Annotated in this window: 55 protein-coding genes and 1 tRNA gene (2 of these 56 running past the window's edge); 17 read left to right on the top strand and 39 right to left on the bottom strand. The window is 71.6% G+C overall.

Annotation, left to right across the window (positions count from 1 at the left end; genetic code table 11):
* A protein-coding gene (locus Microterr_RS09635; protein WP_263798165.1) for a hypothetical protein crosses the window boundary here: on the top strand, positions 1 to 453 show its 3' portion. Its footprint begins 138 nt before the window's first position; the window shows 453 of its 591 coding nt (coding positions 139-591); its start codon lies beyond the left edge, outside the window; it ends in the stop codon at positions 451 to 453.
* 356 nt (positions 454 to 809) lie between these two features.
* On the opposite strand, the gene Microterr_RS09630 is transcribed toward Microterr_RS09635, so the two are convergent.
* The 3 genes from Microterr_RS09630 to Microterr_RS09620 all read right to left on the bottom strand — a co-directional run bounded on the left by Microterr_RS09630 (position 810) and on the right by Microterr_RS09620 (position 2,914).
* A complete protein-coding gene (locus tag Microterr_RS09630; RefSeq protein WP_263798166.1) occupies positions 810 to 1,475 on the bottom strand; it encodes a GAP family protein in 666 nt (221 codons plus the stop codon).
* Positions 1,476 to 1,538: 63 nt separating this feature from the next.
* A complete protein-coding gene (locus tag Microterr_RS09625; protein WP_263798167.1) occupies positions 1,539 to 2,501 on the bottom strand; it encodes an NAD(P)-dependent alcohol dehydrogenase in 963 nt (320 codons plus the stop codon).
* A gap of 50 nt (positions 2,502 to 2,551) precedes the next feature.
* Positions 2,552 to 2,914 carry a nuclear transport factor 2 family protein gene (locus Microterr_RS09620; protein ID WP_263798168.1) on the bottom strand — a complete coding sequence of 121 codons (363 nt, stop codon included), beginning with the start codon at positions 2,912 to 2,914 and terminating at the stop codon, positions 2,552 to 2,554.
* A 91-nt stretch (positions 2,915 to 3,005) separates the two neighbouring features.
* Between Microterr_RS09620 and Microterr_RS09615 the strand changes: the two genes are divergently transcribed.
* On the top strand, positions 3,006 to 5,123 hold the full coding sequence (locus Microterr_RS09615) for a RecQ family ATP-dependent DNA helicase (RefSeq protein ID WP_263798169.1): 2,118 nt from the start codon (positions 3,006 to 3,008) through the stop codon (positions 5,121 to 5,123).
* Positions 5,124 to 5,207: 84 nt separating this feature from the next.
* Here the strand turns inward: Microterr_RS09615 and Microterr_RS09610 are convergent, their stop codons facing one another.
* The 8 genes from Microterr_RS09610 to arfB all read right to left on the bottom strand — a co-directional run bounded on the left by Microterr_RS09610 (position 5,208) and on the right by arfB (position 10,127).
* Entirely contained in the window at positions 5,208 to 5,549 is a 342-nt protein-coding gene (locus Microterr_RS09610) for a hypothetical protein (protein WP_263798170.1), read from the bottom strand.
* Between the two features lie 94 nt (positions 5,550 to 5,643).
* Positions 5,644 to 5,961 carry a DUF7882 family protein gene (locus tag Microterr_RS09605; protein ID WP_263798171.1) on the bottom strand — a complete coding sequence of 106 codons (318 nt, stop codon included), beginning with the start codon at positions 5,959 to 5,961 and terminating at the stop codon, positions 5,644 to 5,646.
* A gap of 106 nt (positions 5,962 to 6,067) precedes the next feature.
* Positions 6,068 to 7,018 (bottom strand): manganese catalase family protein, encoded by a 951-nt coding sequence (locus Microterr_RS09600; protein WP_263798172.1) that lies wholly within the window; start codon positions 7,016 to 7,018, stop codon positions 6,068 to 6,070.
* 32 nt (positions 7,019 to 7,050) lie between these two features.
* Positions 7,051 to 7,614: a DUF3618 domain-containing protein gene (locus tag Microterr_RS09595; protein WP_263798173.1), complete on the bottom strand. Its 564-nt coding sequence runs from the start codon at positions 7,612 to 7,614 to the stop codon at positions 7,051 to 7,053.
* On the bottom strand, positions 7,611 to 8,024 hold the full coding sequence (locus tag Microterr_RS09590; protein WP_263798174.1) for a phage holin family protein: 414 nt from the start codon (positions 8,022 to 8,024) through the stop codon (positions 7,611 to 7,613). Before Microterr_RS09590 ends, Microterr_RS09595 begins: the two co-directional genes overlap by 4 nt.
* Positions 8,002 to 8,763, bottom strand: a complete 762-nt coding sequence (locus Microterr_RS09585) for a hypothetical protein (RefSeq protein ID WP_263798175.1) — start codon at positions 8,761 to 8,763, stop codon at positions 8,002 to 8,004. The genes Microterr_RS09590 and Microterr_RS09585 overlap by 23 nt, the downstream gene beginning before the upstream one ends.
* A 98-nt stretch (positions 8,764 to 8,861) precedes the next feature.
* The gene (locus Microterr_RS09580; protein ID WP_263798176.1) at positions 8,862 to 9,551 is read right to left on the bottom strand and encodes a hypothetical protein; all 690 of its coding nucleotides are present in this window, start codon (positions 9,549 to 9,551) and stop codon (positions 8,862 to 8,864) included.
* A gap of 138 nt (positions 9,552 to 9,689) precedes the next feature.
* Positions 9,690 to 10,127, bottom strand: coding sequence for an alternative ribosome rescue aminoacyl-tRNA hydrolase ArfB (gene arfB / locus Microterr_RS09575; RefSeq protein WP_263798177.1), 438 nt, complete (start codon positions 10,125 to 10,127; stop codon positions 9,690 to 9,692).
* A gap of 79 nt (positions 10,128 to 10,206) precedes the next feature.
* Here arfB and Microterr_RS09570 point away from each other — a divergent pair, with 79 nt between their 5' ends.
* Positions 10,207 to 10,641, top strand: a complete 435-nt coding sequence (locus tag Microterr_RS09570; RefSeq protein ID WP_263798178.1) for a hypothetical protein — start codon at positions 10,207 to 10,209, stop codon at positions 10,639 to 10,641.
* Positions 10,638 to 11,390 (top strand): hypothetical protein, encoded by a 753-nt coding sequence (locus Microterr_RS09565; protein ID WP_263798179.1) that lies wholly within the window; start codon positions 10,638 to 10,640, stop codon positions 11,388 to 11,390. Before Microterr_RS09570 ends, Microterr_RS09565 begins: the two co-directional genes overlap by 4 nt.
* Here Microterr_RS09565 and Microterr_RS09560 read toward each other — a convergent pair.
* On the bottom strand, positions 11,387 to 11,800 hold the full coding sequence (locus tag Microterr_RS09560; protein WP_263798180.1) for a VOC family protein: 414 nt from the start codon (positions 11,798 to 11,800) through the stop codon (positions 11,387 to 11,389). The two genes, Microterr_RS09565 and Microterr_RS09560, sit on opposite strands and share 4 nt — an antisense overlap.
* 5 nt (positions 11,801 to 11,805) lie before the next feature.
* The gene (locus Microterr_RS09555; protein ID WP_263798181.1) at positions 11,806 to 12,195 is read right to left on the bottom strand and encodes a DUF2510 domain-containing protein; all 390 of its coding nucleotides are present in this window, start codon (positions 12,193 to 12,195) and stop codon (positions 11,806 to 11,808) included.
* Between the two features lie 266 nt (positions 12,196 to 12,461).
* Between Microterr_RS09555 and Microterr_RS09550 the strand changes: the two genes are divergently transcribed.
* Entirely contained in the window at positions 12,462 to 13,409 is a 948-nt protein-coding gene (locus Microterr_RS09550; RefSeq protein WP_263798182.1) for an alpha/beta fold hydrolase, read from the top strand.
* On the opposite strand, the gene Microterr_RS09545 is transcribed toward Microterr_RS09550, so the two are convergent.
* From Microterr_RS09545 to Microterr_RS09495, 11 genes are all read right to left on the bottom strand, one after another.
* On the bottom strand, positions 13,376 to 14,143 hold the full coding sequence (locus Microterr_RS09545; protein WP_263798183.1) for a glycosyltransferase family 2 protein: 768 nt from the start codon (positions 14,141 to 14,143) through the stop codon (positions 13,376 to 13,378). The genes Microterr_RS09550 and Microterr_RS09545 overlap by 34 nt on opposite strands.
* Positions 14,144 to 14,320: 177 nt before the next feature.
* Positions 14,321 to 15,814, bottom strand: a complete 1,494-nt coding sequence (locus Microterr_RS09540; protein ID WP_263798184.1) for a lipase maturation factor family protein — start codon at positions 15,812 to 15,814, stop codon at positions 14,321 to 14,323.
* A gap of 88 nt (positions 15,815 to 15,902) precedes the next feature.
* Positions 15,903 to 16,073, bottom strand: coding sequence for a CsbD family protein (locus Microterr_RS09535; protein WP_263798185.1), 171 nt, complete (start codon positions 16,071 to 16,073; stop codon positions 15,903 to 15,905).
* Positions 16,074 to 16,196: 123 nt separating this feature from the next.
* Positions 16,197 to 19,082, bottom strand: coding sequence for an aminotransferase (locus Microterr_RS09530; RefSeq protein ID WP_263798186.1), 2,886 nt, complete (start codon positions 19,080 to 19,082; stop codon positions 16,197 to 16,199).
* A 149-nt stretch (positions 19,083 to 19,231) separates the two neighbouring features.
* The gene (locus Microterr_RS09525; protein ID WP_263798187.1) at positions 19,232 to 20,992 is read right to left on the bottom strand and encodes a carbohydrate-binding domain-containing protein; all 1,761 of its coding nucleotides are present in this window, start codon (positions 20,990 to 20,992) and stop codon (positions 19,232 to 19,234) included.
* Positions 20,974 to 21,780, bottom strand: coding sequence for a polyphosphate polymerase domain-containing protein (locus Microterr_RS09520; protein ID WP_263798188.1), 807 nt, complete (start codon positions 21,778 to 21,780; stop codon positions 20,974 to 20,976). The genes Microterr_RS09525 and Microterr_RS09520 overlap by 19 nt, the downstream gene beginning before the upstream one ends.
* Entirely contained in the window at positions 21,777 to 22,370 is a 594-nt protein-coding gene (locus Microterr_RS09515) for a DUF4956 domain-containing protein (RefSeq protein WP_263798189.1), read from the bottom strand. The genes Microterr_RS09520 and Microterr_RS09515 overlap by 4 nt, the downstream gene beginning before the upstream one ends.
* A 272-nt stretch (positions 22,371 to 22,642) precedes the next feature.
* The gene (locus tag Microterr_RS09510; RefSeq protein WP_263798190.1) at positions 22,643 to 23,767 is read right to left on the bottom strand and encodes a bifunctional glycosyltransferase family 2/GtrA family protein; all 1,125 of its coding nucleotides are present in this window, start codon (positions 23,765 to 23,767) and stop codon (positions 22,643 to 22,645) included.
* A gap of 4 nt (positions 23,768 to 23,771) precedes the next feature.
* Complete coding sequence (locus tag Microterr_RS09505; protein WP_263798191.1) at positions 23,772 to 24,701, bottom strand: phosphodiester glycosidase family protein; 930 nt, start codon at positions 24,699 to 24,701, stop codon at positions 23,772 to 23,774.
* Between the two features lie 78 nt (positions 24,702 to 24,779).
* Positions 24,780 to 25,139, bottom strand: a complete 360-nt coding sequence (locus Microterr_RS09500) for a histone-like nucleoid-structuring protein Lsr2 (protein ID WP_263798192.1) — start codon at positions 25,137 to 25,139, stop codon at positions 24,780 to 24,782.
* 14 nt (positions 25,140 to 25,153) lie between these two features.
* Positions 25,154 to 26,008, bottom strand: a complete 855-nt coding sequence (locus tag Microterr_RS09495; protein ID WP_263798194.1) for a helix-turn-helix transcriptional regulator — start codon at positions 26,006 to 26,008, stop codon at positions 25,154 to 25,156.
* 139 nt (positions 26,009 to 26,147) lie between these two features.
* Here Microterr_RS09495 and Microterr_RS09490 point away from each other — a divergent pair, with 139 nt between their 5' ends.
* Together Microterr_RS09490 and Microterr_RS09485 are read left to right on the top strand one after the other, a co-directional pair.
* The gene (locus tag Microterr_RS09490; protein WP_263798196.1) at positions 26,148 to 26,498 is read left to right on the top strand and encodes a DUF485 domain-containing protein; all 351 of its coding nucleotides are present in this window, start codon (positions 26,148 to 26,150) and stop codon (positions 26,496 to 26,498) included.
* Positions 26,495 to 28,108 carry a solute symporter family protein gene (locus tag Microterr_RS09485; protein WP_263798197.1) on the top strand — a complete coding sequence of 538 codons (1,614 nt, stop codon included), beginning with the start codon at positions 26,495 to 26,497 and terminating at the stop codon, positions 28,106 to 28,108. Before Microterr_RS09490 ends, Microterr_RS09485 begins: the two co-directional genes overlap by 4 nt.
* A 57-nt stretch (positions 28,109 to 28,165) precedes the next feature.
* On the opposite strand, the gene Microterr_RS09480 is transcribed toward Microterr_RS09485, so the two are convergent.
* Positions 28,166 to 28,696, bottom strand: a complete 531-nt coding sequence (locus Microterr_RS09480; RefSeq protein WP_263798198.1) for a methylated-DNA--[protein]-cysteine S-methyltransferase — start codon at positions 28,694 to 28,696, stop codon at positions 28,166 to 28,168.
* Between the two features lie 173 nt (positions 28,697 to 28,869).
* Here Microterr_RS09480 and Microterr_RS09475 point away from each other — a divergent pair, with 173 nt between their 5' ends.
* Both Microterr_RS09475 and Microterr_RS09470 read left to right on the top strand, forming a co-directional pair.
* Positions 28,870 to 32,595 (top strand): AAA family ATPase, encoded by a 3,726-nt coding sequence (locus tag Microterr_RS09475; RefSeq protein WP_263798199.1) that lies wholly within the window; start codon positions 28,870 to 28,872, stop codon positions 32,593 to 32,595.
* Positions 32,582 to 32,779, top strand: a complete 198-nt coding sequence (locus tag Microterr_RS09470) for a hypothetical protein (protein ID WP_263798200.1) — start codon at positions 32,582 to 32,584, stop codon at positions 32,777 to 32,779. The genes Microterr_RS09475 and Microterr_RS09470 overlap by 14 nt, the downstream gene beginning before the upstream one ends.
* A gap of 182 nt (positions 32,780 to 32,961) precedes the next feature.
* On the opposite strand, the gene mscL is transcribed toward Microterr_RS09470, so the two are convergent.
* From mscL to Microterr_RS09455, 3 genes are read right to left on the bottom strand one after another with little or no spacing between them, the layout of a single operon-like run.
* On the bottom strand, positions 32,962 to 33,387 hold the full coding sequence (mscL, locus tag Microterr_RS09465) for a large conductance mechanosensitive channel protein MscL (RefSeq protein ID WP_263798201.1): 426 nt from the start codon (positions 33,385 to 33,387) through the stop codon (positions 32,962 to 32,964).
* Positions 33,388 to 33,424: 37 nt separating this feature from the next.
* Positions 33,425 to 33,694 (bottom strand): FmdB family zinc ribbon protein, encoded by a 270-nt coding sequence (locus Microterr_RS09460; protein ID WP_263798202.1) that lies wholly within the window; start codon positions 33,692 to 33,694, stop codon positions 33,425 to 33,427.
* Positions 33,695 to 33,712: 18 nt separating this feature from the next.
* Positions 33,713 to 34,309: a 5-formyltetrahydrofolate cyclo-ligase gene (locus tag Microterr_RS09455; protein WP_263798203.1), complete on the bottom strand. Its 597-nt coding sequence runs from the start codon at positions 34,307 to 34,309 to the stop codon at positions 33,713 to 33,715.
* Between the two features lie 35 nt (positions 34,310 to 34,344).
* Here Microterr_RS09455 and galU point away from each other — a divergent pair, with 35 nt between their 5' ends.
* The 4 genes from galU to Microterr_RS09435 all read left to right on the top strand — a co-directional run bounded on the left by galU (position 34,345) and on the right by Microterr_RS09435 (position 36,948).
* Positions 34,345 to 35,238: a UTP--glucose-1-phosphate uridylyltransferase GalU gene (galU, locus tag Microterr_RS09450; protein WP_263798204.1), complete on the top strand. Its 894-nt coding sequence runs from the start codon at positions 34,345 to 34,347 to the stop codon at positions 35,236 to 35,238.
* A gap of 25 nt (positions 35,239 to 35,263) precedes the next feature.
* Positions 35,264 to 35,893: a GNAT family N-acetyltransferase gene (locus Microterr_RS09445; RefSeq protein WP_263798205.1), complete on the top strand. Its 630-nt coding sequence runs from the start codon at positions 35,264 to 35,266 to the stop codon at positions 35,891 to 35,893.
* 66 nt (positions 35,894 to 35,959) lie between these two features.
* On the top strand, positions 35,960 to 36,814 hold the full coding sequence (locus Microterr_RS09440; protein ID WP_263798206.1) for a large exoprotein: 855 nt from the start codon (positions 35,960 to 35,962) through the stop codon (positions 36,812 to 36,814).
* Between the two features lie 58 nt (positions 36,815 to 36,872).
* A tRNA-Ala gene (locus tag Microterr_RS09435) sits at positions 36,873 to 36,948 on the top strand.
* A gap of 152 nt (positions 36,949 to 37,100) precedes the next feature.
* On the opposite strand, the gene Microterr_RS09430 is transcribed toward Microterr_RS09435, so the two are convergent.
* The 5 genes from Microterr_RS09430 to Microterr_RS09410 form a co-directional block, all read right to left on the bottom strand.
* Positions 37,101 to 40,097: a M1 family metallopeptidase gene (locus tag Microterr_RS09430; RefSeq protein WP_263798207.1), complete on the bottom strand. Its 2,997-nt coding sequence runs from the start codon at positions 40,095 to 40,097 to the stop codon at positions 37,101 to 37,103.
* Between the two features lie 277 nt (positions 40,098 to 40,374).
* A complete protein-coding gene (locus Microterr_RS09425; RefSeq protein ID WP_263798209.1) occupies positions 40,375 to 41,133 on the bottom strand; it encodes a ZIP family metal transporter in 759 nt (252 codons plus the stop codon).
* Positions 41,134 to 41,153: 20 nt separating this feature from the next.
* Entirely contained in the window at positions 41,154 to 42,746 is a 1,593-nt protein-coding gene (locus tag Microterr_RS09420) for an AMP-binding protein (RefSeq protein WP_263798210.1), read from the bottom strand.
* Positions 42,747 to 42,887: 141 nt separating this feature from the next.
* On the bottom strand, positions 42,888 to 43,883 hold the full coding sequence (locus Microterr_RS09415) for a CAP domain-containing protein (RefSeq protein WP_263798211.1): 996 nt from the start codon (positions 43,881 to 43,883) through the stop codon (positions 42,888 to 42,890).
* A gap of 48 nt (positions 43,884 to 43,931) precedes the next feature.
* On the bottom strand, positions 43,932 to 45,002 hold the full coding sequence (locus tag Microterr_RS09410; RefSeq protein WP_263798212.1) for a Glu/Leu/Phe/Val dehydrogenase family protein: 1,071 nt from the start codon (positions 45,000 to 45,002) through the stop codon (positions 43,932 to 43,934).
* A 167-nt stretch (positions 45,003 to 45,169) separates the two neighbouring features.
* Between Microterr_RS09410 and Microterr_RS09405 the strand changes: the two genes are divergently transcribed.
* Complete coding sequence (locus tag Microterr_RS09405; protein ID WP_263798213.1) at positions 45,170 to 45,646, top strand: YbaK/EbsC family protein; 477 nt, start codon at positions 45,170 to 45,172, stop codon at positions 45,644 to 45,646.
* Positions 45,647 to 45,667: 21 nt separating this feature from the next.
* Here Microterr_RS09405 and Microterr_RS09400 read toward each other — a convergent pair whose 3' ends face one another.
* Positions 45,668 to 46,450 (bottom strand): IclR family transcriptional regulator, encoded by a 783-nt coding sequence (locus tag Microterr_RS09400; protein WP_263798214.1) that lies wholly within the window; start codon positions 46,448 to 46,450, stop codon positions 45,668 to 45,670.
* Positions 46,451 to 46,512: 62 nt separating this feature from the next.
* Here Microterr_RS09400 and hutH point away from each other — a divergent pair, with 62 nt between their 5' ends.
* The 3 genes from hutH (at position 46,513) to hutI (ending at position 51,141) form a co-directional block, all read left to right on the top strand.
* Positions 46,513 to 48,108, top strand: a complete 1,596-nt coding sequence (hutH, locus tag Microterr_RS09395) for a histidine ammonia-lyase (RefSeq protein WP_263798215.1) — start codon at positions 46,513 to 46,515, stop codon at positions 48,106 to 48,108.
* 64 nt (positions 48,109 to 48,172) lie between these two features.
* Complete coding sequence (hutU, locus tag Microterr_RS09390; protein WP_263798216.1) at positions 48,173 to 49,930, top strand: urocanate hydratase; 1,758 nt, start codon at positions 48,173 to 48,175, stop codon at positions 49,928 to 49,930.
* Positions 49,927 to 51,141, top strand: coding sequence for an imidazolonepropionase (gene hutI, locus Microterr_RS09385; protein ID WP_263798217.1), 1,215 nt, complete (start codon positions 49,927 to 49,929; stop codon positions 51,139 to 51,141). The genes hutU and hutI overlap by 4 nt, the downstream gene beginning before the upstream one ends.
* 55 nt (positions 51,142 to 51,196) lie before the next feature.
* Here hutI and Microterr_RS09380 read toward each other — a convergent pair whose 3' ends face one another.
* The 5 genes from Microterr_RS09380 to Microterr_RS09360 form a co-directional block, all read right to left on the bottom strand.
* Complete coding sequence (locus Microterr_RS09380; protein ID WP_263798219.1) at positions 51,197 to 51,670, bottom strand: SixA phosphatase family protein; 474 nt, start codon at positions 51,668 to 51,670, stop codon at positions 51,197 to 51,199.
* Positions 51,667 to 52,560: an agmatinase family protein gene (locus tag Microterr_RS09375; protein WP_263798220.1), complete on the bottom strand. Its 894-nt coding sequence runs from the start codon at positions 52,558 to 52,560 to the stop codon at positions 51,667 to 51,669. Before Microterr_RS09375 ends, Microterr_RS09380 begins: the two co-directional genes overlap by 4 nt.
* Entirely contained in the window at positions 52,557 to 52,904 is a 348-nt protein-coding gene (locus Microterr_RS09370) for a gamma-glutamylcyclotransferase family protein (RefSeq protein WP_263798221.1), read from the bottom strand. The genes Microterr_RS09375 and Microterr_RS09370 overlap by 4 nt, the downstream gene beginning before the upstream one ends.
* Before the next feature lie 13 nt (positions 52,905 to 52,917).
* Positions 52,918 to 54,207, bottom strand: coding sequence for a DUF445 domain-containing protein (locus tag Microterr_RS09365; protein ID WP_263798222.1), 1,290 nt, complete (start codon positions 54,205 to 54,207; stop codon positions 52,918 to 52,920).
* Positions 54,208 to 54,418: 211 nt separating this feature from the next.
* Positions 54,419 to 54,868 carry the 3' portion of an iron chaperone gene (locus Microterr_RS09360; protein WP_318528825.1) on the bottom strand. It continues 3 nt past the right edge of the window, so 450 of the gene's 453 nt are visible here — the last part of the coding sequence; its start codon lies off the right edge, out of view; it ends in the stop codon at positions 54,419 to 54,421.

Raw genomic sequence — 54,868 nt, 5'->3', positions numbered from 1 at the left:
GTGGCCGCATCGATTCGTCTCGATCGCGTGGGGGAGGGCGACGAAGTGACCGCCGCCGCGCTTCGCGAGGTGCGTGTGCAGTACGTCGTCGCGCTCTCTTCGATGCGCGTGGTCACCGTGGCACGCGAGGGCGGCACGCCGCAGCGATTGAGCGACTACCTCGCAGACGTGAAATCACGTACCGACCGCACGTACGAGGAAACGGTGCGCGAGGCGGTGCGGCTATACCGGATCGCGACGACCGTGAACCTGGCCCCCCTCAAACTTGTCTCGGAGCAGCTCGGTGTGAGCGTCAGCACGGCGACGCGCATGATGGCACGTGCACGCGAAGCGGGCCTCGCTGAGGACCTGATCCCGAGGGAGACGTACAACCGAATGCGCGCGGACGAAGAGGCGCTGGCGCTCCCGCGCGTGGGGTCGAACTCATCGACAGGCCCCTCGCTGGGCCGTTGACGGCAATCTGGCGCATTCTGACCCCTGTCCGCACATTGCCGGACGACGTTCGCCAAAATGAACAATCTGCTCATAATGCGCGAGTTATCCACAGGTCGAATTCGTTTTTGCCCGTATTCTCTTTTCGCGTGGGTCGGAGAGCCGCCCCGCGACAGGCAGTTCTTGCCCACGTTTTGCCCGCATTCCATTTCCAACTGGCTGTTTTCGGACGTCGCTCGATGCTGCCGTGCTCTCCAAGATCCGCGTAATTCCGCGGTTTCTGTCGCAACACGTCGAAATGCAAAATGCTCAAAACGTGTTCGAGTCCCTCCAGGGGCATCTCTCTTCCTGCGCCTCGACCGGGCCCACACAGCCCCTCAGAGCCGCGCCATCCCCATCCCGACGATGACCACGCCGATGACGATGCCGATGATGCTGCCGAGAGCTTCACCATTGCGGCCGAGCCAGGTGCGCGTGCCGACCAGGCGGGGCTCCATCTTCTCCGGCGCGAGCAGCGTGCCGACGATCGGCACAGCCACCGTTGATCCGGCGATGACCGTATAGACGACGATCGCGATGAGCGCGTCCGAGAGGTCACTCGCGTCGGCGCGAACCGTCAGGCCGGCGGCAACCGCGAGCAGCAGCGCCTTCGGCCGGATGTTCAGGACGAGCGCCAGGCCGAGCGCTGACCAGGGCCCGAGCGAGCCAGCCGACTCCAGCCACTTCGGGATCGCCATCTCCTTGCGGCGGCGCGCACGCCGGAGCGTGAACAGTGTGAGCGCGATGAGCGCGAGACCGAGGACGATCTCGATCCACCCGACGACGGTGTCGGGCTGCCGCGGTGATCGTGACGTCGGCACGGCCTGAGCCGCCAGCGCACTCAAGACGACCACGACGAACAGGCCGACGAGCCACCCGATCAGGAACGGGAGACCTGATCGCTTCCGGTTGGGGGAGAGCAGGATGAGGATCGTCGCCATGATCGGCACCCCGCTGAACGCGACGGCGATCGCGAACGGAAGGATGTTGCCGACAGCCTGCACGATTACCTCCTCACGACGTCACACTACTGACGGGCGACACACAGAGCGGGCAACGCGCAGAGCTCACGGCTCGACGACCACCTTGCCGAGCGCCCGCCCCGCGCCGACATAGGCCAGCGCGGCGGCTGTCTCGCCCAGCGCGAAGCTGCGGTCGATGCGGATGCCGATCTCGCCGGTCACGCATCGGGCAGCGAGCGGCTCGAACGCGGACGGCCCCTGCTGGACGGCGAGGACGCCCATATGCCTGCCGGTCAGGCGTGCGGCAAGCGCGCCGACGGTCAGCAGTCGCAGTAGGGTCCTGACGTTCCCGCCGACCGCCAGGTAGCGCCCACCGGGAGCGAGCGCCCGGCGATAGGCGAAGACCGACCGGTGCGCGACGAGATCCAGGATGAGGTCGTAGTGCCCGGCGCGCGTGAAGTCCTCGGCGCGGTAGTCGATGACGGCGTCGGCTCCGAGCGTGCGCATGAACTCGAGCTTGCCGGCGTTGTCGACGGCCGTGACGTGGGCCCCGGCGGCCTTGGCCACCGGGATCGCGAACGAGCCGGACCCACCGCCGGCGCCGTTGATGAGCACCCGTGCGCCCGGCTCGGCGCGGGCTGTGCCCTGGAGGGCGATCGCCCCCGCCTGCGGGATCGTCGACGCCTGCGCGAAGCTCAGCTCGGGCGGCTTGATCGCGAGCACCGACTCGGGGGCGATCGCGAACTGCGCGAACCCGCCCTTGTGCTGCAGATTGTCGCCGTACACCTCGTCGCCCGGCGCGAAGCGCGTGACTCCGGCTCCCAGCGCGTGGACGACTCCGGCGATGTCCGAGCCGAGCACGTGCCTTCGCGGCCGGCGCAGCCCGCCGAATCGCGCATATGCCGGCGATCCGGTGAGAGCCTCCCAGTCACTCAGATTCAGGGATGTCGCCGCCACCTCGACGAGAACTTCACCTGGTCCGGGCGCGGGCACCGGAAGATCATCGAGCCGGAGCACGTCCGGCCGTCCGTAGCGGTCGTACACGACCGCCCTCATCGTCGGGGCCACGGTGTCAGCGTACGGGTCAGCCGATCGCGACCCGATGGAGACCGGTAGGGCTACTCCTCCGGCGATGCGACCCGCGGGGTCATGAACCACTCCACGAATCGCTGGGCCCGACCGTCCGCGGCGAAATGCACCTCCCACAGGTTCGAGTAGAACTGATGCCCGGGGTAGTCGACGTGGCCCTTGATGATGCCGAGCCGTTCGTTCTCGATGAGCACATCGAGAACGAACTCCGGGTCCGTGGGCTCGTCTTCCTGCCACATCTCGACGATCGCCTCGATGCCGCGGATCGGATCCGCGTCGTCAGGTCGGAACCAGTACTCGGCGTCGTCCGTGAAGATCGCCCTGACGTCGGCGGCGTCCTTCGAGCGCCACGCGCGAATGTAGCCTTCGAGCCATTGAGCGGTCTGCGCCATGCGTCGTGTCTATCGCAGAGGCGCGCGATCGGCCACCACCTCCGCGATCGGGGACGAACGGAGGGTCGGTGGCATGAGGCAGTGTTGACCCATGCCCGCTCCGACCCCCACCCCGACTCAGGCCGCCGCCCTCGACGCCCTCCGCACCCTCGTCGGCCGCGGCGACGCCGAGTTCCACGACGGGCAGTTCGAGGCGATCGAGGCGCTCGTCGACGGCGGCCGCCGCGCGCTCGTCGTGCAGCGCACCGGGTGGGGCAAGTCGGCGGTGTACTTCGTCGCGACGCTGCTGCTGCGCCGGCGCGGCGCCGGGCCTACCGTGCTGGTCTCGCCGCTGCTCGCCCTCATGCGCGACCAGATCGCCGCCGCTCAGCGCGCGGGCGTGCGGGCGGTCGCGATCAACTCCACGAACGCGCACGAGTGGAGCGACGTGCTCGCCCAGCTCGACCGCGACGAGGTCGACGTGCTGCTGCTGTCGCCCGAGCGGCTCAACAACCCGTCGTTCCGCGATCAGCAGCTGCCGCAGCTCGTGCCGCGCATCGGCCTGCTCGTCGTCGACGAGGCGCACTGCATCAGCGACTGGGGCCACGACTTCCGCCCCGACTACCGCCGGCTCCGCGATCTCATCGCACGCATCCCCGCCGGCGTCCCCGTCCTCGCAACCACCGCGACCGCCAACAGTCGCGTCGTGGCGGACGTCGCCGAGCAGCTCGGCGCGCTCGACCAGACCACCGAACAGCCCGAGGTCCTCGTCATCCGCGGGCCGCTTGCGCGCACCTCACTGCGCCTCGGCGTGCTGCGGCTGCCCGACGCGCCCAGCCGGCTCGCCTGGCTCCTCAGCCACCTCGACGACCTGCCCGGCTCGGGCATCATCTACACGCTCACCGTCGGGGCTGCGAACGACACCGCCCGGCTGCTGCGCGACCGCGGCTACGACGTGCGCGCGTACACCGGTCAGACCGACCCGGACGAGCGCGAGGAGTCCGAGACGCTCCTGAAGGACAACCGCGTCAAGGCGCTCGTCGCGACCAGCGCCCTCGGCATGGGGTTCGACAAGCCCGACCTCGGCTTCGTCGTGCACCTCGGCGCGCCGTCGTCGCCGGTGTCGTACTACCAGCAGGTCGGCCGCGCCGGGCGGGCCACCGCATCCGCCGACGTCCTTCTGCTGCCCGGCGTCGAAGACCGCGAGATCTGGCACTACTTCGCCACCGCGTCGATGCCCGACCGGAAGCGCGCTGAGCGCGTGCTGTCCGCCCTGTCGTCGTCGCCGATGTCGACGCCGGCGCTCGAGGCCATCGTCGACATCCGCCGCACTCCGCTCGAGCTGCTGCTGAAGGTGCTCGACGTCGACGGCGCGGTCGCCCGCGTGCAGGGCGGCTGGATCGCGACCGGCCAGCCGTGGACGTACGACGAGGAGCGCTACGGCCGCATCGCGGCGGAGCGCATCGCCGAGCAAGAACACATGATCGACTACGAGCAGACCCGCGCGTGCCGCATGGAGTTCCTGCAGCGCTCACTCGACGACGACACCGCCACGCCGTGCGGGCGCTGCGACAACTGCGCGGGCGCCTGGTTCCCGGCCACGATCGGAAAGGACGCGACGGATGCTGCATCCGCCGCCCTCGACCGCGTCGGCGTTCCGATCGAACCACGCAGGCAGTGGCCGACGGGCGCCGATCGGCTCGGGGTGCCGGCGAAGGGCCGCATCCCCGCCGACGAGCAGGCCGAGGAGGGCAGGGCGCTCGCCCGGCTCACCGACCTCGGCTGGGGCGGGACGCTGCGCGAGATGTTCGCGGCGGGTGCCGCCGACGGCCCGGTGCCGCCGAATGTGCTCGCCGCCTGCGTGCGGGTGCTGGCCGACTGGGGCTGGGCCGAGCGCCCGGTCGCGGTGGTCGCGATGCCGTCGCGGTCGAAGCCACAGCTCGTCGGCTCGCTGGCGCGGGGCATCGCCGAGATCGGGCGGATGCCGCTGCTCGGCGCCCTCGACACAGTCGACGGCGGACCGACCGGGGGACCGGGTGGCAACACCGCCTTCCGGCTCGCCGGGGTGTGGGAGCGGTTCAGCGCCTCCGGGCTCGAGGTTCCGGCCGGACCCCTGCTGCTCGTCGACGACCTCGTCGACAGTCGGTGGACGCTGACCGTCGCCGCCCGCGAGCTGCGGCGGGCCGGGGCGACCGGGGTGCTGCCGTTCGCGCTCGCGCTGCGCGGGTAACACCAGCCCGCGGTCGGGCCCGGCCGGGCGCAAGACCCACATCTGACGGCGGTCGACTGCGCTGGCGGCCGCCGTCAGAATTCTTCAGAGGTCGAAGTCGTCCCACTGCGAACGCACGGGCGTCGCCTCGGCGGCCGGCCATGCCGGACCCTGCCGGCGCAGCCGGTCTGCCTCCTTCGTGAGGTATTCGACGAGCGTGTGGTCGACGATCTCGTCGAAGTTGCCGGACACCCGGGTCGCCATCAGCTGGCTCGACGGCCCCACCAGCACCTCGGCGCGCGAGACGGTCCCGTCATCCTGCAGGGTCGGGATCTCGACCGTCGCCGCAGACCCGGTCTCGGCCAGCGCCTGCGCGTAATCGAGCAGGGCGTGGGCGATATCGCTTCCGGTGAGGAAGGACTCTGCGGTGTACGTGATCCTGTCCATCTCCTGACCATCGCCCCGATCGGCGGCGAGGGCCGTGGGGCTACCGCTCTCCTCGCGGCTGTGATAGCGCGCGGGGGCGACAGCATCCCGCCCGCTAAGTCAGGAGGTCTTCGGCAGGCTCGATGCGCTCGTTCGTGACGACGAGTCCGTTGTTGGTGTTGGCCGCCATGGCGAGCGACTCGGCCCACTCGCGGTTGATCGCGGGCGGGCGGGTGCCGTCGAACTGGAGGCGGATCGCCACGCCGTTGTCGATCCAGATCGCGTGGCGGCCGCTGCCGTTGTCGACCCCGGTCGTCCACGAGATGAAGAAGCCCTCGTTGCGGCGCAGCTTCAGGCTGATGATGATCTGGAGGTGCGCGAGCAGACGATCGTCGAGCGCGAAGTGCGATCCGTCGTAGAAGAGCGTGCCCATGACTGTGACCTCCCCCGCCCGCACCGATCGGTGCCTTCGGGCGAACCTAACATCCCGCTGTCGGTACGGCCACCGGCGGTCGGGTTCACGCCGATGGCCGTCCGGGTCAGCTCAAGCGTCCGAACGTCGCGTCGATGTCAGCCATCTCCATCGCCGCCGTCGCCGCGATCAGCGCCTGCAGCTCCTTGTCGGCGCCGGGGGAGAACTCCTCCCGGCGCTCCGGTGAGATCGTCATGGGCGCGCCCGCGGGGGCCTGCTCACTGGCATCCAGGGTGGTCCCGTCGCCGGAGGGCGACGCTCCCTGGAAGATCTTCCCCGCCTCCGACTGCGCCGTGAGGTCGAACGAGTACTGCTTGCTCTGCAGGCCCAGGTCGATGAGCGCCTTGACCTCCGGGAACCGCTCGGCGTTCGTCTTCGGGATCGGCAGCGTCGTCCGCCACTCCACGCCGAGGGTCTCCAGCGCCCTCGCATACGCGTTCTCGTGCGCCTGGTCGCGCACGATCAGGTACGAGATGGTGCTGCGGGCCATCTTGTTGTCGGTCATCTCGTACAGCCGGCACTTCTGCAGGCGCCCCGTGGACTCGAGCATCAGGTTGTAGAGCAGATCGAGCACGAGGTTGCCCGAGTTGTAGACGTAGCTGCCGCTCCACGGGTTGCCGACCGCATCCACCGGGAGGGCGCCTTGCGCGCCGACCAGGTAGTGGTGGATGTTGCCGGTGTCGAGCGCGATGTTCAGCGGCACCGCGCCGGCGGCCCCCGGCTTGTCGACCGGATCGGACTTCTTGCCCTGGTACTGCGGCGATCCGTCCAGCAGGCGCGAGATCGTCGTGCCGATCAGCTCGACGTGGCTGATCTCCTCGGTGCCGATGCCCTGGATGAGGTCTTTGTACGGCTTGACGTCAGGTCCGCGGAAGTTGATGCTCTGGAAGAGGTACTGCATCATCGTGCGCATCTCGCCGAACTGCCCGCCGAGGCCTTCCTGCAGGGCGTTCGCGGCGGCCGGATCCGGCTCGTCCTCCGCGATCTCGTTGATGAACTCCTGGACGTGGAAATACATGTCGTGCCTCCGTGATCTCGCGCGAGCCGGCGTCAGTGCTCGGCGACGTGCTCGCGCGCCTGCTGTGCCTGGTCCTTGACGGTGCCGGCAGCATCCGTCGTCTCGGACGTGACGGTGTCGACGGCCTCCGCCGCGCGGTCCTTCACCGCGGTCGCCGCCTGCTGCGCGGGCTCCTTGAGACCGCTCGCGACGTCCTTGGCGACGCTCGTCGCCTCGTCCACGAGCGGCTGGGCCTTGTCCTTGACGGTCTCGGCCAGCTCCTTCTCCTTGCGGGAGGCCGGGATCAGGGCCGCGGCGAGCAGACCGACGCCGAAGGCGACGAGTCCGACGGCCAGGGGAGCGCCCTGGGCCTTGTCCTTCGCCTGGTGCGCGAGGTCCTTCGCGCCGTCAGCGAGGTCGGATGCCGACGACGACGCGTCGTCCGCGGCGCCCATCACGCGCTCGCGGACGGAGCCGAACGCGCCCCGCACCTTGTCGACCTGGCGGTCGACGATCTTCGACGGGGTGACCTTGTCGGCGAGTGCGTCGACGTTCTGGCCCAGGTCTTCGCGGGTCCGCTCGATGTCGGCACGGATCGCGTCGGGTGAATCGGTCATCGGTTCTCCTCATTTCTCTTGAATGTCGGGGGGATCTCCTGCAGGGTCTCCACCGTCTGGGGAGCGCCCTTCACTTCCTTCAGCTGACCGCGGCCCATGACGAACAGGATCGCGGCGATCACGGCCCACAGGACCGCGACGATGACGCCCGCCCAGCCGCCGCCGATCCAGACCGCCAGAGCGGCCCAGAAGGCGATCGACAGGAACAGAACGGTCATGGATGCTGCGTACCCGGCGCCGCCGAGCATGCCCGCGCCCTTGGCCGACGTCGTGGCCGACTCCTTGAGCTCGGCCTTGGCGAGCGCGAGCTCCTGGCGCATGAGGGTGGAGAGGTCGCTCGTCACCTCACCGAGCAGCTCGCCGAGCGACGCGGTCGCCGCGCGCTGCTCAGAGGGTGTCGGATCGCTCATGCGAACGCTCCCCGGCGGTCGTGTCGAACCGGGCAGCGGACTCGGCGTAGAGCGGCGAGTCGTAGGCCGGTGCGGTGTCGGGCACCGGCGGAGCGTCGGCGGGAACGGATGTTGCGGGTGCCGGTGTGCCGGCGTCGGCCTCGTCCTTCGCGTTGGCCGCGAGGGCGCGGGTCAGGCGACCGGCCACCAGACCTGCGAGCAGCGCCGCACCGATGAACAGAACCGGACGTGACCGTGCGAACGCCTTGACGTCGCTCAGCACGCCGGCGGGGTCGCGGCTGTCGAGCCAGGATGCGGCGCCGGAGGCGCGGTCGGACACCCGCTGCACGAGGTCGGCGGCGAGACCGGAGCCGTCCGAGTTGCGTGCCATCGACCCGAGCTCGTCGCCCAGGGCACCGAGGCCCGCGGCGAGGCGCGCCTGCTGCGTCGCGGCCTGATCGGTCAGGTCGCTGCGCGTCTGATGGTAGAGGTCGATCGCCTGCGCTTTGGTCTCCCGGGCGACCGAGACCGCTTCGTCCTTCGCCGTGCCGGCGACGTCCTTCGCCGCGTCCTTCGCGGTGTCCTTCAGCTCGCCGGCCTCGTCCTTGACGGTGTCGACCGTGCTCGGCGTCCCGGTGGACGCGTCGTCGGACGCCGTGCTGGGCTGGGTGCCGTTGGGCTGGGTGCCGTTGGGCTGGGTGCCGTAGGGCTGTGTGCCGTAGGGCTGGGTGCCGCCCACGGCGCTGTTGCCATCTGACATGGTGTCTCCTTCTCGCTGGACCGTTCCGTGTTCGGAAGCGGGCGTGACAGGTCTCCGTCGGTTCCGGCTGGCCTGAGGGTTTGTGGGGGCGTGCGGGGCTATCGGTCGAGCCCGACGCGGTCGACCCTGCGGTGGAAGCGCATGCCGGCGAGGCCGCCGAGGAGCGCGCCGACGAGGGCGACGACCGCAGCGCCCACGGCCGGGAGGATCGCGGCGAGGGTCGCGGACTCCGCCGAGACCGGGATCTTCGGGAGCCCGCCGAGGGTCGAGAACATGTCGGTCTGGGTGCCGGCGATCGCGGCGACGATGGCCACGACCACGGCGATGACCACGGCCCACAGCCACACGGCGAGACCCTGCTTGAGTCCGTCGAACCGCGCCATCCGCCCGGCGACGTACCCGCCGGCGTAGTACGAGAGCAGGAGCACGACGCCCAGGACGATCGCGCCCCAGATGCCGGTCGCGCCGGATGCTGTCGCATCCTCCGCGGCCCGCTCCGGGCTGGCGCCGGTGTTCAGGCCGACGACGGCGCCGATCGCCGTCGCGAGGGCGGTGAGCAGCACGGCAGCGCCGGTGGCGGTCAGCCAGCCGAAGAAGGCGGAGCCGAACTTGAAGCCGCCGAAGCGGCTCTTCTCCTGAGCGAGGACGGCTTCGTGCGCGGCGCGACCCGACTCGGCGTTCGCCTGCTCGGCGGGGACGTAGGTCGGGGCATCGGCCGGGCGGCGAGCGCTGGTCGGTGCGGTGGTCGCGGGCTCGGCCACTCGGCCGTTGTGCTCGTTGGAGGTCATAGTGCCGAAGGCTAAGTCGGCGCGCCACGAACTCCCGGCGGGGTTGTCATCGCGGTCGGGTGCGCGTATTGTCCCGACGCCCTGGATACTCGGCCGGTCGCGGCATGCGGTCGCGGGTCGATGGCCCGGCGGTGAGGCTCAGTCGAGGGGCGGTCGCCGCAGACGCTTCACGTCGGTCCGACGCTTCTTCTCGTCGAGGCGCCGTTCCTTGGCTCCGCGGGACGGCTTCGTCGGCCGGCGCTGCGGTGCAGGTGGCCGCAGGGCGTCCGCGATCAGGGCGACCAGCCGCTCCCGCGCCGCATCCCGGTTGCGCAGCTGCGAGCGGTACTCGGAGGCGGCGATCGTCAGGACGCCGTCGACGAGGCGGCCGCCCAGGCGCTCGAGGACCCGCTCGCGCTGAAGCTCCGACAGCGCCGCGGAGCCCGCGGCATCCCATACGAGCTCGGCGCGGGAATCCGCGGTGTTCACGCCCTGCCCACCCGGCCCGGATGACCGCGAGAACCGCCACGACAGCTCCGACTCGGGGATCGTGACTCCCGAGGTGACCCGGAGACCGGGGCGATGAGCGGCGGGCATGGTTCCATCATCCCCTCCGGCTTGGGGTCGATCGCGGCGCCGGTGGTGTCGGCGGGTCGGATCCCCTAGATTGCTCGGCATGACGGGGGCGGCGCCGAGCGGCATCGAGGGTGCGCGGCTGCGCCGGGTCCCGCTGATCGCCGACACCTGGCCGATCACGATCGGTGACCTGGTCGAACTGGCTGCGGGTCAGGTCGCGGAGCCGACCGACCGCCTCGAGACGCTCTACGCCCGCCGGTACGACCAGCTGATCGTCCGCGCTCGGGCCGTCGCCGGCTTCGGCGCAGGCCTGCTCACCGCCCTGCTCGTCGCGGTGATCGTGCCCGCGGCGGACGACCTCATCGATCTGCTGCTCGTGATCCCCGCGCTCATCGTGTCGGCGCTCGTCGTCGGCGTCGGAGTGCTGCTGCATGTCGCCGCCGCGCGGGTGCAGCGCGAGTACATCGTCGCCCACGCGATCCTCGGCGACCTCCTCGCCATCGGCCCGCTGCCACGGGGGAGTGCGTCACCATGAACGTCGCCGTCACGGTGGTGCTGCTGGTCGGCGTGGTCGCGCTGGCGGGGATCGGCGCAGCATCCGCCGTCCAGCGACGCCGCGAGCGCCCCGTCGGTCGGCATGCCGCCAAGGGGGTCGAGTCGCTGCTCGCGCGATCGGGTCGGGAGCAGGTCGCCGAGGCGCTGGGCGACCTCGCGGCGGTGCCGATCTCGGTGATCGTGGCGGATCCGGTGCTGGAGGCGCGGCTGCGCACCGCGCTCGCCGCTGCGAGACCCGACGAGGACGACGGGCTCATCAGCCAGCCGGGCCCGGGGGAGCGGTACGCCGGGTCGGTGTTCAGCGTGCTGGTCTCCGACCTCGGTGACCTCGACGAGCGGCTCGCGCGGGTGCTCGGCGAGACCTTCGACCCGCACGCCACGGACTGGCCCCGCCTCGACGGGCGGGTGCGGCGGGCGGTCGAGCAGAACCTCATCTCGCACGATGCTGCGGACAAGGTCATCGACGCGGTCGGGCTGCGGCGGCATCTCGAGGAGCACGGCACGGCCACGACGCGGCGCGTGCTCGACGCGATCACGGGCGTGCGGTCGACGTGGAAGTCGCTCGGCCGTTTCGCGGCCGCGCATGAGGGCGAAGCGGATGCGTCGCCCGAGCGTGATGAGACGCCGGCCGAGAAGGCGGGCGTCGACGAGACGGAACGGACGGTCGAATCACCCGAGGTCGCCGAGGGCGACGAGCCGCGGACCGACGGGGACAGCCCGCGCGGCTAGTCCTCTGGCGCCGGCTCCGGCCCTGGGTTGTGCATGAACTCGATGCGGATGCCGTTGGCGTCCTCCAGGAACGCGGCGTAGTAGCGGTCGTTGAAGCGCGGGTACAGCTTCGGCGCGCGTACGACCGACCAGCCGGCATCCACAGCGATCTCGTGCAGGCGGTCGACCTCGGCGCGCGAGTCGACCGCGAAGGCGAGGTGCTGCCATCCGACCCGGCCGTGCCGGTGCGGACCGGTGCCGGGTTGGCTGGCCGGCAGGAGGATGAACTCGGTCTCGCCCTCGGTGTGCCACGAGACCCCGTTGTCCGCGTCGTAGCGCGTGAAGCCCAGGGCGGTCATCACCGGATCGAACTGCGCGATCGCGGTCGGGAGGTCGTCGACGGAGACGCCGAGATGGTCGAAGACAGGCATGTGCCTCAGGTGAGCCGCTCGAAGACCAGAGTCGCCTGGATGCGGTCGCCGCCGCCGAATCCGCCGGTCCCCGACGAGGCCGTGGTGATCGTGTGCAGGCGGTAGCCGAGCGCGGCCTGCGCGTTGATCGCCTTCTCCAGCTCGGTGAGATTGCCTGATCCGCTGCCGAAGAACTTCTCCTTCAGCACGACCTGGAGCACGACGTAGCTCATGCCCGCCGGCGCGGGCCGTGGCTGGGCGCCGGCCACAGCATCCGCTTGGGCTCGGGCGATCACTCCGTCGAGACCGGGAGCTTTCGGTGCGGGCGGCTGCACGGTGTCGGTCCACGCCTGGCCGTCCCACCACCTCGTGGTTCCCGTGCCGTCGTCGTACCAGCCGGCTTGTGCGTCGGTCATGGGGCATCCTCTCCGTCGGGGATCGCTGGTGTCAGCGGTCTGCAGCATCCACAGCGTATTGGGCCATCCGCCCCGCGGTCTCGAACCCGCCCCGCCGGGTCGAGCACAACAGCGGGAGATCCGGGGTGACACGCCGCCCGGGTGGCCGGCCGACCGGCGTGTCGCCGGAAATCTCCCGCGGTTGTGCACGGCGACGAGACCGCCGGCGACGCGCGGCGCGGGCGCGCATCGGCCCCGGGCGCGCCGGCGGTCGCTAGCATTCGATCGTGACGCGGGACACATCGGATGTCGGAGCCGTCGTCGACGTCCGGTCGCTGACCGCCGCCGACGCGCAGGGCCTCGACGCGGCGCTGCCCGATCGCGACTGGGCGGTCCTCCCGGCGGGGTTCCGTCGGGTCGCGTTCACCGTCCCGAGCGGGGAGCTCGCCGGGTTCGAGATCGGCCCGATCGACGGGTGCCCCGTCGTACTCGTGCCGGGCGTCACCGGGTCGAAGGAGGACTTCGTGCTGATGGCGCCGCTGCTGGCCGCAGCGGGGTTCCGGGTCATCAGCTTCGACCTCGCCGGGCAGTACGAATCAGCCGCCGCCGGCCCCGAGCGGCTCTCGCCGCCGCGCCCGCACTACGACCACCCGCTCTTCGAAGACGACCTGGTCGCGGTGCTCGAGACCCTGCCGGAGCCCGCGCATCTGCTCGGGTACTCGTTCGCGGGGACGGTCGCGCAGCTCGTCGCGGTGCACCGGCGCGACCTCGTCGCCTCACTGAGCCTGCTGGGCTGCCCGCCGATCTCGGGTCAGGCGTTCCGCGACGTGAAGGTGCTCGGGCCGATGTCGCGGTGGACGCCGCCGTCCGCGGGTGCGGCACTGATGATCTGGGGCGTGCGCAACAACCTGAACCGGGTGAAGCCGGGACGCGTGGCGTTCGCGCGGGCGCGGTTCTCCCTGACCCGGCGCGACAGTGTGCGCGACGTCATCGGGCTGATGCGCGCGACGCCCGACCTCGACGCGCCGCTGCGGCGCACCGGCATCCCGATCTTCGTCGCCGCCGGGCACCACGATCTCTGGCCCGGCGCGGCGCATCGCGCGTTCGCCGAGCGGCTGGGCGCGCGCCTCGCGCTGTACACGACCGGCCACAGCCCGTGCGAGACGACTCCGCACGAGCTCAGCCGCGATCTCGTGGCGCTCTACGACGAGGTGGACACGTCCGGCTCGAGTTGAGGACCACGGGCGGCGCGCCGCCACGCGCTGCGCCGCGAGATCAGCGACTCCTCGCGGGCGTTGAGCGCGAGCGTGCTCAGCCCGACCCGCACCCTGCGGCCGAAGCCGGCGAAGGTCGCGAACGGGCGGGCGGACACGCCGACGACGAGGTCCATGTCGAAGCGGATGTTCGTGCCCGGCTCGAGGTTCATGCAGATGTCGAAGTCGTCGTGCACGTCGGCCATCGTGCGGTGCACCCTGGTCCGGACGTCGCGCCAGGTGTCGGCGCGGAGCGCGAGGTTCGAGCCGTACAGGACGGGATGGCCCATGATGCCGCCGACCACGACCCGGTACGCCCCGATGTAGAGGTGCTCCGCCACCCAGTGCGTGAGCGGGCTCCCGCCGTAGAAGGCGCCGGGGCCACTCAGGGCGTCAAGACCGCGGTCGTCCTCGAAGGCGGCGACCACGCGCGCGGCCCAGTCCGGCGGCGGCACGGAGTCGGCGTCGAGCCGGGCCAGCAGGTCGCCCCGAGCGGCATCGAACCCCGCGGCGGTGGCGGGCAGGACGCCCCGGATGCTCTCGGTGACGACCCGCGCCCCGGCGGCGCGGGCGACGGCCGCGGTCGCATCGGTGCTGCCGTTGTCGACCACGACGATCTCGTCGACGGCACGCGTCTGCACCGCCAGAGCGTCCAGGCAGCTGCGGAGCATGGCGGCGTCGTTGTACGAGGGGATCACTACAGACAGGGCGGGCATCGCGAGGCTCAGCCTAGGGGTCTCGGGGCGTCCCGTGGGTCACATCCGCGGCAGCGAGCCGTCGCGTGTTCGTCGCGAGCACAACAGCGAGAGATCCTGCCCGACACGCCGGGTGACAGCATCCGTCCCCGGCGTGTCGCGGACGACGCCCCGCAGTTGTGCACGAGCCCGGACGGCTCACCCGTCCTCACCGGGCAGATGCGCCGGACCGATCACCACCCGGCGGCGATCGCGCACCCACACCACGCCACCCTCCCGGTGCTCGGCGCGCGTCGCGAACCGGTAGCGGTACGAGACGGCGCGCACCCACCGTGGGCGCTCGCCGTCGAACGGGTCGTGGCGCAGCAGTCGCAGCGTGGCCGGATCGGCCCGCAGCAGCTGCGCCAGGAACGGCGTGAACCACTCCTCGAGCGGTGTGCCGAGGGGCAGGAACCACATCAGCCAGTCCAGCCGCAGGTGGTACGGCGCGAACTGGCGCGGGATGCGGGTGAGGTCGCCCGGCTTTCCCTTGAATCCGTACTCGTGCCAGGTCGCCGCATCCGGGTCGGGATCGCGCGTCGCCTCCACGACGATCTCGATCCGCTCCTTCGTCACCGTGCCGAACGCGCCGTAGGCGTTGGCGAGCTGCCACCGGTTGAAGCTCGCGTTCATCAGCTGGCGCCGCGCGAACAGGTTGCGCAGCGCGGGCCAGCTCAGCACGACGTACAGCAGCGCGACCGCCGCCGTGACGATCAGCCAGGGCAGCGGCATCCCGTCGATCATCCAGGGCGGATCGGATGCCGGTGCCGCGGCATCTGCGCCGATGCCCGGCACGCCGATGGTCGCGAACGCGAGCACGATGGTCGCCCAATTGAGCCACGCGAAGTTGCCGGTGAGCACGAGCCAGGTCTGCGTGGCGATCACGATCGCGGCGGCGACCGCGCCGATGAGGGCGGGCACGGGCCCGGGCACCCAGAGCCCGAGGATCGGGAAAAACAGGAAGAACGGCACGACGAGCTGCGCGAAATGGTTGCCGAGCACCTCGAGCTCGTGGAACCCGCGCGGCAGCAGGTGCGCCTGGCGGCTGAGCGGGCCCGGCATCGGCTGCGTCTCGTGGTGGTACGTGAGCGCGGACAGGTCGCGCCATTCCCGGCCGCCGCGGATCTTGATCATCCCGGCGCCGAACTCGAGCCGAAACAGCAGCCACCAGAACAGGACGATCACGACCGTCGGGGGCGGCTGGTCGTCCGAGCCGAGGAACGCCGCCAGGAAGCCGGCCTCCAGCAGCAGCATCTCCCACCCGAACCCGTAGAACGTCTGCCCGATGCTGACGATCGACATGTAGCCGAGCCAGAGCAGCAGGAAGCCGGCCATCGGCACCCATGGCCAGGACAGCTGCGGCAGCCCGGCGACGAGCGTCGCGGACAGGGCGATGCCGAGCCAGCACAGGACGACCAGCATCCGGTCGGAATAGCGGACCCAGCGGAACAGGGTCGGGCGCAGCAGACGGCCGCGTGCGGGGGAGGAGGCGGCCCAGGCGAGGAGGTCCGGCGCGGGCATGAGGCCGCGCTCGCCGAGGAGCGGGCGGAACTGGTTCAGGCTCGAGACGAAGGCGACCAGGTAGAGCGCCGCGATGCCCCGCTGCAGCACCTGCCGCGCGAACTCGAAGTCGACCGCCGCGAATCCGTCCATGTCATGTCCACCGGGCGCTCATTCTCCCGCGCGCAGCGGACACGGGGAAGGTGGTCGGGATCGAGATCCCGACCACCTTCCGGCCGAATCAGCGGAACGCGTCCTTGACGTCCTCAGCCGCGTTCTTGACGTCAGCCTTGGCTTGGTCCACATGTCCCTCGGTCTCGAGCTTCTTGTCACCGGTTGCCTTGCCGGCGGCTTCCTTGCTCTTGCCCTTGAGGTCCTCTGCGGCGTTTTCGATCTTGTCGTCCAAGCCCATCGGTCGCCCCCTTTCTGTCGGTGGTGCCCGCGGGGTCCCGCGGTCACTGAGCCCATCCGACAGCGAATCGGCTCGCGCGGGGCAGGGGCTTGACTCGGAGGCGTCTTCGGGTACAGTCCGCCGTCACCAGCCGGTCGTGAGCACCCGATCGAGCATGTCGACGAAGAAGTCGGCCGATGCGGTGGTCAGGCAGAGCGGCGGCTTGATCTTCAGCACGTTCTGGTGGTCGCCGGTGGGCTGCATGATCACGCCCAGCTCGAGCAGCCGGTCGCAGATGGCCGCGGTCTCGGTGGTGGCCGGCTCGAGGGTCGCGCGGTCGCGGACGAATTCGAGGCCCAGATACAGGCCGGCGCCGTGCACGGTTCCGACGAGCGGATGCTGTGCGCCCAGCGCCTCGAGACGCCCCTTCAGATGCGCGCCGACCACCCGCGCGTTCTCCTGCAGCGCCTCGTCGGCGATGATGTCGAGCACCGTCGTGCCGACGACGGACGAGACCGGCGATCCGCCCGTGGACGAGAAGAAGTACCCCTGCGTGCGGTACCGCTCGGCGATCGCGCGTGTCGTGACCACGGCGCCGAGCGGGTGCCCCGCCCCGATCGACTTCGCCACCGCGACGATGTCGGGCACGACACCCTGCTGCTCGAAGCCCCAGAACCAGTCGCCCAACCGCCCGAAGCCGACCTGCACCTCGTCGGCGATCGCGAGTCCGCCGAGCTCACGGACCGCGGCGTACACCTCGGCCAGGTAGCCGTCGGGGAGGGCGATGCCGCCGGCGTTGCCGAACCAGCTCTCGCAGATGAACCCGGCGATCTGTGCGCCTCCGGCCGCGAGCGCGCGCAGGTGCGCGACGGCCTCGGGTGCGTAGCGCGCGGCCTCGACGCCCCGGTGCGCGCCCCGGTAGCCGTTCGCGGCGGCGACGGTGTGCACCCAGCTCGGACGGGTGGCGAGCGCGTGCGGGTTGTCGGCGACCGAGGTGGAGACGGCATCGCTCGCGAAAGTCCAGCCGTGGTACGCCTCGCGCATCGCGACGATGTCGGTGCGGCCGGTGGCGGCCATGGCCAGCCGAAGGGCGAGGTCGGCGGCCTCCGAGCCGGAGTTGACCAGGAACACCGTGTCGAGCTCGTCGGGCAGCGTGGCCGCGAGGCGCTCGGCGTACTCGGTGATGGCCGCGTAGTGGAACCGCGAGTTCGTGTTCAGCAGGCGCAGCTGACGGCCGGCCGCCTCCGCGATGCGCGGGTGCGCGTGCCCGACCGAGGCGACGTTGTTGACCATGTCGAGGTACACGCGGCCGTCGGTGTCGATGAGGTGCTCGCGCCAGCCGCGCTCGATCCGCGGGGGCCGGGCGTAGTAGTGCTCCTGGACGTCGGCCAGCACGCTCGCGCGGCGGGCGAGGAGGTCGGCGTCTGCCGGCGCTGCGGGTGCCTCGGGTGGTCCGGGCTGCTCGGGTGCGGGGAACCCGATGGCCGCAGCCGGGTCGCCGACGAGCCCCTGCCAGCCGGGCAGGACGGCGGGGGCGAGCCACGCGGGCACGTCGGCGCCGGCCGCGGTGAGGCGGACGTCGATCCGGGCGCGGGGCGGCAGCATCCGCTCGTCTGTGTCGAACGCCCCCGTGACGCGGACGGATGCGTCGCCCGCCGTGATCGTGACGCCGGTCGGGTCGCGGTCGACCGTAGCGCCCTCCGGCACGTGCAGCGGCGTCTCGTGGGCGAGCCACAGGGTGGCAGCGGTCGGGATGGTCGCGGGGGCCGTCGGGGTGCGCAGGGGTGCTCCGGTCAGCACGGGCGACAGGGCGGGCAGGAGTACGGCGCCCGCGCCGCCGTCGAGCGCTCTCTGCGCGGCGCGGTCGAGGGCGTCGTGGTCGAGCCACGCGCCCTCGTCGTTGAGCGGCGCCGTCGTGCCCGCGTCGAGGAGGACCGTCGGGCCGTCGATGTCGAGGAGAGGTGCGGCACCCCAGCGAGGGGAGTCGTCGATGGGGAGGCCGAGCGCGTGGCGGATCAGCCGGGTCATCACGGCGACCGGGACCGCGGCGGCCTGCTCGAGGATGCGGTACTCCCGGTCGAGGCCGTCGGTCGCGTAGGCGTTGTCGGCGTCGAGCCGCACCTGCTGGCGGCCGCTCAGCACCAGGACAGCGCCGCGCAGCACGACGAGCGGCCAGAGCGCATCGGCCTCGTCGGTGTTCAGGGGGCGCAGCTCATGGAATGCCCGGATCGCCGGGAGTGTCGAGAGCGGGGTGGCACCGTCGTGGTGCAGCACCGACGAGAGGGTGACGGCCAGCTCGCCGACCGCCCACGACGCGGCGACGTCGCCGAAGTCGATGATGGCATCGGGCAGGGCGCCGGGCAGGTCGGGGGCGAGGATGTTGTCGTCGGTGATGTCCCAGTGCCCGAGCTGGCGGGGGAGGCGATCGGCGACGGGCGCCAGAGCCTGTCGGGCGGCGTGCGCGACCGCCGCGACGCGCTCGCGCACGGCGAGGTCGGGCTCGAGGGGGAGCAGCGTGTCGATGACGCGGCCGGCGTGGCGCAGGTCCCACTGCAGGGTGCGCGCGGCCGCCGGGTGGTCGAGGTCGGCGAGGGCGAGGCTCGCGCGGGCGGAGAGCTCGCCCATCCGCGCGACGACGGCGGGGGCGAGGTACGCCGACCCGGTCAGGGTGCTGCCCGACACGAAGCTGATGATGCGGGCGTGCAGGGGTCCCTGCGACGTCTGCCACCAGCCCTCCGCGCCGGGCACGACGTGCGGCGTGCGCACGGTGGGCTGGCGCTCGCCGACCCGGGCACCGGCGAGGGTCTGCAGCTCGATCTCGGGTTCGGTGAAGACCGGGTTGCTGATCTTCAGCACACCCAGCGGCTCGGGGGCGCCGACCGGGTGCACGAGGAAGTTCTGGTCCTGCTGGCTGCCGAGTTCGGTGAGCATCGCGTCGATGCCGAACTCGCTGCGCACCAGGGCCGTCGCCTCGTCGAGGCCGAGTGTGGGCGTCGGCAGTTCGACGTGGGCGAAGTAGTCGAAGAGCACGGAGTCTGTCTAGCAGACGGGTGCTCGTGAGGACGTTCGGCGTCGCGAGGACATTCGGGCGCCCCAACATCCTCCGTTCGCCGATTCTCCTCACGAGCGGATGCTGCGCGCCCGGCGCCGGGGCCGGGCACACAGCATCCGACCGTCACTCAGGGCTGCCGGCCTCCGCCGGGGCCGCCGCCCTGACCGCCACCGCGGATGCCACCCGCGAGGGCGGTGCCCTCCGTGGCGGTCGCCGCGACGGTGCCGTTCACGACCACCGAGTACTCGCCGCCGTCGACGACCTCGGCCGAGCTGAACACGATCGACGCGTACTGCTTCGTGGCGGTGATCGTGCCGATCACGGTGCCGTCAGCATCCTGCACCTCGATCACGTCTCCGGCCTGACCACTGACCGTCGCACCGACCCAGGGCTGCGTGGACTCCTCGCCGGGCGACTCCGCCATCCCGGAGCTGCCGATCGCGACCAGCGACCCACCCGTGACGGTGATGCCGCCGTTCGAGTCGAGCGCGCCGTTGCCGTCGTTCGTGGGCCCCAAGACGGTGATGTCGCCGCCCGAGACGGTGAGCGATCCGTTCGAGTCGAGGCCGTCGCCGCCCGCGTCGACGACGAGGGTGCCGCCGCTGATGACCAGGGTCTCGCCGGTGTCCTGCATGCCGCCGCCCATGCCGCCGCCGCCGTCGGTCGTGGTGGTCGCGTTGCCGGAGGCGTTCACGCCGTCGTCGGCCGCGGTGACCGAGATGTCGCCGCCGGAGAGGGCGATGTCGACGCCTTCGAGTCCCTCGTTCGACTGCGCGACGGTGACCGAGCCGTCGCGGATCTCGAGCGCCTGCTCGGCGTGGAGGCCGTCGTCGCCCGCCGTGACGGTGAGTGTGCCCCCGCCGATGCCGATGGAGCCGTCCGAGTGCACGGCATCGTCGGCCGCGTCGACCGACACCTCGCCGCCCTCGACGATCAGTGCGACTCCGGCCACGATGCCCTTGGGCGACGCGTCGGCGCCGACCGTGGCGCGCGCGCCGCCACCCGCGGTGACGTCGAGGGTGCCGCCCGTGATCACCACGTCGGTGGCGGCGGTGAGCCCGTCGTCGCCGGCGGTGAGGGTCAGGTCGCCGCCCTCGATCACGATGTAGCCGCGCGTGGTGTCCTCGTCCTGGTCGCTCTTCAGGGCGTCACCGGCGGCGGTGACCTCGACCGTGCCGCCCTCGATGACGAGCGAGTCCTTGCCGCGCAGGCCGTCGTCGGCGGCATCGACGGTGATCGTGCCCGAGAGGACGGCGAGGTCGTCGGTGCTGGTGATGCCGTCGTTGCCGTTGCCGGTCACCTCGAGCGAGCCTGTGCCGGTGATCGTCAGGTCGGCGTCGGCGTAGATCGCGGCGTTCGCGTCGGCCGTGTCGTCGTAGGAGGCGGCATCCGACACCGCGTTGTCGCTGCCGTCGGCGAGCGAGATGACCACGTCGTCCGCCGTCACCACGTCGATCGCGGCGCCGTCGGGGTTGTCGATCTGCGCGTCGTCGAGGATCAGCACGACCAGTGCGTCGTCGGCCGCGTCGACCACGACCGACCCGGCGAGCGACCCGGACAGCGTGTACACGCCGGCCGTGGTGATCGTGACGGTCGAGCCGTCGACGGCGACCCCGTCGGCCGAGGTGCTGGCGGTCGAACCGCTCAGGGTGATCGCCTCGGCGTCGGCGGCCGACCACTCGTCGTCGCGGACCACCGACGCATCCTCGTTCGCCGCGAGCACCGCGTCGGCCGTGAGATCCGAGTCGACGACCGCGGCGGCCTGGGTGCTCGACTCGCTCGTGGTCGATCCGGACGAGCCGATCGCCGCGTCGACGGCGCAGCCGGCCAACACGACGGCGGCGAGGGTCAGGGGGACGGCGGACAGGATCAGGCGGCGGTGGCGCATGACTCCTCCTCAGGGGTGGGGATGGTGCGGGGGTTCTGGAACGAGGTGCGCAGGAGGCGCGCCCACTTGTTGCGGGGGAGGGCGGGGTGCATCGCGGCGAGGCCGGTGGCGTACTTGCTCACCGTCGATGGGCGGTGCCCTGCCCGCCAGAGCAGGCGATCGATGCGGGATGCTGCGGCCGGCGACTTCGTCTCGACGATCGCGATGTCGGGCAGCTCGAACGCGCTCCCGTCGGGGGCGATCCACTGCAGGTCGGTGTCGATCGTGGCGCGGGCGGCGCCGTCGGCGGCCAGGAGGGTCGCGCGCCGGTACCGGGTGGTGAGGGTGGGCAGGAGGTCGTCAGCCCGTTCGGCGGGGACGCCGATGGCGTCGAACGCCCCGGCCACCTCGACCAGTGCGTCGTTCGTGAGCACGTCTGCTCGGTCGGGGTCGTACGCGCTGCGCTCCTTGACGGTCGTGCCGCGGGCGCCGCGGGTCTTGATCTCGAGGAACGAGGTGCCGACGTCGAGGTAGCTGCGGGTGCGCAGCTTGAAGCGGCGCCGGCGCGGCTGCGCCGCCATCCGGTAGCTCAGCAGGTCGGGGGTGTCGAAGTACACGGAGGCGTACCCGAACTCGCGGGCGCCGTCGATCTCGAGCACCCTGGCGGGTTCGTCGATCGCGCCGAGGATCGCCGCCAGATCACCGCGCGGCACGACGTACTTGCGGTCGACGCGGGTGAGCAGCGCGGCCTCGGAGACCAGCTCGTCGAGGCTGAGCGGCTCGAAACGGAGGAGGGCCGCGGCGGTCACGCGCGGGCTCCGACGAGCTGGCGTGCGGCGGCGCCGGTGGAGATCGCCGCCTTCCAGCGCACATCGACGAGGGTGGTGTCGTTCACGAGGTCGAGCTCCTGGACGGTGAGCGAGGTCACCGGGCCGCCCAGGCGGGCGGCGAGCTCGGCGCGCAGCTCTCCCTCGTCGGTGATGGCGCGGTCGACGCGGATCACCTGGTGCCGGCTGCGGGCGAGGAGCGCCGGGTGGTCGGCGGCCCACATGGCGACGAGGATCAGGGCGGCCAGCGCGGTGACCGGCCACGGGTTCGTCTGCGGAAGCCCGGTGATGAGGCCGAGGGCGAGCGCCGCGAAGTAGTAGGCGACCTCGCGCTGCGAGATCTCGGACGAGCGCAGGCGGATGATCGACAGCACCCCGAACAGCCCGAGCCCGAGGCCGGCGGCGACGTCCGCGCTGCCGAGCACGGTGGTCACGGCGAGGACGCCGACGTTGACGCCGATGAACGCGACGACGAGGTCGCGGCGGTGGTGCCGGCGGTAGTAGAGGCCGAAGCTCAGCAGCAGGATCGCGGCGAGGTCGATGCCGGCGAGGATGAGGGCGGTGGGTGTCATGAAGGCGTTCTCCCGGTGTTCACGTGGTGTGCCCCCATTCGAACCGGCGGCCCTATGGGGTCCCTATGCCGCGTCTGTGCCGGGCTTTCGGATCCCGTAGCCGCATCCTGTGGTGGGGGTGGCGGTTGGGGCTGGGGTTGGCTGGCGCGCCACTTCCCTGCAACCGCGCCACAGGCCTATGGCGCGGATGCGGCGAAGTGGCGCGCATGCGGCGATGTGGCGCGGTCAGCTGCTGTGACGGGGCCGCGGGCGAGGGGGCGCGAGCTCAGGTGTCAGGTGGTGCCGCTCGGCGGGCGGGATGCGGCAGCAACTGCCACGTGAAGCGCGGGGTCGGGACGCCGGCCCACGTGGGGGCCCGCAGTTCCCGCATCCTGTGGTCCGAAGACGACGCTGCGCTGCACGCCGTAGCTGATGACGAACAGCACGATCTCGGTCGCGATCTTGGCGGGCAGGAGCGCCCAGCCTGAGTCGGTGAGGAACGACATCCAGGCGATGTTCGAGCCGAGCAGCGCGAGGGCGAGCAGCCCGTACCGCAGCGCCTGCACCCCGATCCGCCCGCCGCGCGCGAAGACCACCCGCCGGTTCACCGTGAAGTTGACGGCGGCGCTCAGCACCCGGGCGGCGACGATCGACGGCACCATCCAGCCGGTGAGCGCCGTGAACACGAGCAGGGCGATCGTGTCGACGAGGAAGGCCAGCAGCGACGACCCGGCGAACAGCACGATCGGCAGCAGCACCCGCAGCGAGTCGATCACTGGGCGGAAATGGCTCGACTCGTTGCGGCCCAGGTAGACCGTCTCGATCGGCACCTCGGTCAGCGCGATGCCGTCGCGCGGTGCCCGCAGCAGCATCGTCAGCTCGTACTCGAAGCGCTCCCCGTGCAGGCCGCGGAGCCAGTCGAGGAGCGTCGCGGGGATGCCGCGCAGGCCGGTCTGCGTGTCGGAGACCGGCGTGCCCGCGGCGGCGCGGAAGAGCCACCGCGTCGCCGTGTTCCCGATCCGGCTGCGGGCGGGGACACCCGGGCCCGAGAACGTGCGGCAGCCCAGCACGAGGGTGGGTTCGTCCGCCGTGGCATCGGCCCGCAGGCGCTCGGCGACGCGGACGATGTCGGCGACGGTGTGCTGGCCGTCGGCGTCGGCCGTGACGACGTCCTCGCCGGGCCACGCCTGCGCGATGTGCGCGAACCCCGACTTCAGCGCAGCGCCCTTGCCGTGGTTGACGTCGTGGGCGATGACGGTCGCGCCGGCCGCCTGCGCGGCGGTGAACACGGGGGAGGAGCGGATGCTGCTGCCGTCGTCGACGACCAGCACCTGCGTGTCGGGGTCAGCGGCGAGCAGGTCGGCGACCAGCCGGGGGAGGGTGTCACCCGGATCGAGCGCGGGGATGAGCACGATCACCGGGTCACTCCGCGATGTACAGGATGTCGCTGGTGCCGCGCTCGCCGCCGTTGGAGGGCTGGTTCACCACCTCGCCGTCGTAGTACATCGTCGAGGAGCCGCCGCCGTCGAGGTTGTACGCGGTGGTCGCGCCCAGGCCGATCATGATGTCGGCCAGCTCGGTCATCGTCACGCCGCGGCTGTACCCGGTGGCACGGCCGTCGACCACGACGAAGACCAGGTGGTTCTCGTCGATCACCCCGACCGCCGTGCGCGGCTGCGCGCCCTGGATCGAGTGGTTGCCGAAGTTGGTGTCGACCTCGACATCGTCGATCCCGGCGACGACCGCGCCGTCCTCGACGACCGCCGGGCCGAAGCTCAGGGTGTTCCAGGCGCCGTCGGCGAGCAGCTCATCGGCGGTGGTCGCCGTCTCGTCGTAGACCTCCACCCGGCCGTCGGTGTAGAACGCCAGGCCGGTGCGAGCCGGCTCGTCGCGGTACACCACGCCGTTGCGAATCACGATCCCGGTGTCGCGGAACCCGTAGTAGTCGCCGTTGATGGCGAACAGGGCGTCATTGTCCTCGGCGATGCCGCTCGTCGTCTCGGTGATGTTCTCGCCGAACTGGTCCTTGGCGAACGCCGACCGCAGATCGGTGGCGTCGCCGAGCGTCACCTCCGCGACGTAGTACGTGACGGTGTCGTCGCCGGTTCCGGTGACGACGGTGCGCACATCGACCGCGGTGTCAGCATCCGTCTGCGTCGCGTCTGTCGATCCGGTCGAGTCGGTCGCTGTGTGTGCGGCCTCATAGGCGCTGGCATCGGCGATCTCGACGTGCTCCACCAGGAAGCGGTCGACCGCCCAGGCGGTGCCGCCGCCGGCGGCGAGCAGCACGACGAGTCCTGCGGCGATGAGGGTGGTGCGGAGGCGGCGGGTGCGGGGGCGGGATCTGACCATGCTCCCTTGCTACGGGCCGCGCTGATGCGCGCGCTCGCCGCCGGCTATGCGTCGCCCAGGCGGCAGCTCAGAGCATCGTCAGGAGGTGGCGGCCTCGAACGCCTCGAGCACCGAGGCGGGCACCCGGCCGCGCTCGGACACCTGGTAGCCGTTCTGCTTGGCCCACTCGCGCACCGGCCCGTAGTCCTTCTGCCCGGTGCGGCGGCGACCGCGTGCGCTCGCCGCGCTCGACGCGGCGGGCGTCCGCCCCGACGAGATCCGGCGCGCCGCGGCGACGAACGGGTCGAAGGCCGCGCGCAGGGCGGCGGCGTTGTCGTCGGTGAGGTCGATCTCGTACGCGACGCCGTCGAGCGAGAAGAGCACGGTCTCGCCTTCGCCGACCTCGAGGACGCTGCCGTCGAGGTCGTCGACGAGCTGATGCACGATTCTGCGGGCCATGCCCAGAACCCTACTCAGGGCAGCAGGCCGGCGCGACGAGCCTTCGCCACTGCGGCGTGGCGCGTCGAGGCGTCGAGCTTGGCCATCGCCGCCTGCAGGTACGACTTGACGGTGCCCTCGCGCAGACCCAGGGCCGCCGCGATCTCGCCGTTGGTCTCGCCGAGGCCGGCGTGGGCGAGCACGTCGAGCTCGCGGGGCGCGAGGCTGACGTCGAGGTCGAGCGCGGGCGGCGCCGCGGCCGAGGAGAGGGAGGCGAGGCGCGTCTCGACCGCGGTCAGCCGCGACCGCAGCTCGGGGTCGTCCACCCCCGCGGCGATCCTGCGCAGCTCGGCATAGCTCTCGCGCAGCTCCTCCCGGGCGGTCGCCGGGAGGACGTCGACCGGGCCGGTCGAGGTCAGGGCGAGCCGCCGCTGCACCTCGTCGCGCACCCGGAGCTCGGCCGCCAGCTCGTCGGCGACCGCGAGGGCGGGCCGGGCGACCACATCGCCGACCGGTGCCTGCGACCAGGCGCCGCAGTACAGCACGGCACGGGAACGCCCGGAGACGACCACCGGCACGGCGAACAGCGTCGAGATGCCCTCGCCGAGGATGGCGCGGTCGTAGTCGTGCGTGATCGAGCGGGCGACCCGGTAGTCCAGGGCCAGCCGAGGGCGCTTCTCGACGAGGGCGCGACCGCCGAGACCGCGCATCGCGTGCACGACGAGACCGTCGATGCTGCGGGTGCGGGCACCCGAGATCGCGGAGATGTGGATGGCGCCGTCGCGCTCGAGACCGCCGAAGGCCACGGGGAAGCGGGTGCGACGCGCCAGATCGCCGACCGCTCGTGCGATCAGCTGCTCATCGGGTTCCGAGTCTGCGTGTGTGAGCACGCACTACCTACTTCCGGGGGTGACGGCACCTTCGCCGCGTTCGTAGCGTCGAGGATACCACTCGGTCGGTGGCGTGCCTCCGGCCGAGCACCCTCTCCAGGCGCACCGCAGCGCCGCGTTCATGAGGCAAGGAGGCCACATGTCCGATACCCGGTCAGAAACCGCCCCACCCGGTGGCATCGATTACGTCGCCGTCGAGCAGTCGCCGCGATTCGTCGAATTGAAACGGCGTCACCGCGGGTTCGTCTTCCCGCTCGCTGTCGCCTTCCTCGTCTGGTACTTCGCCTACGTGCTGCTGTCGTCCTTCGCGCCCGACTTCATGGCGCAGCGCGTCTCGGGTGACATCACCGTCGGGCTGCTGTTCGGTCTCGGCCAGTTCGTGACGACCTTCGCGATCACGATGACCTACGTCTGGTACGCCAACCGCAAGCTCGACCCGGTCTCCGAGGAGATCCGCGCCGAGCTCGAGGCGAAGGAGCCCTCCGCATGAACGAAGTGCTCAGCACGGTCGAGGCCGCCGTCGAGACCGTCGAGAACAACCCGATCCTGAACATCTCGATCTTCGCCGCGTTCGTCGCCGTGACGTTGTTCATCGTCATCCGGGCCAGCCGCAACAACAAGACCGCGGCCGACTACTACGCCGCCGGTCGCTCGTTCACCGGGCCGCAGAACGGCTTCGCGATCTCCGGCGACTACCTGTCCGCCGCGTCGTTCCTCGGGATCACGGGCGCGATCGCGATCAACGGATACGACGGGTTCCTGTACTCGATCGGGTTCCTGGTCGCCTGGCTCGTCGCGCTCCTGCTCGTCGCCGAGCTCATGCGCAACACCGGCAAGTTCACGATGGCGGATGTCCTCGCCTTCCGTCTGCGTGCCCGCCCGGTGCGCATGGCCGCGGCGATCACGACCCTCGCGGTGTGCTTCTTCTACCTGCTGGCGCAGATGGCCGGCGCCGGCGGCCTCGTCGCGCTGCTGCTCGGCATCGACGACCGCATCGGCCAGTCGGTCGTCGTGGCCGTGGTCGGCGTGCTGATGATCGTGTACGTGCTGATCGGCGGCATGAAGGGCACCACCTGGGTGCAGATCGTCAAGGCGTTCCTGCTCATCGGCGGTGCGCTGGTGATGACGATCTGGGTGCTCGCGATCAACGGGTTCAGCCTGAACGCCGTCCTCGAGAGCGCGGTCGACACGGCCGGCACCGACGCCATCCTGGCGCCGGGCCTGCAGTACGGCGCCAACCCGTGGGACTTCATCTCGCTCGCGATCGCGCTGGTGCTCGGCACGGCGGGTCTGCCGCACGTGCTGATGCGCTTCTACACGGTGCCCACCGCGAAGGAGGCTCGCCGTTCGGTGGTCTGGGCGATCTGGCTGATCGGCCTGTTCTACCTGCTCACCCTTGTGCTCGGCTACGGCGCGGGCGCACTGGTGGGTGCGGAGACGATCATCGCCGCACCGGGTGGCGTGAACTCGGCGGCGCCGCTGCTGGCGTTCGAGCTGGGCGGACCGCTGCTGCTCGGGTTCATCTCCGCTGTCGCGTTCGCCACGATCCTCGCGGTCGTCGCGGGCCTGACGATCACCGCGGCGGCGTCGTTCGCGCACGACATCTACGCGAACGTCGTGAAGAAGGGCGATGTGCCGCCGGACGGCGAGGTCAAGGTCGCCCGTCGCACGGTCATCGTGATCGGCGTCCTCGCGATCATCGGCGGCATCGGCGTGCAGGGGCAGAACGTGGCGTTCCTCGTGGCACTCGCCTTCGCCGTGGCGGCGTCGGCGAACCTGCCGACGATCATCTACTCGTTGTTCTGGCGCAGGTTCACCACCCGCGGCGCGGTCTGGAGCATGTACGGGGGACTCGCCGCGGCGGTCATCCTGATCGTGCTGTCGCCCGTGTTCTGGGGCACGGAGACGAGCGTGTTCAAGAACGTCGGCACGGCGATCTGGCCGCTGAACAACCCCGGCATCGTGTCGATCCCGGTCGGGTTCTTCCTCGGCTGGCTCGGCACCGTGACGTCGCGGACCAAGGAGGACCCGACCAAGGCCGCCGAGATGGAAGTCCGGTCGCTCACGGGCTACGGCGCGGAGAAGGCCTCGTCGCACTGACCGGCAGGAGCGACGCGCGGCCCGGGTGGGGAACCCGGGCCGCGCTGCGCAGGCGGCCTACTCGCCTGCCACGGGCCGATCGCGTTCGAGGTCCACGAGGAACCTCTTGATCTCGGGATGCCCGCCGTATTCGCCGAGCGACCCGTCGGCGCGGACCACACGATGCACCGGCACCACGATCGAGAACGGCGTGGTCGCGCAGGCCGTGCCCACCGCGCGGGCCGCGCGGGGACGACCCGCGTCGATCGCCACCTCGCCGTACCCGGCGGTCTCGCCGTACGGGATGCGGCACACCGCCTGCAGCGCGTCGAGTGTGAACCCGCGCACCAGCCGCCAGTCGAGCGGCAGATCGAAGTCGGTGCGCTCGCCGGCGAAGTACTCGTCGAGCTGGGCACCGGCCGCTCGTGCCGTCGCGGTGGTGTCGTCGGGCGCGAGCGCCGCGTCGAGCTGGTGCTCGAGGCCGCTCAGCGAGGCCGACAGGTCGTCGCGCAGCGGGTGCAGGGTCACGATGCCGTCGGCGCCCGAGACGATGAGCACCTCCCCGATGGGGGACGGGTGCAGGTGGAACGTGAACGGCGCCGAGGTCATGCGACCATCCTGGCGCGCCCCGGCGATCGGCGGCCGCGGCACGGTCGAACGGGGGACGGATGCTGTCGCCGCCCGCCTGGGGAGGAACGGCCGGTCATCCGGCGTGTCGGCAATCGGCCGACACCCTGTCGCGGTGACGGGCCAGCGCGACACGCGCGCTTAGGGTGATCTCTGTGTGGCGAGCTGAAGGCAGCGCCGTGGTCGGCGAGGAAGACATCGTCACCGCGGCAGCGGTGACTCCGAGCGACCTCGGGCTCTCGGAGCCCGGGGTGACGGTCGTGCACGTCGCCGAGCCCGAACGCGACCGCCTGCGGGGCCAGGCGGCCCAGCTCGGCGGCCGCTCCACCCTCCTGCACTTCGACGACGAGGTCGACGCGGGCCTCGAGATCACCAAGGCGCACCCTGGCAGCCTGCCGCAGTTCCTGACCGGCCGGTCGACCCTCGTGTCGAACCTGTTCCGCGACGAGGTCGCCCTGCGCAACGCGCATCTGGCCGCCGAGCGCATCACCGCAAAGAACGTCGAGCTGCGCACCGCGCGCGGCATCGAGCCGGTGCACCTCGCCGTTGGCCTCGCCACCTGGAAGATCGGCGGCATGCCGTGCACCGCCCCGGTGCTGTTGCGGCCGCTCGCGATCCGCCGCCACCACGCCGACTTCGAGCTCAAGCTGCACTCGTCGTTCATCGTCAACCCCGAGCTCGTGCACGCCCTGCGCGTGCACTTCGGCATCCAGGTCGACGGCCGGGCGCTGGCCGCCCTCGCCATCGACGACGGCGTCTTCAAGCCCCAGCCCGTCATCGACCAGCTGCGCGCGCTGACCCGCTCGATCGACTCGTTCGTGGTCAAGCCGCGGCTCGTGGTGTCGAGCTTCGCCGACGTCGCCGCGCAGATGGTGCGCGACACCGTCGAGCTCGACCACCCGGTGCTGAACGCGCTCGCGGGTCACGCCTCCGACCGCGAGGCCTTGGCGGTGCAGCCGTCCGCGTCGCCGGTGGTGAGCCCCGACGAGCGGGCCCCCGCATCCGACACGCTCCTCCTCGATGCCGACGCCGAGCAGGAGCGAGTCCTCGCGCGCATCGCCGCAGGGCAGTCGCTCGTCGTGCACACGCTTCCCGGCACCGGCGGCACGCAGACCGTGATCAACGCCCTCGGTGCGCTCGTGCGCGACGGCAAGCGCGTGCTCGTCGTGAGCGCCCGCCGCTCCACGCTCGAGGGCGTCCGCCACCGGCTCGGCGGCATCGGCCTCCCCGGCCTCGCGGTGTCGCCCCGGCACCTGCGGCGCGACCTCATCCGGGCGATCGGCCGCAACGAGAAGGCCGAGCAGCCCAAGACCTCCGACGTCGACGACGCCCTCGTGCGCCTGCGCGGCGTGCTGCGCGACTACCGCTCGGCCGTGACCGTGCGTCACGGCGCGCTGGGCGTGTCGGTGCTCGAGATCCTCCGTGAGCTGTCCGAGCTCGCCCAGGTCACGCCCGCGCCGACCGCGCAGACCCGGTTCGACCGCGACACGCTCGGGCGCCTCGCCTCGGCGCGCCCCGAGGCGGCTGCGAAGCTCGCCACCGCGGCCCGCCTGGGCGAGTTCCGCTTCGGGCCCGACGACTCGCCCTGGTACGGGGTGTCGTTCGACTCGACGATCCAGGCGAACTCGGCGCACGCGCTCGCCGGCAAGCTGCATCGCCAGGGCGTGCCGTCGCTCGTCGAGCGCGGCTACGAGCTCATCGCGCAGACGCGCATGCGCCCGTTCGAGACGGTTGCCGAGATGGGCGCCTACCTGCGCCTGCTGCGCGGCATCCGCGACTCGCTCGACCGCTTCAGCCCCACCGTCTTCGAGCGCCCCCTCACCGAGCTCATCCAGGCGCACGCGCCTCGCCGCGACGCGCCGAACATGACGGCGCCGAACCGTCGTCGACTGCGGAAGCTGTCGAAGGAGTACATCCGCCCGGGCGTGCACATCACCGACATGCACGAGGCCCTGCTGCGCGTCCAGCAGCAGCGCACCGAGTGGCAGCGGTTCGTGGCCGCCGGGGTCGTCCCCGAGGTGCCGTTGGGCCTCGCCGACGTGCAGGTGGCGTGGCAGCGGGTCGACGCCGAGCTCGGCGAGCTCGACGCGATCCTCGGCCGCTCGGGCACCGCCCGCCTGGCCATGCAGCCCATCACGCAGCTCGTGCGCATCCTCGCCTCGCTCGCGGCCGACTCCGCGGTCTTCGAGAACCTCGTCGAACGCGCCACGCTCCGCGGCGAGCTCGCTGCCCTTGGGCTCGACGGCCTGCTCACCGAGCTGTCGGTCCGCCACGTGCCGGAAGACCGCGTCGGCGCGGAGCTGGAATTCGCCTGGTGGCAGTCGGCCCTCGAGCACCTGCTCCGCAGCGACCGCGCACTGCTCGGCGCCAACACCTCCGTCGCCGACCGGCTCGAGCGCGACTTCCGGCTCGTCGACGAGGCGCACGCCGCCGCATCGGGTCCGCTCCTGGCCGCCCAGCTGGCGACGCAGTGGCGCATCGGCATCGTCGACCACCCCCGTGAGGCGAGCGCCCTGAAGCGCGCCCTCACGCAGGGCGAGCCGACGCCCGTTCAGCTGGCCGCCGCGGCTCCCACGCTGCTGCGCACGCTCGCGCCGGTGTGGATCGCGTCGCCCTACGACGTGCCCTTCCTCCCCGACGACATGGCGTTCGACGTCGTCCTGATCGCGGATGCTGCGGCTCTCGCCCTCGCCGAGGCCGCCCCCGCCCTGCGGCGCAGCCGCCAGGTCGTCGTGTTCGGCGACCCGGTGACGCAGAAGCCGACGCCGTTCCGTGTGGCCGCCGGCATCCCCGGTCCGGACGACGAGCTCGAGGAGGAGTTCGACGACGTCAGCGTCTTCGAGCGGCTCGCCGAGCTGCTGCCGGTCGAGACCCTGACGCGCAGCTACCGCGCCGGCGGCGAGGATCTCGCCGAGCTCGTCAACGAGGCGTTCTACGGCGGCGAGATCGTGTCGCTGCCCTGGGCCGGCTCGTACCTCGGCCGCGGCAGCCTCAGCGTCGACTACGTCGAGGGCGGTGTCGGCGCGCCCGACCCGATCACCGGCGCGGTCGAGAGCCCCGACGCCGAGGTGGCGCGCGTCGTCACGCTCGTCGTCGAGCACGCGGTCAACCGCGGCTCGGAGTCGCTCATGGTGATCACCGCCAGCGAGCGTCACGCCGACCGCATCCGCGCCGCCGTCGAGGCGGCGTTCGCCGGCCGCTCCGACGTCGCCGACTTCGTCTCGCGCGAGACCGCCGAGCCGTTCGCCGTGCTCAGCCTCGAGGAGTCGGTGGCCGAGAGCCGCGACCGCGTGATCCTCTCGCTGGGCTTCGGACTGACCAAGCACGGTCGCGTCCTCAGCGACTTCGGCGACCTGTCGACCCCCGACGGCGAGCGGCTGCTGACCGTCGGCATGACCCGTGCCCGTCGCTCGATGGTGATCGTCTCGTCGATCCGGCCGTCCGCGTTCGACGACGGACGCCTCGAGTACGGCGCGGCGACCCTGATGGGCATTCTCGGCAACATCGCCGCCCGCTCGCGCGAGGCGCGCCTCGAAGACCTCGCCGACCCGCTCACCCGCTCGCTCGCCCGTGAGCTGCGCCGTCTCGGCGTCTCGGTCGACGTGCACTACCGCGGCCTGCTGCCGCTGGTCGCCCAGCACGGCGGCAAGGCGGTCGTGGTCGAGAGCGACCCCGAGACGATCGGCGAGTCCCTGCGCGAGTCGCTGCGACTGCGCCCGCAGATCCTGCGCAGGCTCGGCTGGCACTACGTGCGCGTGCACTCGTTCGACCTGTACAGCGACCCGGCCGGCGTGGCGGCGCGGATCGCCGCGATGCTCGGCGTCGCGCCGGATTCGGCGACCGCCGACCCCGACACCCAGCCGATCGATGTCATCGAGTAACCGTCAGCGCATCGTCCGGGTGGCCGGCTCGCGCCGGGCGAAGCTCACGCCCGCGCCCGGCTCATCGGCCGAGCCGGTGCCGTCGGACGAGGAGACGGATGCTGAGCCCGCCCCGAGCGGGGAGGCCGCCGCATCCGGTCCGAACGACGAGCGGCTCCGCCGGGACGTGCCGCCGCACTATTGACGCGACGCGGGTCAATGCTGCGAAGCTGCGTTGACGCGCGTCGGGTCAAGGGTGAGTAGGCGCCCCGGCGCCGTATCGAAACCTGACGCGGGGTACGTTTCGTCTCGCTTCGCTCGCTCAACGACCCGCGAGGGAACCTCGCTTCGCTCGCTCAACGACCCGGTGAGGGAGAGGGGCTTCGCTCAGCGACCTGTGGGGGGAGTCTGGGTCGCCAGAAGGTCGCGGATCTGGATGAGCAGCTCCTGCTCGGTCGGGAGGTCGGAGGCCTCCTCCTCGGCGACGCCGGCCTTCGCCGCTGCGCGCTCCTTGAACCTGTTCATCGGGTACACGAAGACGAAGTAGACGATCACGGCCACGGCGAGGAAGTTGATGATCGCGCCGAGGATCCCGCCGATCGCGAACGTCGACTTGCCTCCACCGGTCAGCGAGGGAACGACCCACACCCACTTGCTCAGATCGCCCACCTGGAAGATGAGCCCGATGAGCGGGTTGATGAAGCCCTCGACGAGCGCCGTCACGATCGCGGTGAACGCCGCGCCGATGACGACCGCGACCGCGAGGTCGATGACATTGCCGCGGGTGATGAAGTCCCTGAAGCCCTTGATCATGGGTGCAGCCCCCTCGATGACGGCCGGGCGACCCGGCTCACGAACCCGACGGTGCGGGTGAGGCCTTTGCCTCAGACTTCGATGATGTCGAAGACGTGCTCGTGCCGCCACCCGAGGAGGATCCGCCGCTCGCACGCGAGTCGGTGCGGTAGAAGCCGGAGCCGTTGAACGTCACTCCGATCGAGCCGTACTCCTTGCGCAGCTCGCCGCCGCATTCGGGGCACTCGGTGAGCGTCGGGTCGGCGAAGGACTGCACGGCGTCGAAACGGTGGCCGCACGCGCGGCAGGCATAGGCGTAGGTAGGCATGGTGTGCTCCGGGGGAGGTCAGCGCCGCGTCGGCGCCAGTTCAAGGGTCTGAGTGGGTGTCACGACGCCGGTGACCGGCTGATCGTGGAGGTCGCGGGGGACGTCGTCGACGAGCTCCGAGTCGAAGATGACGGCGTACACGGGCGGGCAGTTCTCCATCGACCCGATCGTCTTGTCGAAGTAGCCGCGCCCCCAGCCGAGCCGCATGCCGGTGCGGTCGACGGCGGCTGCGGGGATGACGAGGAGGTCGACGTCGTTCACGGCCATCGGGCTGAGCAGCTCGCCGACCGGCTCGGGCAGGCCGAACATCCCCTCGACGATGTCGTCCCCGTCGCCGGCGACGGCCCAGTCCAGCAGGCCGTCGGCGCGCGTCACCGGAAGGAGGACGCGGATGCCGCGGGCCACCGCCGCATTGACGAACTCGCGCGTGCCGGGCTCGGTCGGCGTGGACAGGAAGCAAGAGATCGACCGCGCACCGACGCGCTCGACCAGCGCATCGAGCTGGCTGCGGATGCCGGCGGCCGCAGCATCCCGTGCCGAGGAGGAGAGGTTCTGGCGGCGCTCGCGGAGATCCGCGCGCAGCGCGCGCTTGGCATCGGCGATGGCGTCGGACATGCGTCGATTCTAGGCGCCCGGATAGAGTGTGCCTCATGCCTCCCGCCAAGTCGTTCAAAGCCGTCATCCCCGCCGCCGGGCTGGGTACTCGCTTCCTGCCCGCAACGAAGGCGATGCCGAAGGAGATGCTGCCCGTCGTCGACAAGCCCGCGATCCAGTACGTCGTGGAGGAGGCGGTGCAGGCCGGGATCGACGACATCCTCGTCATCATCGGCCGCAACAAGAACGCGATCTCGAACCACTTCGACGCGGTGCCGGAGCTCGAGGTGAAGCTCAAGGACAAGGGCGACGACGATCGCCTCCGCCGGGTGATGGCCTCGAGCGACCTCGCCGACATCCACTTCGTCCGCCAGGGCGAGCCGAAGGGCCTCGGGCACGCCGTGCTGCGCGCCAAGGCGCACGTCGGCGACCACCCGTTCGCCGTGCTGCTCGGTGACGACCTGATCGACGAGCGCGACGAGCTGCTCACGCTGATGCTCGCCGAGCACGAGCGCACCGGTGCCGCGATCGTCGCGCTGATGGAGGTCTCGCCGGACCACATCCACATGTACGGCGCGGCCGCGGTGGAGCGAGACGGCGACGACGCTGACGTGGTCACGGTCACCGGACTCGTCGAGAAGCCGAAGGCGGAGGACGCGCCGTCGAACCTCGCGGTGATCGGCCGCTACGTGCTCGCCCCGTCGGTGTTCGAGATCCTCGAGCGCACCGAGCCGGGCAAGGGCGGCGAGATCCAGCTGACCGACGCGCTGCAGGAGCTCGCGGCCGACCCGGACGGTCCTGGCGTGCGCGGCGTCATCTTCCGCGGCCGCCGCTACGACACCGGCGATAGGGTCGACTACATCAAGGCCATCGTGCAGCTGGCCGCCGACCGCGATGATCTCGGTCCCGACCTGCGCCCGTGGTTCAAGGAGTTCGCAGCGGGTCTCTGACGCTGCCGTCACGAGGGGGAGCGCGGTGGATCTTTCTGGCCCGCGCCAGCACGGCAAGGTGTCGATCCGGCTCGTGCGCCAGCGCGACGCGCGCACGCTGCAGAACGAGCTGATGACCAACCGCGCCTGGCTGCGGCGGTGGGAGGCGACGAGCCCCGACGGCGTGGTCTCGATGGACATGCGCGCGAGCGTGCGCCGGCTGCTGCAGCAGTACCGCGACGGCCAGGGCGTGCCCTTCGTGATGGAGTGGGACGGCGAGCTGGCCGGCACGCTGAACGTCTGGGGCATCGCGCGCGGGTCGCTGTCGTCGGCGACGATCGGCTACTGGGTGAGCGAGCGGTTCGCCGGCCGCGGGATCACCCCGACCGGGGTCGCGCTGGCCACGGACGTCTGCTTCCGCGAGCTGAACCTGCACCGGATGGAGATCTGCATCCGGCCGGAGAACCTCGCGAGCCTGCGGGTGGTCGAGAAGCTCGGCTTCCGGTACGAGGGCATGCGTCGCCGGTTCATCCACATCGACGGCGATTGGCGCGACCACTACGCCTTCGCGCTCGTCCGCGAAGAGGTGCCTGGCGGCGTGCTGCAGCGGTGGCTGCAAGGCCGTGCACCGCAGGATGCTGCCGCCATCCCTCCCGCGGATCGCCTCCGCACCTGAAAGGACAGCGCGACACGCGCACCGCATGCGCGGGCTGGAGACCGCTTGTCGCATACCGTTGGCGGCATGGGTGGGCAGGTGCTCGGTGGCGGCGTGGTCGTACTAGTCGCCGTCGTGCTCTGGCTCGTCTATCTCCTGCCGAGCTGGCACAGCCGCCGGCAGTACGACGCGGCTGAGCGCAACGCCGTCCGTCTCAACCAGGCGCTGCGCGTGCTGGCCGAGACGAGCGAGACGCCCCAGGAGGTGCGACTCGAGCTCAACGCGCGCACCGCGCTCGCCCAGCAGAAGCTCGCCCGCCGTGCGCTCGCCGAACGCGAGCACGCTGCTCTCGAGCACGCCAGGATCGACCTCGACCACGCGCGCCTCGAGAAGATCGCCGCCCGCGAGCTTCCCGAGGCACGCCGTGCCCGCGCACGCCGGCGCACCCGCCTGGCCCTCACCACCACGACCCTCGCGGCCCTCGCCCTGGCCCTGCTGGGCGGGTGGCTGGTCGTGCAGACCGGTGCCCAGGCCCTGCTGTGGACGTCTGTCGCCGTGGCGGCCGGCTGCGCAGTGATGCTGCGCCGGATGGCCAGGGTCACGGCCCGCGCGGCCGTCCGCGAAGTGCTGCCGGATGCGGTCGTCCGCCGCGATCTGGCCGTGCAGGATCTCGAACTCGCACCCGCCCGTGCGGGCTGGCAGCCGCGCGAGCTCCCGCGCCCGCTGACGGCCTCCGCCGGGTCTCGTGCGGCCCGGGTGCTCGACGCCGAGGCCGCGCGCGCGGCGCTCGAGCAGGCGGGCGTGCACGAGGCGATGCGCGAGCGCGCAGAGGCGCTGCGCCCCGCATCCATCCAGACCGCGCGCCTCGCGCGCACCGCCTCGGACGACGAGATCGAGGCGCACGTGAGGGCCCTGCTGGCGCAGCGCGCCGTGGGTCAGTAGCGGCCCCTCCTCGATTCCAGAACCACGCGCCGAGCGTGATAATGTAGCCGAGGTTCTTGGGCCTGTGGCGCAGTTGGTAGCGCGCTTCGTTCGCAATGAAGAGGTCAGGGGTTCGAATCCCCTCAGGTCCACCACCAGCCCAGAAGGCCCCCGCTCGCCGGGGGCCTTCTGCATTTCCGCGAGGGGGAGCAGGGCGGCGCAGCCGACCCGCAGCAGCCGACCCGCACAGCGAAGGGCCCCGCCGCTGCGAACAGCGACGGGGCCCTCCTTCAGCGGTCGGCAGTCGTCAGCGCTTGGCGACCTTGCCGGTGACCTTGCTGGTGACGGTCTTCGACGTGTAGTTGGCCGCCGCGACCGTGACCTTCACGTACACCTTCTTGCCCACGTGGCTGTTGGCGAGGGTCAGCGTCGACGCGCTGCTCACCTTCTTGCCGTCCACGTACCAGCTGTAGCTGACCTTCTTCGACACGGCCGGCCAGCCCGACAGGGCCGCCGAGAGCGTCTTGCCGGCCTTCACGGTGCCGGTGATCTTCACGGTCGCCGCCGAGGGGAAGCTGAGCGCAGCCACCTTCGCCGTCGCGGTGCTCGAGATGATCTTCGTCGCGTATCCGGGCTTCACCCCGGCGACGACGAACGAGATCCTGGCGCCGATGTCCTTCGACGTCAGCGTGTAGCTCGTGCCGACCGCTCCGCCGATCGCGACGCCGTCGCGCAGCCAGCGGAAGGTGAGCGACGTGCTGTCGTCCCACCCGCTGACCGTCGCGGTGAGCTTCTTCCCGTAGACCGCGGAGCCCAAGATGGTGGCCGTCGCCTTCGAGCTCAGCGACGCCGTGACGACCGGCGCCGTGGCGGCGCTCGTCCGGGTGACCGTGGTGAACCCGGGCTTGGTGCCGGTCACCGCCACCGAGATCCGCGATCCGAGATCGGCCAGGCCGAGCGTGTAGCTCGCACCTGTCGCTCCGCTGATGGCCTCGCCATCGCGCAGCCACTCGTAGGCGAGCTCGGCGCCCTCGTCCCAGACGCCCGCGGATGCCGTCAGCGTCGTGCCGAAGACGGCCGATCCCGCGATCGTCGGCACGGGCGACGCGGTGAACGGCGCGGTCACGACCGCGTCCGTCGGGTCGCTCGTCAGGGTGACCGGGGAGAAGTGCTCCTTCGATCCGGTCACCGTGACCGTCACGGTCTTGCCGACAGCCGTCGCCGGGATGACGAAGGTCGGGTCGGTCGCGCCCTCGACGGGTGTCTCGTCGAGCGCCCACTGGTACGCGAAGGCGGTGCCCTCGGTCCATCCGTCGGTGACGGCCGTCAGCGTGGAGCCGTAGGCTGCCGTGCCGCTGATCACCGGCGCCGCGGAGGCGACGTCGTACGTGGCGATCTCGAGCGACGATGCGCAGGTCGCGCAGGTGCCGCCGAGCGTCGCCACACGGGCGGTCGCGGTCAGCTCCGTGCCCGATGCGTCGTCCGAGACCACCGCGGCGAAGCTCGCCGTGCTCGAGGCGGCCGTCGCCGTGGCGGGCACCGCCCAGGTGAGCGTCGTGCCGTTGAGCGTGAGCCCGGCCGGCAGCGCCGCGGCGTCGATCGTCGCAGCGTCGAGGACCTCGCTCAGGTCGACCGTCACGACCGACGTGGCCAGCGGCACGCGGCCCGTGTTGGCGGCGGTGAGCGTGTACGTCACCGTGTCGCCTCGCTCGACGGGCGCGCCGCCCGCGGCGGCCAGCGTGACCGAGAGCTTCTCGGGCCACGCGGGCTTGTCCGCATCCAGGATCCAGTCCTGGTAGAACGCGGTCAGGTCGCGCCCGGAGAGCTCCTCAGCGAGGTCCTTCAGGTCGGCGCCGCTCTTGCTGGTGCCGGCGTTGTCGGTCTGCCACTTCTTGATCAGGCTGAAGAACGCGGTGTCGCCGATCGCCGTCTTGAGGGCTTCCCAGAACTGCGCGCCCCGCGTGTACGTCTGGTAGCTGTACAGCTCGGCCGAGTCGGTCTGCCCGCCCGGTGCGATCGCCCAGTTCGCCGAGGTGCTCGCCGAGTTGTTCCAGGAGTTGAAGTACGAGGTCTCCGTCTGCGTCGTGCTGGTGCCGAACCCGGCGGTGGAGTTGTAGAAGGTCGGGCCCCAGGTGGCCATGCCCTCGTTGATCCAGATGTCGGTCCACGTGACCGGCGACACGCTGTCGCCGTACCACTGGTGCACCAGCTCGTGGATGAGCGTGTTCCCGCCCACCGAGCTCGCGGACGGGAAGAACGAGCGGTCCTGCGTCTCGAGCGCGTAGTTGATGCCGCTGGGGACGGAGTCCACGACGACGCCCGTGCTCTTGCCCGGGTACGGGCCGTAGAGCGTCTCGAGGTTGCGGATGATCGTGCCGAGCTGCCCGACGCGGTTCGTGATGGTCGTCTTGTTCGCCGAGGACAGGCCGAACTCCATGAATGACCAGGCGGGGATCGCCGAGCCGTCGCTGAGGGTGACCTGCGACTCGATCACGTCGTAGCGGCCGATCGAGATGAGCGCCAGCTCCGACGCCATCGGCTTCGTCTGGGTCCACTCCCACGTCGTGCGCGTGCCGTCCTCGGACGCCGTCTTCGCGGTGAGCTCGCCGTTGCTCACGGCCGCAGCCGTGCCCGGCGCGGTGCCGGCGACGGTGTTGAGCGTCGTCGGGACGTCGAGGGTGAAGACGTAGGTCGCCTTGTCGGACGGCGTGTTGTTGACCGGGTAGCCGGTCATCGCGCCCACGGGCTGCCCGAGGAAGGTCGCCCCGTCGCTCGTGCGGTTCCAGCCTTCGGACGAGCCGTCCAGGTCGGTGTGCGAGCTCGGGGTGCCGTGGTACCGGACCTCGGTGGTGAACTCGCCGCTGACCGGCGTCGCCGGAGTGACCACGAGCTTGAACGTGATGGTGCCGGGGTCGACGATGCGCTCCCAGGTGGCGGCGACGCCGTTGACCGTCACCGCGTCGATCTCGAGCCCCTCGAAGTCGAGCGAGAAGGACTTCAGCGGCACCTCTGCCTTCGCGGTCATCGTGCTGGTCGCGACGATCGAGCCGGCGATGTAGCTGCCGGACTGCGTGGCGTCGGGCGTCCACGCCAGATCGACGTCGTAGTGCAGCGCGTCGTAGCCGCCGTTGCCGACGTTCGGGAACATCGCGTCCCCTGACGTGTGCGCACCGTCGATCGGCTCGTCGGCGGCGTGTGCCGCCGCCGGCAGACCGACGAGCGTGCCGCCCGTGATCAGCAGTGGAAGGGAGAGTGCGAGGACGCGCCGCAGACGGGCACCCCTCACGTCGGATTTCGTCGCCATGAATGGCCCCCAAGGTCATCGTGCGTGTCGAGAGTCGCGCGCAGTCGCGCACGATTCCACACGCTAGGGAGCCGATGTTTCCCGTTCGTGTCGGCGGCGTTCCGGGCGCGGATCCTCTGCCCGAAACAGGTGTTCTGGCGTGTGCAGGACGTTGGATGCCCGTTTCTTCCTGCCTCCGCCGGAACACCTGTTCTGGGCGGGTGGAGGGACCTGTTCCGGGCGGGTGTAGGGACCTGTTCCGGGCGGGTCGAGCTCGGGGGAGGAAGGGGTCAGCGGGTCAGGAGACCTCGTGGAGCACGAACGCGCCGAGGAAGCCCGCTGTCGCCCAGAGGCCCGTGAGCAGGTGCTGCTCCTCGAACGCCTCCGGGATCATGGTGCTGCAGATCATCGCGAGCAGGCCGCCCGCGGCGATCGTCGTGACGAGGGCGGTGAGCTCGGGCGAGGCCGACTGGAAGGCCGTGTAGCCGACCACGGCGGCGACGACGGTGATCGCGGCGATGCTGCCCCAGAGAGCGAACACGCGGCGCGCCGACGCGCCGCTGCGCTTGAGCTCGGCCGTCGAGCCGAGTCCCTCCGGCACGTTGCTGATCGCCACGGCGGCGACGATCGGGATGCTGAGGCCGCCGCCGATGACCGAGAGCCCCATCACGATCGACTCCGGGATGCCGTCGATCAGCGCGCCGAGGGCGATCGCGATGCCGCTGCCTCCGCCGAGCTTCGCCGCCGAGCGGCGGCGGACGGCGTTCGCGGGCACGCCGTCTGAGTGGGGCTTCGCGGGTCGCGAGACCAGCCAGTCGGCGGCCGTGTAGATCAGCGCACCGGCGAGGAAGCCGATCACCGTGGGCACGAGCCCGCCGTCCGCAGCGGCCTCCTCGACCAGCTCGTACGCGAGGGTCGAGATCAGCACGCCCGCGCCGAGCGCCATGATCGCGGCGACGACGCGCTGCGGGATGTCGACGAACCACGCGATCGCGGCGCCGACGAGCAGCATCCCGCCGCCGATGATGCCGCTCAGCGCGGCGAGCCACACACCCATGGGCTCACCCTACGGGTCGGTCAGGCGGCCGTGGCCTCCCGCGCGCGGAGATCCTTGCGCAGGATCTTGCCGGCGGTCGACTTCGGGATCGCGTCGATGAACTCGACCCTGCGCACCTTCTTGTGCGGGGCGACGTTCTCGGCGACGAACGCCATCACGTCCTCGGCTGTGAGACCGGAGTCGGGCGCGGCGACGACGAAGGCCTTCGGGATCTCCTGCTTGTCCTCGTCGTTGACCCCGATCACTGCCGCGTCCATCACCTTCGGGTGGCTGAGCAGCAGCGCCTCGAGCTCGGCCGGCGCGATCTGGTAGCCCTTGTACTTGATCAGCTCCTTCGCGCGGTCGACGATCGAGAAGTAGCCGCCCTCGTGGTACACGGCGACGTCGCCGGTGTGCAGGAAGCCGTCCGCGTCGAGGGTCTCGGCGGTCGCCTCGGGGTTGTTCAGGTAGCCGAGCATCACGTTCGGCCCCTTCACCAGCAGCTCGCCCGGCCGCGTCGCGCCGTTCTCCTCGATCTCGGTGATCTCCTCGCCCGTGGCGGTGTCGATGAGCTTGCAGACCTCGTTCGGCAGTGCGGCGCCGACCGAGCTGACCGGCACGTCGTCGCGCTCGTAGTGCATCGCGTGCGACACGGGGCTGAGCTCGCTCATGCCGTAGCCCTGCAGCATCCGCGCGTTGATGCGCCGACCGGCGATCTCGGCGGTCTCGCCGTCGAGGGGAGCAGCGCCGGAGAAGACGGTGTGCACGCTGGAGATGTCGAACTGGTCGACGATCGGGTGCTTCGCCAGCGCGACCGCGATCGGCGGGGCGATGTAGAGGTACGTGCACTGGAACTTCTGGATGACGGTGAGGAACTCGACCAGGTCGAACTTCGGCATCGTGACCAGGCTCGCTCGCCGCCGCAGCGCGAGATTGAGCAGCACCGTCATGCCGTAGATGTGGAAGAACGGCAGGACCGCGAGCACGCGGTCGTCGGCGGTGAGGTTCATGTTCGGCACGCACTGCGCCACGTTCGCCACGAGGTTGCGGTGGCTCAGCATCACCCCCTTCGGGATGCCGGTGGTGCCCGACGAGTAGGGGAGCACGGCGACGTGCGTGGCCGGATCGAAGCTCACCTCGGGTGCCTGCCGGCCCTCGGTCAGCAGCTCGCGCAGGTGGGGGTGGCCCTCGGCGCCGTCGAGCACGATGAGGTGGTCGTCGGCGATCCCGACCGCCGCGGCGGCGGCCTTCGCCTGGGGGAGGAGTGGGCTGACCGTGATCAGCCAGGTGGCCCCCGCATCCTTCAGCTGCTTCTCGATCTCACCGGGCGTGTACAGCGAGTTGATGGTCGTCACCGTGGCGCCGGCGCGCAGGATCCCGTGGAAGACGGTGGCGAAGGCGGGGACGTTCGGGCAGAGCAGGCCGACGACCGTCTCCAGGCCGACGTCGCGGGCGGCGAGGGCGCCGGCGAGCAGATCGATCTGCCCGCGCAGCGCGCCGTAGCTCGTCTCGGCCCCGGTCGCAGGGTCGATCAGGGCGACGCGGCCGAGGTCGTCGTCGCTGAGCGAGCCGAACAGGTAGTCGTAGACGCTGAGCGCGGGGATCTCGACGTCGGGGTACGGGCTTTCGAACACGAGGATTCTCCCTTGATTCTCCGTGCGGCGGTTCGGCGGCGCTGCCGATTGCGGTCCATCATGCCACGGGGTCGCGAGACTGCGACCCCCTTCGGGTGGAACTGAGTCCCGCGCCGCGCCGTCGCGGTCCGCGGGCCGCGCCTACTTGCCGATCTCGTCCGCGGTGAGCAGCGATGCCGCCGGCACCCAGCCGGTGCCGCCGGTGGCGACCACCTTGCGCCACGACCCGCTCGAGGCGAGGAACTGGAGCTTGGTGTGCTTCGGGACCGTGATGACGGATGCTGCGGACGCCGACGGCTCGGCGCGCAGCGGGAGCACGCCGGCCGCGTAGCGGACGGGCGAGCGCCGGATGTCGGTCGACTTCACCCACCACGTCTTCGAGCCCACCTTGACCTTGGTGAAGCTGCCGTACGTGCTCACCCGTGTGATCTTCGTGCCGTAGACGATCTTCGAGGCGCCGGTGGCGCAGCTCGTCGAGGGGGCGACACGCGAGGTGATCGATGCGCGTGTCGTCGTGGTGGATGTGGCGATGATGTAGATCCCGCTCGCGGAGGAGACACCCGACGTCGGAGCCGTGCAGGGGCCGGCGGTCGTGCTGCTCGGCTTGGTGTTCGTGCCGGCCGGCGCCTTCGAGTAGCCAGCGAAGTTCTGCGTGTAATAGGCCCTGCCGTCGGAGTCGAGGGCGACCCCGATGCCGATGTGCGTGTACGAGGTGCTGAGGATGTTCTTCCGGTGACCCTCGCTCTTCATCCAGGCGCCGACGACCGCGGTCGGCGCGTACCCGGCGGCGACGTTCTCGCCCGCGGCGCGCCAGCCGCTCGGGATCTGGCTGCTGTAGTTCGGGTTGTGCGACATCTTCTTCGCGGCGGCCTGCTTGCCCGACCACTTGGTCGCCACGCTGTTGATGCCGCTGTTCATCGTGAGCGGCTTCACGCCCGCTTTCGTGCGCTGTGCGTTGACCTGGTCGAAGATCAGCTTCTGGACCTGCGCGACGGACATGCCGGAGATGCTCACCGCCGCATGGGCGGGCGGCGCGGGCGCGATCGCGAGGGCGGTGCCGCCGGTGAGCACGAGGCTCAGGGCGAGGGTGAGGGACAGCAGGCGGGCGTGGCGGAACGGGTACCGGGGGGATGGCACGACGAACGTCTCCAGATCTCCCCCCACGGGGAGGGTACCAAAGACGCGTCAGTGCGCGAGCAGCGGCTCCCTGTGTCCGAGTCGCTCCGCCGCCAGCCCCTCTGCGGCGGCCAGCGGAGTGACCCCGCGGGCCTCGGCCTCGTCGTAGATCCGCCGGACGGTGTCGCCGATGGCGCCGACCCTGGCCATGATCTCGCTGCGGGTGCCGATCCGCTTGGCCTCGAGGTCGAGGTAGATGACGCCGCCGGCGTTGACCACGAAGTCGGGGGCGTAGAGGATGCCGCGGGCGGCGAGGCGGTCGGCGCCGGTGCGGTCGGCCAGCGGGTTGTTCGCCGGGCCGCACACGGCACGGGCGGCGAGACCGTCGATGACGTCGTCGGTCAGCAGCCCGCCGATCCCGGCCGGCACGAAGACGTCCGCGGGCACGAGGTGCTCGGTGCCCGGCTCGCACCAGGCGGCGTCGAGCTCGGCGGCGAGGTCGCGCTTGGTGAGGTTGACGTCGGTGACGGTCAGCGCGGCGCCCTCGGCCGCGAGCCGCACGGCCAGCCGGCTCCCGACCTGTCCGAGCCCGGACACGGTGATCCGGCGACCTGCCACCTCCGGCGAACCGGTGACGCGCTCCAGGGTGGCACGCAGCGCCTCGTACACGCCGAGGCTCGTGGGGCCGGCCGGCTCGCCCGAGCCGCCGACCGCGTCGGGGAGCCCGACGACGTGTGCGGTGCGCTCGCTCACCACGAGCATGTCCTCGGTGGTCGAGCCGACGTCCTCCGCCGTGCGGTACAGCCCGCCGAGCGACTCGACGGCGTCGCCGAGGTCGAGGAACGCGTCGCGGCGGCGCGTCGCATCGAGCGTCTCGCCCGCCGGCAGCCAGATGACCGACTTGCCGCCGCCGGCGTCGAGCCCGGCTGCGGCGTTCTTCAGCGTCATCGCCGCCGACAGCCGGAGCGCGTCGCCCAGCGCGTCGCCGAAGCCGGCGTACGACCAGAGCCGCGCGCCTCCGAGTGCGGAACCGAGGACGGAGGAGTGCAGCGCGACGATGATGACGAGTCCGCTGCGTCGCCCGGTGATCACCTCCACGCGCTCGTGGGTGAACTCGGGCAGGGGCAGTGCGGGCGTCATTGCGATCTTCCTTCGGCTGGCCTTGTGGGCTGTGCGCTCCCGGATCCGCGGCGTTGCGGCATCCTTCCTCCATTGCATCACCGCCGTGCGGGATGTTCAAGCGGTGGCTCCGGTGTTGCGCAGATTGCGCGATCGAGTCGGCGTCGCCTCATCGGTAATGTCGCAGTATGTCCGACGGTCTCTCGCCCCGCAGCCGCCTCGTCCACGACTCGCTCCGCAGCGCCGGCGTCATGGGCGAGATCGTCGTGCTCCCGGATGCTGCCGCCACCGCACCGCTGGCGGCCGCCGCTCTGGGGGTCGAGGTCGGGGCGATCGCCAACAGCCTCGTGTTCCGATGCGACGACGAGGCGCTCCTGGTGATGACCAGCGGTGCGCACCGCGTCGACACGGCGGCGCTCGCCGAGCGGCTCGGCCGCGGCCCGATCCGCCGCGCCACGCCCGAGCAGGTGCGCGAGGCGACCGGTCAGGCGATCGGCGGGGTCGCGCCGACGGGCCACCCCGCGCCGATCGTGACCATCGTCGACGAGGCGCTCGCCGCGTTCGACGAGATCTGGGCGGCCGGCGGCACGCCGCACACCGTCTTCCCACTGACGTTCGACGAGCTCGTGCGTCTCACCGGCGGCACCGTCGCGAAGGTCGACTAGGCCGGCGGCGCCGGCGGTCGCCTACGGTCGCGGCGCGGCGTAGAGCCGGCGACCGAGCTCGGCAGCGGCGGTCTCGACGAGCGGCACGAGGGCATCAGCCTGCCGCGGCGGTTCGTCCGACCAGGTGACGGCGATCGCCGCGACCGGCCAGCCGGCGTGATCGCGGACGGCGACACCGACCGAGCGCAGCCCGAGGGTCACCTCGCCGTCCTCGGAGGCATGCCCGTCCGCCCGCGCGGCGCGGAGGACCTCGCGCAGCGCGCCGGGCGTGGCCGGGCCGCGGCCGGTGCGATCGGCGAACGACGCCGCATCCGGGTAGAGCGCCCTGACCTGCTCACGGGGGAGCGCGGCGAGCATCGCGCGGCCCGTCGCCGTGAGGTGCGCGGGCAGCCGGACACCCACGTCGGTCACCAGGGCGGGGCGGCGCGGGGCGCGCTCTTCGACGATGTAGACCACATCGCGCCCGCTCATCACGGCGAGGTGCGCGCTCTCGCCCGCGCGGTCGGCGAGGGCGGCGATGAGCGGCCGGCCGATGCGGGCGAGCGGCGCCTGCCGCGTATAGCCGCCGCCCAGCTCGAACGCCGCCGTCCCGAGACCCCAGCGGCGCTCGCCCGGCAGGTGCACGACGTAGCCGTGCTCGGCGAGGACCGTGAGCAGGTGGTAGACGCTCGAGCGGGGGATCTCGAGCTGGTCCGCGAGCGTGCGGGCGGCGATCGGGCCGCGCTGGCGCGCGAGGAACGACAGGATCCGCAGCGTCTGGTCGGCGGCGGGCACCTGCGTGCGCTCGGGTGAGTTGTCTGACATACCAGACACAGGATGCCACACCGCCCTGTCGCGACCCACCGGAGAGGTGTGGAATCGAGGGCATGAGCACCATCACCACCTCCGACGTCGTCACGGTCGGCGCCGCCCCCCTGCGCCCGGAGGACGTCGTCGCCGTCGCGCGGCACGGCGCGCGCATCGAGATCGACCACGCAGCGCTGGCGCGGGTGGCCGCGACCCGCGCCCTCGTCGAAGGGCTCGCGAGCGACCCGCATCCGCACTACGGCATCTCGACGGGCTTCGGCGCGCTGGCGACCACCTTCATCGCGCCGGACCGCCGCCGGCAGCTGCAGGCCAGCCTGATCCGCTCGCACGCCGCCGGCACCGGCGCCGAGGTCGAGTCGGAGGTCGTGCGCGCGCTCCAGCTGCTGCGCCTCCAGACCCTCGCCACCGGGCACACCGGGGTGCGGCCGGCGGTCGTGGAGACCTATGCGGGCATGCTCAACGCCGGCATCACCCCGATCGTGCGCGAGTACGGCTCGCTGGGCTGCTCGGGCGACCTCGCGCCCCTGTCGCACCTCGCGCTCGCGGCGATGGGCGAGGGGGAGGTGCGCGATCGATCCGGCGCACTCGTGCCTGCCGCGGAGGCGCTGGCGACAGCATCCCTCGCTCCGCTCGTGCTCGAGGAGAAGGAGGGGCTCGCCCTCATCAACGGCACCGACGGCATGCTCGGGATGCTGCTGCTCGCCCTGCACGACCTGTCGGTGCTGCTGGAGACCGCCGACATCGCCGCCGCCATGTCGATCGAGAGCCAGCTCGGCACCGACGCCGTGTTCGCCGCCGACCTGATGGCCCTGCGCCCGCAGGTGGGGCAGGCCGTGTCCGCGCTGAACCTGCGCGCGCTGCTCGGCGACTCGCCGATGGTCGCGAGCCACAAGGGTCCGGAGGACGGCCGCGTGCAGGACGCGTACTCGCTGCGCTGCGCGCCGCAGGTGCACGGCGCCGCCCGCGACACCGTCGAGCATGCGCGCATGATCGCCGCGCGCGAACTCGCCTCGGCCGTCGACAACCCGGTCATCACCGATGACGGGCGGGTGCAGTCCAACGGCAACTTCCACGGCGCGCCGGTCGCGTACGTGCTCGACTTCCTCGCGATCGCGGTCGCCGACGTCGCCTCGATCTCGGAGCGCCGCACCGACCGGGCGCTCGACCCGGCGCGCAGCCACGGGCTGCCGCCGTTCCTCGCGCACGAGGTGGGCGTCGACTCGGGGCTGATGATCGCGCAGTACGCCGCGGCGGGGATCGTCTCTGAGCTCAAGCGCCTGGCCGTGCCCGCATCCGTCGACTCGATCCCGTCCTCGGCGATGCAGGAGGACCACGTCTCGATGGGATGGGCCGCGGCCCGCAAGCTCCGCCGCGGCATCGACGGGCTCGCCCGGGTGCTGGCGATCGAGGTGCTCACGGCATCCCGCGCACTCGACCTGCGGGCGCCGCTGCAGCCCGGCCAGGGGACGGGCGCGGTGCGCGACCTCGTGCGCACGGTCGCCGCCGGCCCCGGCCCGGACCACTACGTCAGCCCCGACATCGAGGCGGTCACCGCGCTCGTGCTCTCGGGGGCCGTGGCCGAGGCCGCGGGGCTTCGGCCGGAACACCTGTTCTCGCCGGCACAGGACGAAGCCGGCGCCGATGATCCTGCCTGAGCCAGAACACCTGTTCTCGACGACGGATGCAGCAGAGACGACGGATGCAGCAGAGGAGCACACCATGACCACCGAGACCACGTCGGCCACCGAGCCGGCCACCGAGCCGGCCACCGAGCCGGCCACCGAGCGGGCCACCACGCAGGCCACCGAGCGGGCCGCCGCGGCCACGCCGCCCGGCGCCCGCACCGTCCGCGCCGCGCGCGGCGCGGAGCGCACCGCGAAGAGCTGGGGCGCCGAGGCCGCGAAGCGGATGCTGATGAACAACCTCGATCCGGAGGTCGCCGAGCATCCGGAGGACCTGGTCGTCTACGGCGGCACCGGCAAGGCGGCGCGCTCGTGGGAGGCGTACGACGCGATCGTGCGCACCCTCGACGAGCTCGAGCCCGATGAGACGCTGCTCGTGCAGTCGGGCAAGCCGGTCGGGGTGTTCCGCACGCACGAGTGGGCGCCGCGGGTGCTCATCGCAAACTCCAACCTGGTCGGAGACTGGGCGACGTGGCCGGAGTTCCGCCGGCTCGAAGAGCTCGGCCTCACGATGTACGGCCAGATGACCGCCGGCTCGTGGATCTACATCGGCACTCAGGGCATCCTGCAGGGCACGTATGAGACCTTCGCCGCGGTGGCGCGGTCGCTCGACCGCGCGTCGCTCGCCGGCACGCTCACCCTGACCGGCGGATGCGGCGGCATGGGCGGTGCGCAGCCGCTCGCGGTCACCATGAACGACGGCGCGGTGCTCGTCGTCGACGTCGACGAGTCGCGCCTGACCCGCCGGGTCGAGCACGGGTACCTCGACGAGTACACCGCCGACCTGGACGCCGCCGTCGCGCGCGTGGTCGCCGCGAAGGCCGCCGGCGAAGCGCTGTCGGTCGGCGTCGTCGGCAACGCCGCCGAAGTGTTCCCCGAGCTCCTCCGCCGTGGCACCCCGATCGACATCGTCACCGACCAGACCAGCGCGCACGACCCGCTCGCGTATCTGCCCGTCGGTGTGGCGTTCGAGGACTGGAAGGCGGCAGCATCCGCCGATCCGGAAGGCTTCACCGTCCGTGCGCGCGAGTCGATGGCGGCGCACGTGGCCGCGATGGTCGGATTCCAGGATGCGGGGGCCGCCGTGTTCGACTACGGCAACTCGATCCGCAGAGAGGCGGAGCTGGGCGGGTTCGACCGCGCGTTCGCGTTCCCCGGCTTCGTGCCCGCGTACATCCGCCCGCTCTTCGCCGAGGGCAAGGGGCCGTTCCGCTGGGTGGCGCTCTCGGGCGACCCGGAGGACATCGCCAAGACCGACCGTGCCGTGGCCGAGCTGTTCCCCGAGGACGCGGCACTGCACCGCTGGCTCGACAAGGCCGCGCGCCAGGTTCACTTCGAGGGGCTGCCCGCGCGGATCTGCTGGCTCGGGTACCAGGAGCGCCACCTGGCCGGGCTGAAGTTCAACGAGATGGTCGCCTCCGGCGAGCTCTCCGGCCCGATCGTGATCGGACGCGACCACCTCGACTCGGGGTCGGTGGCCTCGCCCTACCGCGAGACCGAGGCGATGGCAGACGGGTCCGACGCCATCGCCGACTGGCCGCTGCTGAACGCGCTGCTCAACACCGCCAGCGGCGCCTCGTGGGTGTCGCTGCATCACGGCGGCGGCGTCGGCATCGGCCGGTCGATCCACGCGGGGCAGGTGACCGTCGCCGACGGCACGGCGCTCGCGGCCGAGAAGATCGCGCGCGTGCTGACGAACGACCCCGGTACCGGCGTCATGCGCCACGTCGACGCCGGCTACGAGCGGGCGAAGGAGGTCGCGCGCGAGCGCGGCCTGAAGGTGCCGATGCTGTGAGCGCCGTGCTGATCACGAACATCGGCGAGCTGACCACGAACGTCGGCGCCGAAGGAGACCCGTGCGGCACGATGACGGATGCTGCGGTGCTCGTCGTCGGCGACCGCATCGCCTGGGTCGGTCCTGCGGCGGAAGCCCCGGACGCTTCGGCTCGCTTCGCTCGCTCAACGACCGGCGGGGAGCCCCACGCCGTCGAGGTCGTCGACGCGGGCGGGCGCGCGGTCATCCCGGGGTTCGTCGACAGCCACACGCACCTCGTCTTCGGCGGCGATCGCGCCGAGGAGTTCGCCGCGCGCATGGCGGGGCAGTCATATGCCGCGGGCGGCATCCGCACGACAGTGGCCGCGACCCGCGCGGCGACCGACGACGAGCTGCGGCACCGGCTGTCCGGATTCGTCGACGAGCTGCACGCGCAGGGCACGACGACCTTCGAGGTCAAGACCGGCTACGGGCTCACCGTCGCCGACGAGGAGCGCCTCGCCCGGCTGGCCGCGGAGGTGACGCCCGAGGTCACCTTCCTGGGCGCGCACGTGGTGCCGGTCGAGTATGCCGATCGCCGCGACGACTACGTCGACCTGGTCGCCGGTCCGATGCTTGACGCCGTCGCACCGCACAGCCGCTGGATCGACGTCTTCTGCGAGACCGGTGCCTTCACCCCCGCGGAGACCGAGCGCATCCTCGCGGCGGGCGCCGCGCGGGGCCTCGGCATCCGCGTGCACGGCAACCAGCTCGGCCAGGGCGACGGCGTGCGGATCGCGGTCGCGCTGGGTGCCGCATCCGTCGACCACTGCACGTACCTCTCCGACGACGACGTGGCATCCCTCGCCGCGAGCGACACGGTCGCGACCCTGCTGCCCGGCGTCGAGTTCTCGACCCGACAGCCCTACCCCGACGCCCGGCGGCTCATCGACGCGGGCGTCACCGTCGCCCTCGCCAGCGACTGCAATCCCGGCTCGAGCTTCACGAGCTCGATGCCGCTGATGATCGCCCTCGCGGTGCGCGAGATGGGGATGACCCCCGCCGAGGCGGTCTGGGCGGCGACGGCCGGCGGCGCCCGAGCCCTGCGGCGCGACGACGTGGGCGTGATCGCCCCGGGCGCCCGGGCCGACCTCGTGCTGCTGAACGCGCTCACGCGCGTGCACCTGGCCTACCGGCCGGGAGTGCCTTTGGTCGAGCGGGTGTGGCGGGGCGGCGCTGAACTGACTCGGTGAACGGGCGTTTCGTCTCGCTGCGCTCGCTCAACGACCCGGTTCTCGCTGCCCGGGCCTAGTGCCCGGGCGCGTCGAACGCCCACGACACGGGGTCGATCGCGGTGGCGACGTCCCAGTCGTCGGTGTCCCAGGTGAAGCGGGCGACCGCACAGGTGGGCATCTGCGCGATGTCGCCGTCGGAGAGCCGGTCGGCGAGGGCGGACATCCCGGGGTCATGGGCGACGACCACGACCGATCCCGCGCCGGAGGCCGCCGCCGTCGCGAGCAGCGTGCGCGCCGGGGCCCCGTAGAGCTCCTCGTCGAGGTGGACGGCGACCGCGAGCTCGGCGCCGAAGGCCTCCGCCGTCGTCCGTGCGCGCACCGCGGTGCTCGCCAGGATCACGTCCGGGCGGAAGCCCGTCGCCGCGAGCCGGGCGGCCATCGCAGGAGCGTCCCGCCGGCCGCGCGCGTTCAGCGGGCGCTCGTGGTCGTCGAGCGCGGGCGACCCCCAGTCCGACTTCGCGTGCCGCACCAGCACCAGTTCGATCATCGTCCCGCCCTCCCGGCCAGCAGTTCGAGCACGCACAGCGCGGCCAGGCGCACCGTGCGCGCATCGTCAGCGTCCGCCGTCGCGTCGACCTCGACGATGTCGGCGCTGACGACACGCGGCTCCGATGCGATGCCGCGGACGAGCGCACGCAGCTCCCAGGCGGCGAGCCCGCCAGGCACCGACGCGGGGCAACCGGGCGCGACGGACCTGTCGCACACGTCCACGTCGACGTCGAGATGGATGCTGCCGCCACCGGCCCCTGCGATCTCCAGCGCCTCGCCGACCACGTCGTCGATGCCGCGGCGGCGGACGTCGCCGAGCGTGATGACCGTGATGCCCGCCTCGGCCGCGCGGCGGGCGTAGGCCACCGAGTTCGCGAAGTCGGCGATCCCGACCTGCACGATGCGGCGCGGCTCGAATCCGTCCTCGATCAGCCGACGCACGGGCGAGCCGTTCGAGACGCCGTCGCGCAGGTCGTGGTGCGCGTCGAGGGTGATCAGTCCCGCGGCCCCTGACGCCTGGGCGACCGGATACGTGGCGGAATTGTCGCCGCCGAGCGCGATCACGAGTCCCGCCCGCGCACGCAGCTCGGCCACCCGCATCCGCACACGCTCTTCGCCGTCCGGGCCGTCCGGCTCGTCGACGTCACCCGCGTCGACGATGCGCAGCAGCTCGCCGAGGTCGACCGGGTCGGAGCCGACGAGGGCGGCGCTGTACCGGGGGAGCGCGGCCCGCACGGCCGCGGGGGTCGCGTGCGCCCCGGTCGGCGAGAGCGAGGTGCGCCAGGTGGGTACGCCGAGCAGGGCCGCATCCAGGTCGCCGGGGATGGCGTCGAACGACGGCCACGCGCCCGCGCGCGGCCAGAGGTCATCGTGGGAGAGCGCGGTCATGCGGGCACGTAGATCCAGGCGTCGCTGCCGTCGGCGAGGGTCACCTGCGCGCGTCGGAACATGGTCACCTGCAGCTGATCGATGGCGTCGAGCTCGGCATCGGTGACCTGCAGCACCCGCCCGGTCACCTTGTCGCGCGGATTGCCGGTGGCGCGCAGCCGAGGGTGCATCGTCAGGCCGCTCAGATCGGCGAATCGGGCATCGGTGATCTCGACGTAGTCGGCGGTGTAGCCGGAGAGGGTCGCCGGCTCGCTCTCGACCACGCGCCCGAAGGTCGTGCGCTGCACCTCGGGGTCCAGGAAGACCCCGTAGCTGAAGAGCAGCTGGTCGGCGGGCGCATTCATGCGCCCAGGGTACCTAGCCGAGGACCGCGTTCGCGATGGTGTAGATGGCGAGCCCGGCGAGGGCTCCCACGATGGTGCCGTTCAGGCGGATGTACTGCAGGTCGCGGCCCACCATGAGCTCGATCTTCTCGCTCGTCTCGCGGGCATCCCACCGCTCCACCGTCTCGGTGATGATCGAGGCGATGTCGTGCCGGTAGCGGTCGACGAGGAACACCGCGGCGTCGGTGACCCACGTGTCGACGCGTCGCTGCAGGGCCGGCTCCGCGGTCAGGCGCCCGCCGATCTCGGCGAGGGCGCTCGCGGCGCGGCGGCGCAGACTGCTCTCGGGGTCGGCGAGCGAGGCGAGCAGACCCGTCTTCGCGGTGTTCCACGCCTCGGCGGCGAGTTCGCGCACGCGCGGGCTGTCGAACACGGTGCTCTTGGCGTCTTCGAGGCGGCCGATGGTGGCGGGGTCGTGCTGCAGGTTGTCGGCGAGCCTGGTCAGGTACCCGTCGATCGCGTGGCGGGCGGGATGCTGCGCGTCGGCCTGCACGGCGGCGATGAACTTGACGGCCTCGTTGTAGATCGTGTCGTCCACCAGCCGGTGCGCCACCGAGGGCAGCCACGACGGCAGCCGGCGGGAGACGAGCCCGGTGAAGGCGGCGTGATTGGCCTCGAGCCACGCGGCGATGCTGTCGACCCCCATGTCCACGGCGCCGTGATGTGCGCCGGAGTCGACGATGCGACCGAGCCATCCGCCGAGCGACGGACCCCACTCGGGTGCGATGAGGTGCTCGCGGGCGAGACTCTCGATGACGTCCTGGACGTCGTCGTCGCTGAGCGCGGTGAGCACGCCCGAGGCCATGGCCGCCCCCTCGGCGGCGACGCGCTCGGCATGCTCGGGCTGTGCGAGCCATTCGCCGAGGCGCGCGGCGATCGCTGTCGACTCGAGCTTGGTGCGCACGACGTCGCCGCGGAGGAACTCGGTCTCGACGAACTCGCCGAGCGTGCGGCCGATCTCGTCCTTGCGATTCGGGATGATCGCCGTGTGCGGGATCGGGATGCCGAGCGGATGCCGGAACAGTGCGGTCACGGCGAACCAGTCGGCCAGGGCGCCCACCATGCCGCCTTCGGCGGCCGCCCGCACGTACGCCCAGCCGGGCGCCTGCTGCTGCAGCGCGAACGCGACGACGAAGAGCACCGCCATGAAGATCAGAGCGCCGAGGGCGACGCCCTTCATCACCCGCAGGGCGCGGCGGCGCTCCTGATCCGCGGACCCTTCGAACAGCTCAGGGACCGGCGTCGCGGTGGGCGTGGAGGCCATGGCTCATCCTCGCACGCGCCCGGCGGGCCCCGGCCCCGAACCGGTGTCCCCAGCATCCCGAACCGTCCGGCGCCAGCATCCCGAAACAGGTGTTCTGGCGGAGGGAGGGCAGAACCGCACCGAAACCTCCTGCGCTAGCCAGAACAGGAGGTTTCGGCGGGTGAAGTCGCGGCGGGTCGAGTGGGTGTCGGGCCCGGCCGGCGGTGCCGGCTCAGCCGGCGGCGCGGGCGACCAGCTCGGCGATCAGCTTCTCGTCGGCCTTCGACAGCGAGGTGATGGCGTACGACGTCGACCACATGCTGCCCTCGTCGAGCTCGGCGGCCTCTTCGAAGCCGAGGGTGGCGTATCGGCTCTTGAACTTCGACGCCGGCTTGAAGAAGACGACGACCTTGCCGTCGCGCGTGTAGGCGGGGAAGCCGTACCAGGTCTTGGACAGCAGATGAGGGGCCGCCGAGGTCACGATCTCGTCGATGCGCTCGGCGATCGCGCGGTCGTCGTCGGGGAGGCCGGCGATGGCGTCGACGAGATCCTGGCGGTCGATCGCCTGGCGCTCGGCGGGGCTCTTCCCCTTGCGCTGCTCGGCCTTGAGCTCGGCGGCGCGCTGGCGCATCGCTGCGCGCTCGTCGGCGGAGAATCCGGACTTGGTGTCTTTGGCTGCGTT

It is taken from the genome of Microbacterium terricola (genome assembly GCF_027943945.1).
GTDB classification, from domain to species: domain Bacteria; phylum Actinomycetota; class Actinomycetes; order Actinomycetales; family Microbacteriaceae; genus Microbacterium; species Microbacterium terricola.
The sequence above is the reverse complement of the archived record's forward strand: the minus strand, read 5'-3'. Positions and strand labels throughout refer to the sequence as shown.

Excerpts from the sequence above, each read along its gene's own strand:
- Microterr_RS09600 (WP_263798172.1), bottom strand. The coding sequence starts at position 7,018 with ATGTATTTCCACGTCCAGGAGTTCATCAACGAGATCGCGGAGGACGAG.
- Microterr_RS09500 (WP_263798192.1), bottom strand. The coding sequence starts at position 25,139 with ATGGCCCGCAGAATCGTGCATCAGCTCGTCGACGACCTCGACGGCAGC.
- Microterr_RS09595 (WP_263798173.1), bottom strand. The coding sequence starts at position 7,614 with ATGACCGATTCACCCGACGCGATCCGTGCCGACATCGAGCGGACCCGC.
- Microterr_RS09515 (WP_263798189.1), bottom strand. The coding sequence starts at position 22,370 with ATGACACCCACCGCCCTCATCCTCGCCGGCATCGACCTCGCCGCGATC.
- Microterr_RS09400 (WP_263798214.1), bottom strand. The coding sequence starts at position 46,450 with ATGTCAGACAACTCACCCGAGCGCACGCAGGTGCCCGCCGCCGACCAG.
- Microterr_RS09610 (WP_263798170.1), bottom strand. The coding sequence starts at position 5,549 with ATGGACAGGATCACGTACACCGCAGAGTCCTTCCTCACCGGAAGCGAT.
- Microterr_RS09490 (WP_263798196.1), top strand. The coding sequence starts at position 26,148 with ATGTCCGATACCCGGTCAGAAACCGCCCCACCCGGTGGCATCGATTAC.
- Microterr_RS09545 (WP_263798183.1), bottom strand. The coding sequence starts at position 14,143 with ATGCCCGCCCTGTCTGTAGTGATCCCCTCGTACAACGACGCCGCCATG.
- Microterr_RS09375 (WP_263798220.1), bottom strand. The coding sequence starts at position 52,560 with ATGACCGCGCTCTCCCACGATGACCTCTGGCCGCGCGCGGGCGCGTGG.
- mscL (WP_263798201.1), bottom strand. The coding sequence starts at position 33,387 with ATGATCAAGGGCTTCAGGGACTTCATCACCCGCGGCAATGTCATCGAC.
- Microterr_RS09505 (WP_263798191.1), bottom strand. The coding sequence starts at position 24,701 with ATGGTCAGATCCCGCCCCCGCACCCGCCGCCTCCGCACCACCCTCATC.
- Microterr_RS09455 (WP_263798203.1), bottom strand. The coding sequence starts at position 34,309 with ATGTCCGACGCCATCGCCGATGCCAAGCGCGCGCTGCGCGCGGATCTC.
- Microterr_RS09460 (WP_263798202.1), bottom strand. The coding sequence starts at position 33,694 with ATGCCTACCTACGCCTATGCCTGCCGCGCGTGCGGCCACCGTTTCGAC.
- Microterr_RS09480 (WP_263798198.1), bottom strand. The coding sequence starts at position 28,696 with ATGACCTCGGCGCCGTTCACGTTCCACCTGCACCCGTCCCCCATCGGG.
- Microterr_RS09605 (WP_263798171.1), bottom strand. The coding sequence starts at position 5,961 with ATGGGCACGCTCTTCTACGACGGATCGCACTTCGCGCTCGACGATCGT.
- hutH (WP_263798215.1), top strand. The coding sequence starts at position 46,513 with ATGAGCACCATCACCACCTCCGACGTCGTCACGGTCGGCGCCGCCCCC.
- Microterr_RS09380 (WP_263798219.1), bottom strand. The coding sequence starts at position 51,670 with ATGATCGAACTGGTGCTGGTGCGGCACGCGAAGTCGGACTGGGGGTCG.
- galU (WP_263798204.1), top strand. The coding sequence starts at position 34,345 with ATGCCTCCCGCCAAGTCGTTCAAAGCCGTCATCCCCGCCGCCGGGCTG.
- Microterr_RS09555 (WP_263798181.1), bottom strand. The coding sequence starts at position 12,195 with ATGACCGACGCACAAGCCGGCTGGTACGACGACGGCACGGGAACCACG.
- Microterr_RS09525 (WP_263798187.1), bottom strand. The coding sequence starts at position 20,992 with ATGCGCCACCGCCGCCTGATCCTGTCCGCCGTCCCCCTGACCCTCGCC.
- Microterr_RS09410 (WP_263798212.1), bottom strand. The coding sequence starts at position 45,002 with ATGACGCCCGCACTGCCCCTGCCCGAGTTCACCCACGAGCGCGTGGAG.
- Microterr_RS09590 (WP_263798174.1), bottom strand. The coding sequence starts at position 8,024 with ATGAGCGATCCGACACCCTCTGAGCAGCGCGCGGCGACCGCGTCGCTC.
- Microterr_RS09430 (WP_263798207.1), bottom strand. The coding sequence starts at position 40,097 with ATGGCGACGAAATCCGACGTGAGGGGTGCCCGTCTGCGGCGCGTCCTC.
- Microterr_RS09485 (WP_263798197.1), top strand. The coding sequence starts at position 26,495 with ATGAACGAAGTGCTCAGCACGGTCGAGGCCGCCGTCGAGACCGTCGAG.
- Microterr_RS09370 (WP_263798221.1), bottom strand. The coding sequence starts at position 52,904 with ATGAATGCGCCCGCCGACCAGCTGCTCTTCAGCTACGGGGTCTTCCTG.
- Microterr_RS09615 (WP_263798169.1), top strand. The coding sequence starts at position 3,006 with ATGCCCGCTCCGACCCCCACCCCGACTCAGGCCGCCGCCCTCGACGCC.
- Microterr_RS09405 (WP_263798213.1), top strand. The coding sequence starts at position 45,170 with ATGTCCGACGGTCTCTCGCCCCGCAGCCGCCTCGTCCACGACTCGCTC.
- Microterr_RS09570 (WP_263798178.1), top strand. The coding sequence starts at position 10,207 with ATGACGGGGGCGGCGCCGAGCGGCATCGAGGGTGCGCGGCTGCGCCGG.
- Microterr_RS09470 (WP_263798200.1), top strand. The coding sequence starts at position 32,582 with ATGTCATCGAGTAACCGTCAGCGCATCGTCCGGGTGGCCGGCTCGCGC.
- Microterr_RS09440 (WP_263798206.1), top strand. The coding sequence starts at position 35,960 with ATGGGTGGGCAGGTGCTCGGTGGCGGCGTGGTCGTACTAGTCGCCGTC.
- Microterr_RS09560 (WP_263798180.1), bottom strand. The coding sequence starts at position 11,800 with ATGCCTGTCTTCGACCATCTCGGCGTCTCCGTCGACGACCTCCCGACC.
- Microterr_RS09535 (WP_263798185.1), bottom strand. The coding sequence starts at position 16,073 with ATGGGCTTGGACGACAAGATCGAAAACGCCGCAGAGGACCTCAAGGGC.
- Microterr_RS09540 (WP_263798184.1), bottom strand. The coding sequence starts at position 15,814 with ATGGACGGATTCGCGGCGGTCGACTTCGAGTTCGCGCGGCAGGTGCTG.
- hutU (WP_263798216.1), top strand. The coding sequence starts at position 48,173 with ATGACCACCGAGACCACGTCGGCCACCGAGCCGGCCACCGAGCCGGCC.
- arfB (WP_263798177.1), bottom strand. The coding sequence starts at position 10,127 with ATGCCCGCCGCTCATCGCCCCGGTCTCCGGGTCACCTCGGGAGTCACG.
- Microterr_RS09565 (WP_263798179.1), top strand. The coding sequence starts at position 10,638 with ATGAACGTCGCCGTCACGGTGGTGCTGCTGGTCGGCGTGGTCGCGCTG.
- Microterr_RS09585 (WP_263798175.1), bottom strand. The coding sequence starts at position 8,763 with ATGTCAGATGGCAACAGCGCCGTGGGCGGCACCCAGCCCTACGGCACA.
- Microterr_RS09365 (WP_263798222.1), bottom strand. The coding sequence starts at position 54,207 with ATGGCCTCCACGCCCACCGCGACGCCGGTCCCTGAGCTGTTCGAAGGG.
- Microterr_RS09620 (WP_263798168.1), bottom strand. The coding sequence starts at position 2,914 with ATGGCGCAGACCGCTCAATGGCTCGAAGGCTACATTCGCGCGTGGCGC.
- Microterr_RS09425 (WP_263798209.1), bottom strand. The coding sequence starts at position 41,133 with ATGGGTGTGTGGCTCGCCGCGCTGAGCGGCATCATCGGCGGCGGGATG.
- Microterr_RS09580 (WP_263798176.1), bottom strand. The coding sequence starts at position 9,551 with ATGACCTCCAACGAGCACAACGGCCGAGTGGCCGAGCCCGCGACCACC.